The organism is Leclercia sp. UBA1284, from assembly GCF_002308415.1.
GTDB lineage: Bacteria > Pseudomonadota > Gammaproteobacteria > Enterobacterales > Enterobacteriaceae > Enterobacter > Enterobacter pneumoniae.
The window spans coordinates 57672-111187 of the sequence record NZ_DBUS01000004.1 but is presented as its reverse complement, the minus strand read 5'-3'; the positions used below and the strand labels follow the sequence as shown (position 1 = coordinate 111187).

The window sequence follows — 53516 nt, the reverse complement described above, 5'->3', positions numbered from 1 at the left end:
GAAGGATGGGCTTTTTGCGTTCTTATAACGTCATAACTCGCAAAATGCGGGTTATTGCGCTGCTAACCACGTCTCAATAAACGACACCAGACTGTCTGTGTCATTCAAATTCAGCAATGGAACCTTCAGATCCAGCTGAATATCGCTGGCTACAGCGATAACATGATTATCCATCGTCAGCTCGCTAAGACTGTGCCCGGCATTACTTCTGAAAAGAATAATCTTCGGTACGGCTTCATGTTTAAACCCCTCGACCAGTACCAGATCCAATACAGAATGATCCATTCTGCTCACCAGGTAATGCAAGTCCAGTGGCTCTGCGCTCGGCGTCTCGGTCATCAACGCCCAACGGTTGTTACTGGCGACCAGCGTTTGCGACGCCCCGGCTTTGCGTAGCTCATAGCTATCTTTACCCGGTATATCTACATCCATATTGTGATGCGTGTGTTTAATCAGACCTGGCCGGATCCCTCTGGCACATAGTGCCGGGATCAGTGCTTTTAACAGTGTCGTTTTACCTGTGCCGCTCCAGGCAGCGATGGCCAGAATCGGTGTCATATCGTCCCCTGATGCTTAATGATCTCTTCAATGGTATTGATGTTGATAAATGACGATTTCAGATCGCTGAAATCCACTGCGTGCCCCCCGGATTGACGCAGGAAAACCATGACACGCCGCTCTCCAGCCGCCAGGTAAGCCTCTAGTGGTGCTATTAATCTGCGGTGTAACAATGCCACGGCGGGATGGTCACGCTCACCGTCATGCGCCCAGACAACCGGCGCGTCTGCTGCTGCAGATAGAAAGCGTTCCACCAGATTGGCAGGAATGAAGGGGGTATCGCAGGGGCAGAACAGAAACCACTCCGCCTGTGACTGCTGCATCACCGATAACATGCCGGCAAGGGGACCCGGAAAACCAGGCAACTGATCCTGATAAACCGGATACCCACTGGATTGATAAATGTCGAGATTCCTGTTGGCACTGATCGCCAGCGTCGCGACCTGGTGACGCAATGCGTCCGCGACATGCTGCCATAGCGGTTTGCCGTTTAGACATTGTAGACCTTTATCGATCCCGCCCATGCGAGAAGCTTTGCCCCCCGCAAGGATCACGCCGCAGATATTACTCACCTGGCTCACTAATATCGCCTCTTTTATTGTGGGATTGACCCTGCTAACGTGTCACTCTAAACGAAAGGAGCTTCATCATGAAATGTAAACGTCTCAACGAAGTCATTGAACTTCTCCAGCCAGCCTGGCAAAAAGAGCCAGAGCTGAACCTGATGCAATTTTTACAGAAACTGGCTCAGGAGTCAGGTTTTGAGGGCGAGCTGACCGACCTTTCTGACGACATTCTGATCTATCACTTAAAAATGCGTGATAGCGAAAAAGACGCGGCAATTCCGGGGATTAAGAAAGATTATGAAGAGGATTTCAAAACCGCTTTGTTGCGTGCGCGCGGCATAATTAAAGAGTAAAAGCTTGTAAGAGGCACCACCGTTTGCGTCGTTAAATGATATCCTGAATCATTCGTATAATTTCCGGATGATCGGATGAACGACCAGGCTTTCAATTTCCAGACCTTACATCCGGATACCATTATGGATGCACTGTTTGAACAGGGCATTCGTGTGGACTCCGGACTTACTCCCTTAAACAGCTACGAAAATCGCGTCTACCAGTTTCAGGACGAGGATCGCCAGCGCTTCGTGGTGAAGTTTTACCGCCCGCAGCGCTGGACTGCTGAGCAAATCCAGGAAGAACATCAGTTTGCGCTCGATCTGCTGGCTGATGAAGTACCGGTCGCCGCCCCCCTTGCCTTCGCTAACCAAACGCTATTAACGCACCAGGGCTTCTCTTTTGCCGTCTTCCCCAGTCTTGGCGGCAGACAATTTGAAGCCGATAACATCGATCAGATGGAGTGGGTGGCGCGCTATCTCGGCCGAATCCATCAGACGGGGCAGAAAAAAGCGTTTAACGTTCGTCCGACTATCGGTACGCAGGAATATCTGCACGAACCGCGGCAGGTCTTCGAGACCTCCTCGCTGATCCCCTCCGCCCTGAAAGCATCTTTCCTTAGCGCGACGGATAAACTTATCGCTGCTGTCTCTGCGCGCTGGGACGACAACGTCAATACGCTGCGACTGCATGGGGACTGTCATGCCGGGAATATTCTCTGGCGAGAGGGCCCGTTGTTTGTCGATCTTGATGACGCCCGTATGGGCCCGGCCATCCAGGATCTCTGGATGTTATTGAACGGCGATAAAGCCGAGCAGCGTATGCAGCTTGAAACTATTATCGAAGCATATGAAGAATTTACGCCGTTCGATTCAGATGAAATTGCCCTGATTGAGCCTTTACGCGCCATGCGTTTTGTATATTATCTCGCATGGTTAATCAGGCGTTGGGACGATCCCGCGTTCCCCAGAAACTTCCCGTGGCTTACCGGCGAAGATTACTGGCGTAATCAGATTTCCACCTTTGTTGAACAAGTGAAGGTTCTTCAGGAACCCCCTTTACAATTAACGCCCATGTATTAATCCGACACATCCAGGAGATAAGTGATCATGAAAAAAATTTGGCTGGCGCTGGCAGGTATGATTCTGGCATTTAGCGCATCGGCAGCGCAGTTCACCGATGGCAAACAGTACATCACCCTTGAAAAACCTGTCGCCGGAGAACCTCAGGTGCTTGAGTTCTTCTCCTTCTACTGCCCGCACTGCTATGAGTTCGAGCAGGTTCTCCACGTTTCCGATAACGTGAAGAAAAAACTGCCAGAAGGCACCAAAATGACCAAATACCATGTCGAGTTTCTTGGCCCGTTGGGTAAAGATTTGACGCAGGCATGGGCCGTAGCGATGGCGCTGGGCGTGGAAGATAAAATCACTGCGCCAATGTTCGAAGCGGTGCAGAAAACGCAGACCGTGCAGACAACTGCCGATATCCGTAAAGTCTTTGTAGACGCGGGCGTGAAAGGCGAAGAGTACGACGCGGCCTGGAATAGCTTCGTGGTGAAATCCCTTGTAGCTCAGCAGGAAAAGGCTGCTGCCGACATGCAATTGCGCGGCGTTCCGGCAATGTATGTTAACGGTAAATATCAGCTGAACATGCAGGGCATGGACACCAGCAGCATGGATATTTTCGTACAGCAATATGCTGATACGGTGAAATACCTGGTAGAGAAAAAGTAAAAAAACAGCCGGTCAATGACCGGCTTTTTTATATTCTGCTTTGAGGTTCTCTATAAGCGCGTCTTTCTCGCTCCATAACGTGTTCAGCCAGAGCTGGAAACGGCGTTTAAAATTCTTGTCGTTAACATAATCCCCGTGCAGTTCCTCCGCCACAGGCATCAGATTCACACGTACTACAATGTGTGTCAGCTTACCGCTTAGCATGTCAAAGAAAGGCGTCTGATCATTCTCAGGATAACAGAGCGTAACGTTAAGCAACTTATCGAACTGCTGGCCCAGGACATGGACAGCCATCGCGATGCCTGCTGCCTTTGGCGCCAGTAGGTGACGATAAGGAGAGTGCGTTTGCTGCTGCTTCTCTTCTGTGAAGCGCGATCCCTCCACAAAATTCACGATAGTTGTGGGATGAACACGAAATTTTTCGCAAGAACGCCGGGTAGTGTCGACATCTTGTCCACGCCGTTCAGGATGGCGAATAAGATAACTGCGCGAATAGCGCTTCATAAAAGGCATATCGAGCGCCCAGCATGCCAGGCCCAGAAAAGGAACCCAGGCCAACTGCTGCTTAAGAAAATACTTGTTCATGGGAATATGCGAGCGGAAGAGCACACACAACACTACGATGTCTGCCCAGCTATGATGGTTGCAGATGAGCAAATACCAGTTTTTCTTGTTTAACCCCTCAAGGCCCTGCACATCCCATTTTAAATGGGGGTTGAGTTTGAGCAGAACAGCTAATCCTTCGCACCAGCAATACATCATGAAATTGCAAAAAGTAGAGACTGCGCGCCATACGCCCGGTAACGGCATTAGCAATTTAATGACGCCGGCAATGATGATCGGCACAGAACAGGCGATGGTGAGCAGAATAGTTAATGCGACACTGATCAACAGTATTATCGCAGCGAGCAGTCTCGACATGATTAGTATTTTCAAAGAATTACGTGAGTATCGCCCTCTGGTGCAGGCGCAGGGCGCTGATTTTACCAGAAATCAGGCAAAAGAACGGTGGTTTAACGTGGGGCAGTGAGGAAAACGCTGTTGTAGCGGAGGTTTATTCTGTTTATTTAGGCTGGCGTAGTTAATATCCACATGGAGTAAATAGTCGCCAGGTCCGTTAATCTGCCCGGGATCCAAATATAAGAGACTGATAAATAATGATTAATATATTTATAAGGATCGCGGATACGGAGAGTTATCCAGGCTGTCAGAAACTACACACAAACTTATCCACAGGCAAGATTTGCGAATGATCCCGACGATCGCAAAATCTTTGTCTGTATTAGGCCTGAAAAACTGATGTTTTCATCCTGATGTGGCATCCTTTATCCATAAATTACTCAAAGGCACGGACACTATGGTTCAGATCCCAGAAAACCCTCTTATTCTCGTCGACGGCTCTTCATACCTGTATCGGGCGTATCATGCGTTTCCTCCTCTGACCAACAGCGCCGGAGAGCCTACCGGCGCAATGTATGGCGTGCTGAATATGCTGCGCAGTTTAATCATGCAGTATCAACCCAGCCACGCGGCTGTGGTCTTTGATGCCAAGGGTAAAACCTTCCGTGATGAGCTGTTTGAGCACTACAAATCTCACCGTCCGCCAATGCCAGACGATCTGCGCGCGCAAATTGAACCGCTGCACAAGATGGTCAAAGCGATGGGTCTGCCTTTAATGGCGGTATCGGGTGTAGAAGCAGACGACGTGATTGGTACCCTGGCGCGTGAAGCCGAAAAAATGGGTCGTCCGGTTCTGATTAGTACGGGTGATAAAGATATGGCGCAGCTGGTTACGCCAGGGATCACCCTCATCAATACCATGACCAACACGATTCTGGGGCCAGAAGAGGTGGTCGCAAAATATGGTGTACCGCCAGAGTTGATTATCGATTTCCTCGCTCTGATGGGCGACTCCTCGGATAACATTCCCGGCGTACCGGGTGTGGGTGAGAAAACTGCCCAGGCATTGCTGCAGGGGTTAGGCGGGCTGGATACGCTCTACGCAGAATCGGACAAAATTGCCGGTCTCACCTTCCGTGGTGCGAAGACCATGGCGGGTAAGCTTGCCGATAACAAAGAGGTGGCCTATCTCTCTTATAAGCTGGCCACCATTAAAACTGACGTAGAGCTAGAGCTGGGCTGCGAACAGCTTGAAGTACAACAGCCTGCAGCAGACGAACTGCTGAGTCTGTTTAAACAGTATGAATTCAAACGCTGGAGCGCGGACGTAGAAGCGGGTAAATGGCTGCAGGCGAAAGGGGCAAAACCCGCGGCGAAGCCGAAAGAGACAATTGTGGTCGATGCTGAAGAGCAGGCAGAAGAAGAAGCCGTAACGCTCTCGTTTGAACACTACGAAACGGTTCTCGAAGAGTCACGATTGGTCGCCTGGATCGAGAAATTAAAAAACGCGCCGGTTTTCGCATTTGATACCGAAACCGATAGTCTCGATAACATTTCAGCCAATATGGTAGGCCTGTCGTTTGCGACGGAGCCGGGCATTGCGGCCTATGTTCCTGTGGCACATGACTACCTGGATGCCCCGGATCAGATCTCTCGCGAACGTGTTCTTGAGCTGTTGAAACCTATTCTGGAAGATGACAAAGCGCTGAAGGTCGGGCAAAACCTGAAGTATGACCGTGGCATACTGCAGAATTACGGTATTGAGCTTCGCGGTATCGCCTTCGATACCATGCTGGAATCCTACATTCTGGATAGCGTGGCGGGCCGTCATGATATGGATTCGCTATCTGACCGCTGGCTGAAGCATCAAACCATCACCTTCGAAGCGATCGCCGGTAAGGGCAAGAATCAGCTTACCTTTAACCAGATTGCGCTTGAAGAAGCGGGCCGTTATGCCGCAGAAGATGCGGACGTTACCCTGCAGCTGCATCTGAAAATGTGGCCAAAACTGCAAAAGCAGGCAGGCCCAATGAACGTATTCCAGCATGTAGAGATGCCGCTGGTGCCGGTGCTTTCCCGTATTGAACGCAATGGCGTCAAAATTGACCCAACGGTACTGCATAACCATTCTGGCGAGCTGGCGCAGCGCTTGACGGAGCTCGAGCAAAAAGCCCATGAGCTCGCCGGCGAGCCGTTTAATCTCTCTTCGCCTAAACAGCTGCAGACCATCCTGTTTGAGAAGCAGGGAATTAAACCACTGAAGAAAACGCCGGGCGGCGCACCATCGACGTCAGAAGAGGTGCTTGAGGAGCTGGCGCTGGACTACCCGCTGCCGAAAGTGATTCTGCAATATCGCGGGCTGGCGAAGCTGAAGTCGACTTATACCGACAAGCTGCCGTTGATGATCAATCCCAAAACCGGACGAGTGCATACCTCGTACCACCAGGCGGTGGCGGCGACAGGACGTTTATCCTCAACCGATCCTAACCTGCAAAATATCCCGGTACGTAACGAAGAGGGGCGACGTATTCGCCAGGCATTTATTGCTCCGGAAGATTACGTGATCGTCTCAGCGGACTACTCGCAAATTGAGCTGCGTATTATGGCGCATCTGTCGCGTGATAAAGGCTTGCTGACGGCGTTTGCTGAAGGCCAGGACATTCACCGCGCAACGGCCGCCGAAGTCTTTGGTCTGCCGCTGGAGAGCGTGACGAACGAACAGCGTCGCAGCGCTAAAGCGATCAACTTCGGTCTGATCTACGGTATGAGCGCATTCGGCCTGTCGCGTCAGCTGAACATTCCGCGTAAAGAGTCCCAGCGGTATATGGATTTGTACTTTGAACGTTATCCTGGCGTGCTGCAGTACATGGAACGCACCCGCGCTCAGGCGAAAGAGCAAGGCTATGTCGAAACGCTCGATGGCCGACGCCTGTACCTGCCGGATATCAAATCCAGCAATGCGGCGCGTCGTGCCGGCGCAGAGCGTGCGGCGATTAACGCCCCGATGCAGGGCACCGCAGCGGATATTATTAAGCGCGCGATGATCGCCGTCGATGCGTGGCTGGAAAAGGAAAAGCCGCGGGTGCATATGATCATGCAGGTACACGATGAACTGGTCTTTGAGGTACACAAAGACGAGCTCGAGGCGGCAACGCATAAGATCCATGAATTGATGGAAAACAGCATGAAACTGGATGTTCCGCTGCTGGTGGAAGTAGGAAGTGGCGAAAACTGGGATCAAGCTCACTAAACATATTGGGGGAAAAGGGAATTTCCTGTAAGTAAGCAACATAACTAAGAACTTTTTGTGACGATCATTCGATTTACCTATGTAAAGAATGAAAAAAAACTACAAAAAGTGCTTTGTCTATAACCCAAAAAAGAGTAGAGTTAACGACGTAGGGTACAGAGGTAAGATGTTCTATCTTTCAGACCTTTTACTTCACGTAATCGGATTTGGCTGAATATTTTAGCCGCCCCAGTCAGTAATGACTGGGGCGTTTTTTATTGGGGCAAAGAAAATATTTGAGCCAAAAAAAGCGCGGACATCGCCGCGCTGATTATCACTCTTCCGCTTCTGTCGCGGGTTCCAGCTCGTTATACCAGCTATCTAATTTCTCACGCAGCTTATCCACGCCTTGCTTCTTCAGAGAAGAAAACGCTTCAACCTGAACATCGCCGTTAAAGGCCAGTACAGCCTCACGCACCATATTCAGCTGCGCCTTACGTGCTCCGCTGGCCAGCTTGTCAGCTTTGGTTAACAAAACTAGCACCTGGATATCGCTCTCGACGGCCCAGTTGATCATCTGCTGATCGAGATCTTTAAGCGGATGACGGATATCCATCAGTACCACTAACCCTTTCAGGCACAGACGTTTTTCCAGATATTCACCGAGCGCGCGCTGCCATTTCAGCTTCATCTCTTCCGGAACTTCTGCATAGCCGTAGCCAGGCAAGTCGACCAGGCGTTTACCTGGCGCCACTTCGAACAGGTTAATAAGTTGCGTACGCCCCGGCGTTTTAGAAGTACGGGCAAGGCTTTTTTGATTGGTCAGCGTGTTCAGGGCGCTGGATTTCCCCGCGTTTGACCGGCCGGCAAATGCCACTTCAAGACCAGTATCAGCAGGCAAATGACGGATATCAGGCGCACTCAGAACAAAATGCGTCTGGTGATAATTCAGCTTGGTCACGTGGTTGTCTCCAGAAATTCGTAACGTTGAGGGGGATTATACCTGAACAGAACAAAAAGGCTTTTCCCATTGGCACTGGCTCTGTAAGTAAAAACCATAAACTTTGTAAGAGATATGCCATTCAGCCTATGGGAGATTTCAGAGAAATCGTAGGGCACGTGAAAATCAAAATGATTAAAATCAGGTGATTAGGTATTCAGCCAATTCTGAAATTAAGCGTTAAATAACGCGAGTGGCTTGTTAGTTTACTTCAGGACGGTAAAGTATCTCTCAACGGCGAGGATGCCAACAGGATACGGACTTAAGGATAAGGGTCAGGAGCGCCAGGAGGCGAAGACTCAGGATAGTCAGGATGACGAACGCCTGGAGGCGTTTAAAAGGAAAGGGAACATATCACGGACGGTATCTGCTAACGGAAAAACAGGGTTTGTTGAAGGCATACACGGAACGTGAGACCCGATAAGGGTAAGAGTCAGGAAAAAAGGCGACAGATTGCTCTGTCGCCTTTTTTCTTTGCTTGCTTTCTGCTAGATTTCGCCGCAATTCTATACTGAAGAAAACGACGTAAAAGACAAAACACCATGAAAAAACCGACCTCTGCAGCAGGTGCTAAGCGCCCCGCAAAAGCCCGACGCAAAACGCGTGAAGAACTTAATCAGGAAGCACGCGATCGTAAGCGCGATAAAAAGCATCGTGGTCATGCTGCGGGCAGTCGTGCCAGCGGAAGCGGTGCATCCGGTTCTTCTGCGAAGAACAAACAGCAGAAAGATCCGCGTATTGGCAGTAAAACTCCCATTCCACTGGGCGTGACCGACACCCCAGTCACTAAGCAGCACAAACCAAAGAGCGAGAAACCTATGCTTTCACCGCAGGCTGAGCTGGATATGCTGGAGAACGATGAGCGCCTGGACGCGCTGCTGGAACGTCTTGAAGAGGGTGAAGCCCTGACCGCCGAAGAGCAGTCCTGGGTAGATGCAAAACTGGACCGCATCGACGAACTGATGCAGAAGCTTGGTCTGTCTTACGACGACGAAGAAGAAGAAGACGAAGACGAAGAAAAGAAAGAAGATATGATGCGTCTTCTGAAAGGTGGAAATTAACATTTGCACCCGGCAGGTACAGTTGTCCTGCTTATAACCCTTCCGGTTGTATGTTATCTGGTGTGGTTATTCGTTAAACTACGGCGGTTGTCGCGGCGACAGAAGTGGCTGCGTACCCGGATGCTGGCGCCTACAGGAACCAGGCCGGGCCGCCGTAAACGAACGCGACACCAACGGAGGGAGTGAGCATGTCTGTACCAACCATCGACTGGGATCTGGCCCTGATCCAGAAATATAACTATTCCGGGCCACGTTATACCTCGTATCCGACCGCGCTTGAGTTTTCAGACGCGTTCAAAGAACCCGATTTTTTGCAGGCTGTTGCGCGTTATCCTGAGCGCCCACTCTCCCTGTATGTTCATATTCCTTTCTGCCACAAGCTCTGCTATTTCTGCGGCTGCAATAAAATTGTTACCCGCCAGCAGCATAAAGCCGATCAGTATCTGGATGCGCTAGAACAAGAAATTGTGCATCGTGCGCCACTGTTTGCGGGTCGTCACGTCACTCAGCTGCACTGGGGCGGCGGCACGCCAACCTATCTGAATAAAGCACAGATTAGCCGTTTGATGACGCTGCTGCGTAATCACTTCACTTTCATCGATGACGCTGAGATCTCGATTGAAGTCGACCCACGCGAAATTGAACTGGATGTGCTGGATCACCTCCGCGCTGAAGGATTCAACCGTCTGAGTATGGGCGTGCAGGACTTTAACAAAGAGGTCCAGCGGCTGGTTAACCGCGAGCAGGACGAGGAATTTATCTTTGCCCTGCTCAACCACGCGCGTGATATCGGGTTTACCTCGACTAACATAGATCTGATTTACGGTCTGCCTAAGCAAACGCCTGAGAGCTTCGCCTTCACGTTAAAGCGCGTGGGCGAACTTAACCCGGACCGTCTGAGTGTCTTCAACTATGCGCATCTGCCGACGCTGTTTGCCGCTCAGCGCAAAATTAAAGAGGCCGATCTGCCTTCTGCCCAGCAGAAGCTGGATATCCTGCAGGAAACCATCGCCTCGCTGACCGAAACCGGCTATCAGTTTATCGGGATGGATCACTTCGCCCGCCCGGATGACGAGCTGGCAATTGCTCAGCGCGAAGGGGTACTGCACCGTAATTTCCAGGGCTATACCACGCAGGGCGATACCGATCTGCTGGGGATGGGCGTCTCGGCAATCAGCATGCTGGGTGACTGCTACGCGCAAAATCAGAAAGAGTTAAAGCTCTATTATCAGCAGGTTGATGAAACCGGTAATGCGCTCTGGCGCGGCATCGCGTTAACGCGCGACGACTGCATCCGTCGTGATGTGATCAAAGCACTTATTTGCAACTTCCGTCTCGACTTTAGCGAGGTAGAAGCGCAATGGGAGCTGCAATTTAGCGACTACTTTGCAGAAGATATGAGTCTGCTCGCACCGCTGGCGAAAGATGGGCTGGTGGATGTTAACGAGCACGCAATTGAAGTGACGCCGAAAGGGCGTTTATTGATTCGTAATATCTGCATGTGTTTCGACGCGTATTTGCGTCAGAAAGCGCGTCTACAGCAGTTCTCGCGCGTCATTTGATATGTACCCCTCTCCCAGGGGGAGAGGGGTTTTGGTCAGCTAAACAGCCCAACCAGTGCCGCACAGAGCACCGCAGCGATTGCGGTTTGTGGCGTATGGCCGGCAGCTGCACCTGCCTCGATGCTCCCTGCCGCCATAGTGATAATTGATTCCAGCATGATGACTCTCCCCGATTTTCGGGCGAGATCATACCCAACTCATCGGAACAGTAAAGTATAAAAATGCAGCAAATTGCACCTGACTGCCCATTTTTACAATCGGGACGCGTACTACTCCATTCCCAGCTCTTTTAACTTGCGCGTTAACGTATTGCGTCCCCAACCCAGCAGGCGTGCCGCCTCCTGCTTATGCCCCTGGGTATGACGCAGCGCAGTGGTGAGCAGAGTACGTTCCATCTCCGGTTGCGCCTCGGAAAGCAGGTTTTGATGACCGGATCGCAGCGCACGGTCAGCCCACTGGGCCAGCAGCGTTGCCCAGTTGTCGGGCAATGTCTGGCCGCCGGCGCTTTCCGGAACAGGCGCTTCAAACAGCTCAGGCGGCAGATCCTGAATCAGCACTTCCTGGCCCGCTGCCATGACCGTCAGCCAGCGACAGGTATTTTCCAGCTGACGCACGTTACCAGGCCATGCCAGACGCGTTAATGCCGCTTCCGTCTCCGGGTGCAGCAACTTCGCTTCAACGCCCAGTTCTCGGGCCGCAACCTGCAGGAAATGACGCGCCAGACGTGGAATGTCCTCCCGACGCTCACGCAGCGGCGGCAGGTGTACACGGATGACGTTCAGGCGGTGGAACAGATCCTCACGGAATTTTCCCTCCTGCACCCGCATCTCCAGATTCTGATGGGTGGCCGCAATAATACGCACGTCCACCTTCACTGGGGCATAGCCGCCCACGCGATAGAACTGGCCATCAGCCAGTACGCGCAGTAAACGTGTCTGTACATCCAGCGGCATGTCGCCGATCTCATCCAGGAAGAGCGTGCCACCATCGGCCTGCTCAAATCGCCCCTGACGAATAGTATTTGCGCCGGTAAAGGCCCCTTTTTCGTGACCAAAGAGTTCAGACTCAATCAGGTCTTTGGGGATCGCCGCCATGTTCAGGGCGATAAAGGGGGCTTTTGCCCGCGGGCTGTGGCGATGCAGAGCATGTGCGACCAGTTCTTTACCGGTGCCCGATTCACCGTTAATCAGCACGCTGATAGAGGAGCGCGACAAACGACCGATAATGCGGAACACATCCTGCATTGCGGGCGCTTCGCCAATGATATCGGTGGTGGGGCCAAAGTCCGGCGTGTTACGTGGCTGTTGCTGCTCCTGATAATGGCTAATCGCGCGTTCAACCAACGCCACGGCTTCATCAATATCAAACGGCTTGGGCAGATAGTCGAAGGCCCCTTGCTGATAGGCGCTAACGGCTGCGTCCAGATCCGAGTGTGCGGTCATTATGATGACCGGAAGCATTGGATGACGCTGCTTTATCTGCTTCAACAGCGCCAGCCCGTCCATGCCGGGCATGCGGATGTCAGATAACAGCACATCCGGGGTTTTGGTGGTGAGTGCGTCGAGCACGTCGTTGCCGCTTTCAAAGGTTGTGCAATGTAACCCTGCGCCGGTTAGCGCGCGTTCAAGCACCCAGCGGATGGAGCTATCGTCATCAACTACCCAGACTATCCCTCGTTGCATAACTTAACCCTCTATTTCCGAATCGGCAGGTAAACCGAAAACTCGGTATGACCCGGCCAACTGGTAAATTCAATTTTGCCGGAATGCTGATCAATCAAATTACGGGCAATGGATAAGCCCAGCCCGGTGCCACCTTCGCGACCGCTTACCATGGGGTAAAAGATCGTGTCCTGCAGCTGGGAAGGAATGCCTGGGCCGTTATCTTCCACATCAATCCGCGCGGCCAGACGATAGCGGACCCCGTGCAGCGTTAGCTGGAACGCCGTGCGCGTACGCAGCACAATTTCACCGCCCTGAGGTCCTAATGCCTGCAAGGCATTACGCACAATATTGAGAAGAACCTGCTCAACCTGGTCGGGATCATGTGGCAGTTCGGGAAGGCTGGGATCGTAATCCCGCACCAGAGTGACGTTTTCAGGCAGCTCCATAGAGACCAGTTTCACCACGCGTTCTGCGACCTTGTGAATGCTCTCCGTGACGTGCATACCGGGCTGCTGCGGGCCAAGCAAACGGTCCACCAGATTACGCAGACGGTCTGCCTGCTCAATGATGACATTGGTATATTCCGCCAGCGCAGGGTCGGGCAGGGCTTTGGTGAGCAGTTGCGCAGCACCCCGCAGTCCGCCCAGCGGATTTTTGATTTCATGGGCCAATCCCCGCACCAGATCGCGGGCGGCAACCTGCTGCGCATGCTGAAGCTGTTCCTGGCTCAGGCGACGCTGATTATCCATTGGCGCCATCTCAAGCAGAATTAATCCTTCAGGCAGCCGCTGGGCGGTCAGGGAGAGAATATGCGAGCGCCCGTCAATCACCAGCGTCACTTCGTTATCGGTAAAGCCCTGGCCCGCCTGCAGACTCTCCTGCATCAGACCAATATTCAGCGAAAAATAACTTAAGAGTTCCGGCAGCGGGGTGCCGAACAGTTTGCGTGAACTCTGGGCGAGCAGCTGCTGTGCCGCTGGGTTGGCGAAATGAACAGCCAGCTCATCATCGACCAGTAAGATGCTGTTAATCAGTGAATTAAGGATCTGCCCAGCATCGGGCAGCGTGCCAGTTGCCATTCAGCAGTCTCCTGACGTTGATTGCACTCTTTTAGTGCAGTATAGCGTTTTCGCGGTAAAAAACTCGTCAAATCAGGTTGTTGGTGGTGAAAAAAGCCCATCCGAAGATGGGCTGAAAGTTTCCACGGCAACAAAAAATCTTCTGGCGTCTTTCGTTTTATGACAAGAAATTCGCCAGGTCTTCATCTCTAACTTAAACGCTGTAGTACAGCTCGAACTCAACCGGGTGCGGAGTCATACGCACGCGGTCGTTTTCTTCAGTGCGCAGCGCGATGTAAGCGTCGATAGCTTCATCGGTGAACACGCCGCCCGCGGTCAGGAACTCACGGTCTGCGTCCAGCGCCTGCAGGGCTTCTTCCAGAGAACCGGCAACCTGTGGGATCTCTTTCGCTTCTTCTGGCGGCAGGTCGTACAGGTTTTTGTCCATGGCTTCGCCTGGGTGGATCTTGTTCTTGATACCGTCCAGGCCAGCCATCAGCAGCGCGGCGAAGCACAGGTATGGGTTAGCCGCTGGGTCCGGGAAGCGCACTTCGATACGACGCGCTTTCGGAGAGGCAACAACCGGGATACGGATAGAAGCAGAACGGTTACGGGCAGAGTAGGCCAGCATAACCGGCGCTTCGTAGCCTGGGACCAGACGCTTGTAGGAGTTGGTGGTTGGGTTCGCCAGGGCGTTGATGGCTTTAGCGTGTTTGATCACACCGCCAATGTAGTGCAGCGCCTGCTCGGACAGACCAGCATACTTGTCGCCAGAGAACAGGTTGGTACCGTTCTTGGACAGAGACATGTGGCAGTGCATACCGGAACCGTTATCGCCAAACATCGGTTTTGGCATAAAGGTCGCTGTTTTACCGAAGCGGTGTGCCACGTTGTGAACAACGTATTTGTAGATCTGAATCTCGTCCGCTTTTTTGGTCATGGTGTTGAAGCGGGTCGCGATTTCGTTCTGGCCAGCCGTTGCCACTTCGTGGTGGTGTGCTTCAACCACCAGGCCCATCTCTTCCATGATCAGACACATGGTAGAGCGGATGTCCTGTGAAGAGTCGACCGGAGGAACCGGGAAGTAACCGCCTTTCACGCCAGGACGGTGACCTTTGTTACCACCTTCGTATTTGGTGGAGGAGTTCCATGCACCTTCGATGTCATCGATAGCAACATGGGAACCTGAAATGGTCGCGCCGAAACGGATGTCGTCAAACAGGAAGAACTCTGGCTCTGGCCCAAACAGAACGGTATCTGCGATGCCGGTGGAACGCAGGTACTCTTCAGCACGCTTCGCGATGGAGCGCGGGTCGCGGTCGTAACCCTGCAGCGTGCCTGGTTCGAGGATATCGCAACGGATGATCAGGGTTGGTTCTTCGAAGAACGGGTCAATGAGCGCAGTGGTTGCATCTGGCATCAGAACCATGTCGGATTCGTTAATGCCTTTCCAGCCACCAATGGAGGAGCCGTCAAACATTTTGCCTTCTTCAAAGAATTCGGCGTTTACCTGATGAGCAGGAATAGTGACGTGCTGTTCTTTACCTTTGGTATCGGTGAAGCGCAGATCAACAAACTTCACTTCATGTTCGTTCAGCATCGTCAAAACGTGTTCAGCGGACATACTTAACTCTCCAGATTGGTCATTGTCGTCGTGGTAACGAGGTCTTCAATTTCTGTTTGTACTGGCTGGATGCCATGTTTTTTATAAAGCGAAATCTGTGCCAACTTTTAAAACACCCCAAAAAGGCGTTATCATGCGCACTATAGTGCAAAAGGGCTGCACCATGATGGTCATGTTGCACCAGTATAGTGCTTCAATGTGAACATTAAGCACCATATTGGTGCAATTTACGTTAAAGTGCCCTTTTACCGCTCCGTGAAAGTGATCACAAAGCATCTCTGCAATACTTGTTTGCGGGGGATGTTTGTGATCCTGTTTTGTAGTGCGATTAATCCGTGTACAATAACGCGCTATTTCTAAATGCCTGAGGCAAAGTTGTGATCGAAAATTTGCGTAACATCGCCATCATCGCGCACGTTGACCATGGTAAAACTACCCTGGTTGATAAGCTGCTGCAGCAGTCCGGTACGTTTGATGCTCGTGCCGAAACTCAAGAGCGTGTGATGGACTCCAACGATTTGGAGAAAGAGCGTGGGATTACCATCCTCGCCAAAAACACCGCCATCAAATGGAATGACTACCGTATCAACATCGTTGATACCCCAGGCCACGCCGACTTCGGTGGTGAAGTTGAGCGTGTAATGTCCATGGTAGACTCCGTTCTGCTGGTCGTTGACGCAATGGATGGCCCAATGCCGCAGACGCGCTTTGTGACCAAAAAGGCGTTCGCCCATGGTCTGAAGCCAATTGTTGTTATCAACAAAGTTGACCGTCCTGGCGCGCGTCCTGACTGGGTTGTAGATCAGGTATTCGACCTGTTCGTTAACCTCGACGCGACCGACGAGCAGCTGGACTTCCCTATCGTTTACGCTTCCGCGCTGAACGGTATTGCAGGTCTGGACCACGAAGATATGGCGGAAGACATGACTCCGCTGTATCAGACAATTGTTGACCGTGTTCCTGCACCAAACGTTGATCTCGACGGCACCCTGCAGATGCAGATCTCTCAGCTCGATTACAACAACTACGTTGGCGTTATCGGCATTGGTCGTATCAAGCGCGGTAAAGTTAAGCCTAACCAGCAAGTTACTATCATCGATAGCGAAGGCAAAACCCGTAACGGTAAAGTGGGCAAAGTGCTGACTCACCTGGGTCTGGAGCGTATCGATAGCGACATCGCTGAAGCTGGCGATATCATTGCCATCACCGGTCTGGGCGAGCTGAACATCTCCGACACTATCTGCGATCCGCAGAAAGTTGAAGCGCTGCCAGCCCTGTCCGTTGATGAACCGACCGTATCTATGTTCTTCAACGTCAACACCTCTCCGTTCTGTGGTAAAGAAGGTAAGTTCGTTACCTCTCGTCAGATCCTTGACCGCCTGAACAAAGAGCTGGTGCACAACGTTGCGCTGCGCGTTGAAGAGACCCCTGATGCGGACGCCTTCCGCGTTTCCGGTCGTGGTGAGCTGCACTTGTCAGTTCTGATCGAAAACATGCGTCGTGAAGGTTTCGAAATGGCGGTTTCCCGTCCGAAAGTTATCTTCCGCGAAATCGACGGCCGTAAACAAGAGCCGTTCGAAAACGTGACGCTGGACGTTGAAGAGCAGCACCAGGGTTCTGTCATGCAGGCTCTGGGTGAGCGTAAAGGCGACCTGAAAAACATGAATCCAGATGGCAAAGGCCGCGTACGTCTCGACTACGTGATCCCAAGCCGTGGCCTGATCGGCTTCCGTTCTGAGTTCATGACCATGACTTCAGGTACCGGTCTGCTGTACTCCACCTTCAGCCACTACGACGACGTTCGTCCAGGCGACGTTGGCCAGCGTAACAACGGCGTTCTGATCTCTAACGGTCAGGGTAAAGCGGTTGCGTTCGCCCTGTTCAGCCTGCAGGACCGCGGTAAGCTGTTCCTGGGTCACGGTGCGGAAGTTTATGAAGGCCAGATCATCGGTATTCACAGTCGTTCTAACGACCTGACTGTAAACTGCCTGACCGGTAAGAAACTGACCAACATGCGTGCGTCCGGTACTGACGAAGCGACGGTTCTGGTTCCACCGATCAAGATGACCCTGGAGCAAGCTCTGGAATTCATCGATGATGACGAACTGGTAGAAGTGACTCCACAGTCAATTCGTATCCGTAAACGTCACCTGACTGAGAACGACCGTAAACGCGCAATGCGCGGTCCGAAAGAAGATTAATCTTCACTAACGGACACTAAAAAGCCGCTGAGAGATCAGCGGCTTTTTTATTAGAACGCGTAGCGTAATCCCAGACGGATTCGATACTGCTCCCGGTTGTAATCATTCCATCTATCCAGCCACTGGAGTTCGAGATACGGCAGCCAGTTTCTGTCGAGCTTATAGCTGAACTTATTCGTTATTTCCCAGTGATGATCTTTGCCGTTTTTGCTGTGGTAATCATTCACCCGCTGAAAATAGTGCGGTTCAAAGGTGTAGAAAAACGCATCCGTAAGCCTGAAATTCCAGTAGTTGGCGAATTCGTGCGTGTCATTCTTATCCATTAGCCCGTTATCGTCCGGCGTATCGTAATTATTATGGTTATAGCGATAGCGGAACGTCAGATTAAACCCGTCCGTGAATTTATAGTTAGTGTCAAAATAAAGGGCACCACCCGAACCGGCACTACTGTCGTTAATTAGGCCGCCGGGCTGAAAGGTGAGTTTGTCGGTCGGTTTAAAGAGCGGGTACCACCCCTCTATTTCGTTATAGCTGTGCTTGAGTTCGTCCCATTTCCCCACGTTATAGGCGTTGGTGAACATCAGCCCCGCGCCCATATCGAAGTTATATCCCGCGCGCAGGATCACCTCGTGCAGCTCAGAGGCCGTATTGTAGGCTTCGCGGGTTTCAACATACGCCCCGGCAAATACCGGGCAGGACACAGACGACACAATCAGTACAGTGATGATTCTTTTCATAATTTGTCCATGTATCAAGTACAGAAAGGCCTCCCTCCTGATTATCAGGAAGGAACTGCGGGCCGGATTTGTTGTTATAAAGTGACTGCTGACGCTTTATTGTTAGGGGTTGTCTCAGGGGTATTCGCTGACTGTTTTTTCCGTTTGCCAATCTCCTCGATAATAAACGCGAAGCGCGTTTCGTTGAGTTTATAAAACAGCCCCATGGTCACGGCGGCAACAATCGCCAGGCCGCACGGCCAGAGGAAAATAAGCTGACGCAATCCCAGCAGCGTGCCCGCGCTCTGCACGGCATGAGGAATATACCCAATCTGCGTCAACATAATGCCCGGCAGGAACCCGGCGAGGGCGGCGGAGATTTTGCGTGAGAAGGTATAGCCGGTATAGACCGATCCTTCGGCGCGAATCCCCGTTTTCCACTCGCCGTAATCTACAGTATCCGGCACCAGCGCCCAGTTCAGGCTGTTCACAAACGCCGTGCCGAAAAAGGCCATGCAGGAAAAGAGCACGAACAGCAGCGAGCTGGTCCCCCAGAAGAAGTTCAGCACGTCGCCCACTGCCCACAGCGCCAGTCCGCCCAGATAAACCGGCTTCTTGCCAAAGCGTTTTACGGCACCGGGTACCAGAAACACGCCAATCAGAATGCAGCCCATGCTGAAAAAGCCCATCCACGACAGCAAATGCAGATCGTTGAGCACGTACTGGGTGTAATAGACCTGAATCGCCAGCTTGATGTTAAACGCCGCCAGGGTGCAGAGGTTAGCAATGCACAGCACCAGCAGCGGTGGGTTGTGGAAGATGGCGCAGAAGGACTTCAGGATCCCGGGTTTATGGTGATCGGGCGAGATCTCGACATACCGCTCTTTTACGCCGCTGTAGCACCACCACATGCAGAACAAACCGCCGGTGACAAACACCAGTGCGGCCACCAGATAGCCGAGGGAGGGCTGGCTGACGAACAGCGCCTGAATGGGCATAAAGCCGACGGTGCAGAGTAATAGCCCCACCGTCGCGCCGCCCTGACGCCATGCCGCAAGCTGCGCCCGCTCGTTCGGGTTTTTGGTGATGGCCGGCACCATCGCGCCGTAAGAGCAGTTCATCAGGCTATAGCACAGGCCGAACATCATAAAGAGCACGGTGGCGAGGGCCGTCTTCACCGTCAGGCTAAAATCGTTGGCCATAAACTGCGCCGTGGCAACCAGCGCCACCGGCACAGAGGCATACAGAATGAATGGCCGGAATTTGCCCCTCGCGCCGATATGACGCCGGGAATCCAGCAGCACCCCGGTCAGCATGTCGGTAAAGGCGGTAAAAAACTTCGCGACCAGGAAAATAATGCCGCCATAGAAGGCGGGCATGCCCAGCTCATCGGTGTAAAACTTCAGCAGATACAGCGTGCCGATACAGAGCATCAGGTTCGAGCCAAAATCGCCCATCCCATAGGCGCACTTCTCGCGCAGGCTCAGCTTCAGGGTTAACGGATCAGGAGTATGTGTCATGGTCGATCCTCTGCGCGCCCAGCAGGGCGCGCGCTCAAGTCATTCAGGCCGTACGTTTGCGCAGCTCAATTTCTTCCACGATGCGCACATACATCTTCTCGTTGAGGTTGTAGAAGCAGCCCATCGCCACGATGGTGATGACCGCCAGCAGGCTCGGGTAGATAAATATCAGCTGCCGTAGCCCTTCAACCGTTCCGGCAGACTGCACCACGTTGGGCACATAGCCGATTTGCGTCAGCATGATCCCCGGGAAAAAGCCTGCCAGCGCCTGGGAGACCTTGCGGAAGAAGGTAAAGCCGGTATAGACCGTCCCTTCGGAGCGCACGCCGGTGCGCCACTCGCCGTACTCCACGGTATCGGACACCAGCGCCCAGTTCAGGCTGTTCACAAACGCGGAGCCGAAGAACGCCAGGCATGAGAACGCCACAAAGCTCACCGAGCCGCCGCCGAAGAAATAGTTGAGCAGATCGCCGGCCACCCAAATCATCAGCCCGCTGATGTAGACCTTTTTCTTACCGAAGCGACGCACCGCGCCGGGCATCATAAACACGCCGATAAAAATACAACCCATGCTGAAGAAGCCCATGTACGACAGCAGGATCGGGTCGTTAAGCACGTACTGCGTGTAGTAGACCTGGATGGCGAGTTTGACGTTAAAGGCCCCCAGCGTGCAGAGGTTGGCAATGCAGAGAATAAACAGCGGGCGGTTGCCGGCGATGGCGCGAAACGACTGTAGCAGGCCCGGCTTTTGTGCGGGGTTAGCGGGCTGCGCCTCGACGTAGCGCTCGGTCACGCCCTTATAGCACCACCACATAAAGAACAGCCCGAACAGCGAGAAGAGGGTGGCGGCAAAGATATAGCCCAGTTGATCATTGCCTTCAATCAGGTTCATCACCGGGACAAAGCCGACGGTACACAGCAGCAGGCCCAGCGTCGCGCCGCCCTGACGCCAGGCCGCCAGCGCGGCGCGCTCGTCCGGGTTTTTGGTAATGGCGGGCACCATGGCGCCGTAAGAGCAGTTCATCATGCTGAAGAACAGGCCGTACAGCATGAACAGCACCGTCGCCATCACCGTTTTGCCGGTTATCTCAAACGGCGTGCCGACGAAGTTTGCAATCGCCAGCAGCGTGACCGGAAACGCCGCATAGAGCACGAACGGGCGGAATTTGCCCTTCGGCCCGATCTTGCGCCGGGAGTCAAGCATGATCCCGGTGCCCATATCGGTAAAGGCGGTAAAGAACTTAGCGATCAGGAAGATAATGCCGCCGTAGGTACCAGGCAGGCCCAGCACGTCGGTATAAAACTTCAGCAAGTACAGCGTGCCGATATCCAGCAGGATGTTAGAGCCGAGATCGCCCATCCCGTAGGCGAGTTTTTCTTTAAACGGCAGGCGTAGGGTTGCCGGATCAGAAGTATGTTGACTCATTATTGTTCTCCGTCTGCCCGCAGGTCTCCCTGCGGGCGAGCCTTATCAGATATGACGTAAGGTGCTAAACAGATCTGCCCATTCGCTTTGCTGGCGATAGAAGACCGGAGTTTTGCCGAGCGGGGCTTCGACGGTCACGTCACCGCCCTGACAGGTTTCTCCCGTCCAGGCATTCACCCAGGTGTCCTGTGGCAGGTAGAGGGTCCAGTCGGTGCGGCCCTCTTCGTGAACGGGTGCCACCAGCAGATCGCGGCCAAATAGATACTGATACTTCAGCGTGTAGGCGCGCGCGTCGTCTTCGTAGTGCAGGAACAGCGGGCGCATCACCGGCAGGCCCGTTTTAGCGTTCTGCGCAACCGCGGCTTTGATATACGGCTTCAGCGTGGTGAAGACCCTGGTCATCCGCGCGAAGTGGGCGATGGTTTCGGCGTCGGCGTCGAACTGCCAGTTATCGCCAGGGCGGTTACCTTCGTGGGTACGCATCATCGGCGTGAAGGCGCTGAAATCGCACCAGCGCAGCAGCAGCTCTTTGCTGCGCTTCATCCCGAACAGCGTGGTATAACCGCCGATATCGCTGTGGTGCAGGCCGTGGCCGGTCATCGCCAGCGAGAGCGCCGCGGGAACAACCGAGGCCAGGCCGTCGTCGAGGCTCCAGTCGACGTTCTGATCGCCCGCCCACATCATCACCGAGTGCTTCTGGCTGCCGGTATAGCCCGCGCGCATAAAGAACAGGATCTCGCCAAGCTTGCCGGTCTCCTCCAGCGCCTCGTAGTTACATTTCGCCCACAGCGCAGGCCAGGCGTTATGCATAATTTCCGCGCTTACGCCGTTATGCAGGAAGGTGTCGGTCGGCAGATACTCGCCGAAATCGGCCATCCAGCCGCCGCAGCCCAGTTCAATCAGGTTCTTTTTGATGACCTCTTTGTACCAGTCATAGGCTTCGGGGTTGGTCAGGTCGATAACGCCCGCGTAAAACTCGCCGAATTCGACGTGGTAATCCTTACCCTCGGCGTTTTTGGTCAGATAGCCGCGTTTCGCTGCTTCTTCGCACAAATCGCGATCGCTGGCGACGTACGGGTTGATGTAGGAGAGGAACTGCACGCCCTCCTGTTTCCATTGCGGAATGCGGGTATCCAGCTGCGGATAAAGCTCGCTGTTCCACTTCCAGTTCCACATCACGCGTTTGCCGAACGAGGTCATGCGAATGCCGGACCAGTCCTGCGCCCAGATGCCGTTCACCTTCACGCCGCCGTTACGCATGGCGTCGAGCTTCTGTTGGCACACGTCGGTGCCGCCCTGAATGCCGAGCGTCACGCCATCGTAGACCCAGTCCGGCAGTTCCGGCTGGCGGCCCAGCAGGGCGGTGAGTTTTTCCAGCAGATCGACGTAGGTTTCTGCACATTCGAAGCGCAGCGTGGCGTTATCTTCCCAGAAGGCCAGCTCATGGTAGCCCGGCGCGCTGAAGTCGAAGTTCATGTAGCAGCTGTTATCGACGTGGCAGTAGTACTTCTGGGTGCTCACAAAGGTGGGTTGCGGGAAGAAGGTCCAGTAGTAGTCGCCCCCGGCGTTCTCTTTGCAGTCGGCCTGCCAGGTGACGTAAGTTTGCTTGTTACGGCCCACGCCCTGCTCGCTGGTCCACAATGGGAACGGCTTGCCGCGCAGGTCAAAGTAGGAGAACTGCTCCCCGCAGCCGTAGATATGATCCTCCGGCTGCGCAGCCAGCCGCAGCCAGATGCGGTTATGGCTGGTGGCGTCGTTTTGCAGCCTGAGTTCCAGGCGACCTTCTGCATCCACACCGATCCGCAGCGTGGCGCTCACCGTGTCGCCGCGGGTGAAGCGGATCGCCCAGCCCGCCTCTTGCTGCGTAACCGTAGCTTCGGTCAGCGCGATCTTCTCATTCAGGTTGTCTTTGATGCTGAAGTTGCCGCGAAACATCTCAATATCTGCCTCACCCGCACCAATCCACAGGCAGGGCGCATCGGCGGAGTGGGAGATAATAAGGCGGTCCTGCCAGCGCAGGGTGAAACCTGTTTCAGTATTCTTTAAATCAATATTGTGTAGGGTACGCATATAAACTCCGTTTTTATTATTTAGCCAGGCTGTCCAGCAAACCGGCGGCGACGGCAGGGGCTAAGCCCGGTGCCAGCGGCAGGCGGGGGATCACCAGGCAGTGCAGCAGATGGTAGATATCCTGCTTGCCGTCCCAGACTTTGGTGGTCACTTCGTTATTGGTATCCAGCTCCTGCCACCACGAACCGTTTTCGTAATCCATCAGGTATTTGATGCAGTAATCCCACCACGTCTGATACCACGCTTCGTACTGCGCCTCGCCGGTGACCGTATAGAGCGCATAAGCCGTGCCCATCGCCTCGACGATCGGCCAGCGCACGCGTTCGCGCACGATAGGCTTGCCGTCCCAGCCCACGGAGTAGACAAAACCATCGGCCCCGTCGGGCGCCCAGGCATCGCGGATGGTGGCGTGGAACAGGCCTTTCGCATCTTCCAGCAGCCACTCCGGCGGCGTTTCAAAGCGGGCTTCCAGCGCGGCGCGCAGGTGCAGCATCAGGCGGCCCCACTCGATCCAGTGGCCCGGCGTGCCGCCGTAGGCGCGGAAGCGGTGGGCGGGGTTATCGATGTTGTAATCGCGGATCGGGTTCCAGTGAGTGTCGAAATGTTCGTTAACGCGATAGTCTCCCTTGCGCGCCACGTCGTGAATAATCACCGAGGCAATGCGCAGGGCGCGGTCGAGCCATTTACGATCGTGGGTCACGTCATAGACGATCAGGAAGGCTTCCACGGCGTGCATATTGGCATTACCGCCGCGGTAATCTTCGGTCTTGCTGAACGCTTCATCCCAGGATTCGAGGCACATCTGCTCCTCTTCGCTCCAGAAGTAGCGCTCGATCACCGCAATGGCCTCGTCGAGAAGCGGGCGCGCCTGCGGGTGGCCGGTGGTGACGGCGCTTGCCGCACCCAGCAGCACGAAGAAGTGCTGATAACCCTGCTTGGAGGCGTCGATCACGCCCTCATCGTTAACGCAGGCATACCAGCCGCCGTGCTGACTGTCGCGCAGCGGGCCGTTCAGGGCGTTGATGCCGTGCTCAACCAGCGCATACGCGCCAGGACGCCCCATGTTGGCGGCAACCGCGTAAACGTGCAGCATGCGGGCGGTGATCCACAGGTGGGTGCCCATATCGCTACGCACCTGGCCGTTATTGCCCAGCCAGCCGAAGCCGGTCGGCACGGCGGCATTTTTACCGAAATCGAGAATGCGGTCGGTCTCTTGCTCAAGCCAGCGGTTGTGGCTCAGGGTGTTAAACCATTTCATGTTCAGCTCCTTTCTTAACGGCGAGCCATCATTTCGTCGACGATCTCACCCAAACGCTGCAGTTTCGGTACAGAAATATCGCGAAGCATCATTTCGGTGTCCGGCAGACCCACCACCGACGACCAGACGGCCCGACCAGCGAGGAAACCGGATGCGCCCGCCTGCATGGCAACCTGTACCGCGCGGGGGAAGAGTTTGTCGTCCACGCCGGAGGAGAGGATCACCCACGGCATGGCGATGTTCTCGTTCAGCTTCTGCGAGGCGGTCAGCAGCGCCTGCTGAGAACCTTTGCCGAACAGCGGCATCTCCACCTTGTAGAGATCGGCACCGCTGTCGCCGAGCTCTTTTGCCGCCTCGATAATCGCCTGTTCGCGATTAAAGGTGGCCCCGCGACGCGGCGGGCGAACAACGGGCTCGATAATGCTCAGCAATCCGTTGTCGTGACACAGCTGGTTAAACGCCTTCACCATCTCCAGACGCTGCTGCGGATCTTCGTCGCTGCGCCAGAGCACCAGCAGTTTCAGCGCCTTGCCGCCGTCGCGTTTAACCGCCTGTGCGTCGATATTTTTATCAATCACCACGCTGTCGACCGGAATACCGTTCCCCGGAATAAACTCGTCGGCGGCCACAATCATTGCGCAGCTTTTGGCCACCGCCTGCTGCTCGACAATCTGGCGATAGCAAAACTGCTGGTCGACCAGGATCGCAGAGGCATACGGCGAGAGGATTTTGGCCGCGTTGACCTTAAAATCGGTCAGGTGTTGGTCGCTGACCGGCACCGGGGCACCCGCCGCGGCAAACATCAGGCGCATCGCCTCACGCTGGTCAACGGCCAGCATTGCAAAACCGCCGGAAGGCCGGGTGATATCGTTCAGGGTGTACGTCGTCATTTCTTAATCCTTTCCTGTCAGTGTGATTTTTTCAGCCCGGCGGATGCGCGAACCTGTTCAAGAATGGCCGTCCAGTCTTCGCGCCCGCGTCCGGCGGCGCGCGCCTGGTTGTAGACCTCGCGGGAGGCGGCACCCAGCGGCATCGGAACGTGCAGCTGGTTTGCGACATCCAGGGCGATCCCCAGATCTTTATGCGCCAGGTCGATCATGAAGGCGGGCGTAAGATCGCCTTTCAGTACCTTGTTCGGCCAGGAGGTGGTGAAGTGGCCTTTACCCGCTGGTGTACCGCTCATCACCTTCAGCGCGACATCGAAGGAGAGGCCGAGCGCTTCACACAGCACGGCCGCCTCGGCGGAAAGCGCGTTAAGGGCGATGCTCATGTAGTTGTTGATAAGCTTCACGCGGATCCCCATGCCCGGGCCGCCCGCGTTGACCAGTTCGTTGCCCATCGCCATCAGCACCGGGGTGGCGCGCTCAACCTGCTGCGCCGTGCCGCCCGCCAGCAGGAGTAATGTCCCGGCGATGGCATGGTCGGAGGTGCGTCCGACGGGAACATCCATCATGCTGAAACCTGACTCAGCCATTTCGCCGATCAGGGCGTCGGTTTGCAGCGGGTGAATAGTGGACATATCAATGACCAGCGCGTCGCGGGATAACCCTTCACACACGCCCTGCTCGCCAAAGAGCACCGAGCGCACCAGGCCGCCGTTTGGCAGCATGGTGATGACAAACTCGGCCCCTTTTGCTGCCTGTTCAGGCGTTTGTGCTGCCTGCGCGCCACACTCCACCAGTGCCTGTACGGCCTGCGGGTTCACGTCGAAGACGCAAAGCGAATGGTCGTGCTTCAGCAGATTCTTCGCCATTGGCGCGCCCATCTGCCCTAAACCGATAAATGCGATTGCTGACATCTCTCTCTCCTGTCACATCGTGTCAAGTATTGCGCGTTTTTGTTGTCTGTTTTTGATCGTATTTGTAATTTATAGTCAAAAAATTGACACGGGTCACTTTTTAAACATTTGGTGAAATTAAAATGAGAGCATCAGAAAACGCATAAGGATTGACCATGACTCGCATCGTTTGTGTCGGCATTACCGTGCTGGATCGCATCTGGTATCTCGATGATTTGCCAAAAGAAGGGGGAAAGTATGTCGCGCAAAACTATACGGAAGTGGGCGGCGGCCCGGCGGCTACGGCGGCGGTGGCTGCAGCGAAGCTCGGGGCAAGCGTGGACTTTATTGGCCGGGTGGGTGATGACGATACCGGCAACCGCCTGCTTGCGGAGCTGGAGTCCCTGGGGGTGAAGACGCGTTTTACCCGCGTGGTGAAGGGGGCGCGCTCTTCGCAATCGGCGGTACTGGTGGATGCGAACGGGGAGCGGATTATCGCTAACTACCCCAGCCCTGACCTTCCGCCAGACGCGGACTGGCTTGCAGATATCGATTTTTCACAGTGGGATATGGTGCTGGCGGACGTGCGCTGGCACGACGGTGCCAGGCAGGCGTTCACCCTGGCGCGCCAGCAGGGGGTGCCAACCCTGCTTGATGCGGATGTCACGCCGCAGGACATTGCGGAGCTGATTGCGCTAAGCGACCATGCGGCCTTTTCCGCACCGGGCCTGCGGCGTTTAGCGCAGCAGGAGAATACCCTGGAGGCGCTTAAACAAGCACAAACGCTCACAAATGGTCATGTTTACGTGACCCAGGGCAGTGAAGGGTGCTACTGGCTGGAGAGTGGGCAGCTTTGCCATCAGCCAGGATTCAGCGTGGATGTGGTGGATACCACGGGGGCGGGGGATGTTTTTCACGGTGCACTGGCGGTGAGCCTGGCGCAGCGCGCGCCTGAACAGGACGCCGTGCGCTTTGCCAGCGCGGTCGCGGCGCTGAAGTGTACCCGCCCAGGCGGACGTGCGGGGATCCCCGACTGTGATCAAACCCGCTCTTTCTTGTCACTTTTTGTATAAAATGCTCAACGTGATGGTTTTCAAAGGACAACCCATGAGCCTTACCGAAATGACCGGTAACCCGCGGCACGATCGGCTGCTTACGCTTATCGCTGAACGTGGCTATATGAACATCGATGAACTGGCGCAGCTGCTGGATGTCTCGACGCAGACGATACGACGGGACATTCGTAAGCTGAGCGAGCAGGGGCTGATCACGCGTCATCACGGTGGCGCAGGGCGCGCGTCGAGCGTGGTCAATACGGCCTTTGAACAGCGCGAAGTCTCCCTCACGGAAGAGAAGCGGGCCATTGCCGAAGCCATCGCCGATTACATTCCCGATGGGTCTACCGTGTTTATCACCATTGGTACAACGGTGGAGCACGTTGCGCGGGCGTTGCTCAACCATAACCATCTGCGCATCATCACTAACAGCCTGCGGGTGGCGCACATTCTCTACAAAAATCCGCGCTTTGAGGTGATGGTGCCGGGCGGGACGTTACGCCCGCATAACGGGGGCATCATCGGCGCTGCCGCCACGGCGTTCGTCTCGGGCTTTCGGGCGGATTACCTGGTCACCAGCGTCGGGGCGATTGAGCAAGACGGTGCGATGTTGGAGTTTGATGTCAACGAGGCCAGCGTGGTGAAAACGATGATGGCCCACGCCCGGCACATTTTACTGGCGGCCGATCATACTAAGTATCACGCCTCTGCCGCGGTCGAGATTGGTAACGTGGCGCAGGCGACGGCGCTCTTCACCGACGAAGGCCCGGGCGCCGCGCTGCAAACCCATCTTAAATCCAGCAAAGTCGAAGTGGTGGTTGTGAGCGACCCACTGCCGGGTTAATACCTCTCACGGCCCGACATTCTGGTCGGGCTGTGGCTTTCTCTAAGCTGAATCTGGCGCATAGCCAAACCTTCTCTTTCCCGCTACAGTTACTTTTCACGGCGAAAAGGAGATAAACATGCTTTATATCTTTGACTTAGGAAATGTAATCGTCGATATCGATTTTAATCGGGTGCTGGGCGCATGGAGCGATCTGAGCCGTGTCCCGCTGGCGACGTTAAAGCAAAATTTCACGATGGGCGAAAGCTTCCATCAGCATGAGCGCGGCGAAATTAGCGACGAACTCTTCGCAGAAAAACTGTGCCATGAAATGGAGTTACCCCTCAGTTATGAACAGTTCTCACTGGGGTGGCAGGCGGTATTTGTCGCGATCCGCCCGGATGTGATCGACATCATGCATAAACTTCGCGAACAGGGACATCGGGTCGTTATTCTCTCGAATACCAACCGCCTGCATACCACCTTCTGGCCTGACGAGTATCCGGAAGTGAAGGCCGCAGCAGACCACATTTACCTCTCCCAGGAGATGGGCATGCGCAAACCGGAAGCGCGAATCTACCAGGCAGTGCTGCAGGCAGAAGGTTTCACGGCCAGCGATGCCGTCTTTTTTGACGATAACGCCGATAATATAGAGGGCGCTAGCCAGTGTGGTATGACTTCCATTCTGGTGACCGGAAAAGAGACGATACCGAACTACTTTGCGAAGCTGTTATGTTAAAAACTGTTCATCAAAAAGCGGACCACCACACTCGGCCTTTCCGGGCCTGGATAAAACTCCTCTGGCACCGCATCGATGAGGACAACATGACTACCCTGGCGGGAAACCTTGCCTACGTGTCACTGTTGTCTCTGGTGCCGCTGGTGGCCGTTATTTTTGCCCTGTTTTCCGCCTTTCCCATGTTTTCGGACGTGAGCCTGCAACTTCGGCATTTTGTTTTTGCGAACTTTATTCCCGCCACGGGCGATGTCATCCAGAATTATATTGAGCAGTTTGTCGCTAACTCCAGCAAGATGACCGCGGTAGGGGCGTGCGGGCTGATCGTTACGGCATTACTATTGATGTATGCCATTGATAGTGCATTGAATACTATCTGGAGAAGTAAGAAAGCACGCCCTAAAGTTTACTCTTTCGCCGTCTACTGGATGATCTTAACCCTTGGGCCGCTGCTGGCGGGTGCCAGTCTGGCGATAAGTTCCTATTTGCTCTCGCTACGCTGGGCCAGCGATCTCAACAGCGTGATTGATGATGTGCTACGGATCTTCCCCCTTATCCTCTCATGGCTCTCTTTCTGGCTGCTCTATAGCGTCGTGCCAACGACCCGCGTGCCAAACCGCGATGCTGTCGTAGGGGCGCTGGTGGCGGCCGTGCTCTTCGAATTGGGTAAGAAAGGCTTTGCCCTTTACATCACGATGTTCCCGTCTTACCAGCTGATTTACGGCGTACTGGCAGTGATCCCCATTTTGTTTGTCTGGGTTTACTGGACCTGGTGTATCGTCTTGCTAGGCGCCGAAATAACTGTCACTCTCGGGGTCTACCGCGAACTCAAACAAGAAGCACTGGCTGAAAAACAACGAGAAGCAGACCAACCATGATTGCATTGATTCAACGCGTAACCCGTGCCAGCGTCACCGTGGAGGACGAGGTGACGGGTGAAATCGGCCCAGGACTTTTGGTGTTGTTAGGTGTCGAAAAGGATGACGACGAACAAAAAGCCAACCGCTTATGTGAACGTGTGCTGGGTTACCGCATCTTCAGCGATGCTGACGGGAAGATGAACCTTAACGTGCAGCAGGCAGGCGGCAGCGTGCTGGTCGTTTCCCAGTTTACGCTGGCGGCCGATACCGAGCGCGGTATGCGCCCGAGTTTTTCTAAAGGCGCTGCGCCCGATCGTGCTGAAGCGCTCTATGAATACTTTGTTGAACGTTGTCGCCAACAAGACATGCATACGCAAACCGGACGATTCGCTGCAGATATGCAGGTTTCGCTGGTGAACGATGGCCCTGTCACCTTCTGGCTGCAGGTATGAGCCAACTGGCGGCGTGGCCGCGGTTAACAAGAGAGAGTACACCTATGTATCACCTTCGAGTACCGCAAACGGAAGAAGAGTTAGAGGTCTATTACCAGTTCCGCTGGGAGATGCTGCGCAAGCCGTTACATCAGCCGAAAGGGTCAGAGCGCGACGCCTGGGATGCCATGGCGCACCATCAGATGGTGGTCGATGAAGAGGGTAACCTGGTCGCCGTCGGGCGTTTGTATATCAACGCAGATTATGAAGCCTCCATTCGTTTTATGGCGGTGCACCCCTCCGTTCAGGACAAGGGGCTAGGTACGCTGATGGCAATGACCCTGGAGTCCGTTGCGCGTCAGGAAGGGGTTAAGCGCGTCACCTGTAGCGCCCGCGAAGATGCCGTGGAGTTCTTCGCCAAGCTTGGTTTTGTTAATCAGGGCGAAATTACCGCGCCGCAAACCACGCCGATCCGCCATTTTCTAATGATCAAACCTATCGCTACCCTGGACGATATTCTGCACCGTGCCGACTGGTGTGGACAACTGCAGCAGGCCTGGTATCAACATATCCCCCTCAGCGAAAAGATGGGCGTACGTATCCAGCAGTACACCGGGCAAAAATTCATCACCACCATGCCGGAAACCGGCAACCAGAACCCGCACCATACGTTGTTTGCCGGAAGTTTGTTCTCGCTGGCAACGCTCACCGGCTGGGGACTGATCTGGCTGATGCTGCGTGAGCGTCACCTCGGCGGCACCATCATCCTGGCAGACGCCCACATTCGCTACAGTGCGCCAATTAGCGGCAAGCCAGGCGCGGTGGCCGATCTGGGCGCCCTCGGCGGCGATCTCGACCGCCTGGCGCGTGGCCGCAAAGCTCGCGTGCAGATGCAGGTCGAGCTTTTCGGCGATGAAACACCGGGTGCGGTGTTTGAAGGCACTTACATTGTTCTGCCTGCGAAGCCTTACGGTGCATACGAAGAGGGCGGGAACGAGGAAGAGTAGCGCCTTAATGGCTAACGCCACCAGGCTGAAATGTCATGCTCTGCGAGAAGCATGGAATGAAACTACCGGATGCCATTATTCTGGCCACGGCGCAGAGCAAAAATTGCCCGTTAATTTCACGCAATAGTCAGGATTTTTCAGGGCACTTTATCACCTGTAGGCCGGGCAACTCTGTGCCGCCCGGCGTTGTTACAGGAAGCTACTCCCCTTCACCCGGGAACATAAACGGGTTAATCGAGCTGCGACCAAAGCCTTCTTGCTCCATTCGCGCATCCAGCACTAACGTTGCCAGATCGTCCGCTACGGCTTCAACTTTCGGGTCTTTTTCCTGGTACAGAATCTTCAGGTAAGTGCCACAGTCGCCGCAGCTTTCAGCTTTCACCGCCGCCTCTTCGTTTTCCAGTGACCAGTAGTTGAGATCGCGGGTCTGCTCGCAGTTGCTGCATTTGATGCGCACCACGTGCCACTCGGTCTCGCACAGGTTGCAGTGCAGATAACGCAGCCCTTGCGTGGTACCAATTTGCACAATGCTGGTGACCGGCATAGAGCCACAGACCGGGCAGAACTGGCGCGCTTCGCCGTATTCGGCCCGAGCCTTGCCCGGAATCAGGCTGGCCATTTGTGCCCAGTAGAGCGACAGCGCGGCCCAGATAAACGGCGCTTTATCACTGCTGACCAGCGAGAAGTCAGAGGCGAACAGCGCGCTCGCCATCTCTTCCAGCTCCAGGTCAGAGGCTTTTTCCAGGTTCTCAATGACCGCCAGCGCCGTGCCGCTCATTTCCGGCTTCAGCTCGGCAATCAGCGAATGCAGCAACTTATGCCAGTGCTTGTCGCGCGGCAGGACATGAATATCCAGCGGCGGCTTGCCCTGCGCATTGGCCTCTTTAATGCGCGCGGTGAGGTCCATCTGCAGCGGATGGTCGTACAGCACCACCTCCTGCGCATGGGCGACCAGCGCCGCAAAGCGCAGAAAATCGCCCAGCGGGTTGCTCTCGGCCAGTTCGCGCAGACGCTCTGCGCGGCGGTTATAGAGGTTCTTGAGTCTGGGGAATAACAACGGCGGAATGTAATCCGCCGTGCGTTTCTCGCTCGAACCCAGCTCATCTTGCGGGATTATGCGAATACTCATTCAGATGACTTTTCCTGTTTCTGGCGGACTTCACGGTACCAGCGCGGGTGATGTTTCTTCGCCCACGTGCTGGTTACCCATCCTTCCACCATCGCGGTAATGGTGCCTTTCACCCAGAGGGCGGCGTAAATATGCACCATGATAACCACAATTAACGCCACTGCGGCAAATGAATGCAGCATCAGCGCGAATCGGATCACCGGGATTGAGAAAGCAGGCGCAAAGTACGGACGCCAGATGATCACACCGCTGACCAGCAACAGGACCAGGAAGATAATCGCCGCCCAGAATACGCATTTCTGGCCGAAGTTATAACGCCCGGTATCACCTACTTCCTCGTTAACGACGATCTTACGAATATTCTTCGCCCAAAAGATATCATCCCGATTGATTAGGTTATGGTGCCAGTAGCGGAAAAACATAATGATGAACGACGCGAACATGATGACGCCAACAAACGGGTGCAGTATACGCGCCAGCTGTGGTGTTCCCATGATCTGCATCAGCCAGTTGAAGGACGGGAAGAAGAATCCCAGTCCGCTTATCGCCGCCAGCATGAAGCAGAAGGCGGTGACCCAGTGGTTGATGCGTTCCGGCGCGGTATAGCGCACGATGGTGTCACGTTTTCTCATTTGCGCACCTCGTCTTTCTCTTCATGCAGGTTGTCGTCTTCCTCTTCCGCGCGGTTCGGACCGACGCCGACGTAGTGGAAGATGCTCGCTGCGAAGGTGGCAGCAAACCCGACCGCTGCCAGCGGTTTCCAGATGCCTTTCCAGAACTTCACTGTGGCGCTGATTTCCGGGTTCTCCGGCAGGCCATGATACAGATTCGGCTTGTCGGCGTGGTGCAACACGTACATGACGTGCGTCCCGCCCACCCCGGCCGGATCGTATAGGCCCGCGTTGTCGTAACCACGGGTTTTCAGCTCGCCCACGCGCTCTGCCGCCAGCGTCTTCATATCCTCTTTGGAACCAAAGTGGATAGCCCCCGTTGGACAGGTCTTCACGCATGCCGGCTCCTGGCCGACGGTCACGCGATCAACGCACAGCGTGCATTTGTAGACACGGTTGTCTTCCGGGTTCAGTCGCGGCACGTCGAACGGACAGCCTGCGATGCAGTAGCCGCAGCCAATGCACTGCTCGGACTGGAAGTCGACGATGCCGTTGGCATACTGAATGATAGCCCCTTCCGACGGACAGGCTTTCAGGCAGCCTGGATCCGCACAGTGCATACAGCCATCTTTGCGGATCAGCCATTCCAGTTTGTCGTTCTGCTCCACTTCCGAGAAACGCATCACCGTCCAGGACTTGGCGGTCAGGTCTGCCGGGTTGTCGTACACCCCAACGTTGTGCCCCACTTCGTCGCGGAGATCGTTCCACTCCGAGCAGGCCACCTGACAGGCTTTACAGCCGATACAGGTGGTCACGTCGATAAGCTTTGCCACTTCCTGCTGGTGGTCCCGCGCCTGAGGCGCGGGCGTGAAACTGTTTGTCGCGGAACGACGGATAATGTCTTGAGATTGATAAGCCATAGGTCGTCTCCGTTACACCTTTTCCACGTTCACGAGGAAGGCCTTAAACTCCGGCGTCTGCGTGTTCGCATCACCGACGAACGGCGTCAGGGTGTTCGCAATAAACCCTTTCTTCGCCACGCCCTCGTAACCCCAGTGAATCGGGATACCGATGGTATCCACTTCCTGACCGTGAACGTTCAGCGTGCGAATACGCTTGGTCACCACCGCCTTGGCCTTGATATAGCCACGGTTAGAGGAGACTTTCACGGTATCGCCATGGGCAATGCCGAGTTTGTTCGCCAGCTTCTCGCCGATCTCCACAAACTGTTCTGGCTGCGCGATGGCGTTAAGCAGCGCGTGCTTGGTCCAGTAGTGGAAGTGCTCGGTCAGACGGTAAGTGGTGCCCACGTACGGGAACTTGTCTTTTTTACCCAGCGCCTCAAAGTCGCCCTTGAAGATACGTGCTGCCGGGTTAGAGACCACGTTCGGGTGCAGCGGGTTGGTGCCCAGCGGCGTCTCAAACGGCTCGTAGTGTTCCGGGAATGGCCCTTCCGCCATCTTATCGATAGCAAACAGACGTCCCATCCCTTCAGGCTGCATGATAAACGGCCCAACATCGCTGCCTGGTGCGGCGGTGCTGTAGTCCGGAATATCCACGCCGCCCCACTTCGCGCCGTCCCACTTCAGTAACTGACGCTTCGGATCCCACGGGTTACCCTGCGGGTCAGCGGAGGCACGGTTATAGAGAATGCGGCGGTTCAGCGGCCACGACCATGCCCAGCCCAGCGTATTGCCGAGGCCCGATGGGTCGGCGTTATCGCGGTTGGCCATCTGGTTACCTTTCGGTGTCCAGCTCCCGGCAAAGATCCAGCAGCCGCTGGAGGTGGTACCGTCGTCGCGCAGGTGCGCGAAGGTGCTCAACTGATCGCCTTTCTTCGCCAGAACCACACCGGTGGCCGGATCGATAACGTCCGCCAGCGCCTTACCGTTGCTCTCCATCGCCACCTCTTCCGGGGATGGGTTCTCCGGCGTGGAGTAGTTCCAGGTCATGTTCAGCACCGGCTCTGGATTCGCGCCGCCTTCAGAGGCGTACATCTTACGCAGGCGTAAGAAGATACCGGCCAGGATCTCGCCGTCGTTCATGGCAATGCCCGGGGCGTCCGCCCCTTTCCAGTGCCACTGCAGCCAGCGCCCGGAGTTAACGATAGAGCCGTTCTCTTCCGCGAAGCAGGTCGAAGGCAGACGGAACACTTCGGTCTGGATTTTTGACGGATCGACGTCGTTTGACTCGCCGTGGTTTTGCCAGAAGGTCGAGGTTTCAGTATTGAGCGGATCAATCGTCACCAGGAACTTCAGTTTCGACAGGGACTCGACAACCTTGTTTTTGTTCGGGAACGACGCCACCGGGTTAAAGCCCTGGCAGATGTAGCCGTTGACCTGGCCCTGGTGCATCATTTCGAAGTACTGAAGCACGTCGTAGCCTTTGTCCCACTTCGGCAGCCAGTCAAAGCCCCAGCTGTTTTCCGCCGTCGCTTTGTCACCGAAGAACGCCTTCATCATCGAGACAAAGAACTTCGGATAGTTGCCCCAGTAGTTCACCTGGCCTTCGAGCAGCGGTTTTGGCGTGCTCGCCGTCAGGTAGGTTTGCAAATCTGTCTGTTTTTCGCTTGGCAGGTTCATATAACCGGTCAGGCTCTGCGACAGCAGGCCGAGGTCGGTCAGACCCTGAATGTTGGAGTGACCGCGCAGGGCGTTCACGCCACCGCCTGCCATCCCCATGTTACCGAGCAGCAACTGAACCATCGCCATGGTACGGATGTTCTGCGCGCCGATAGAGTGCTGCGTCCAGCCGAGTGCGTACAGGAACGACGCGGTTTTGTCTTTCGCGCTGGTTTCGGCGATCAGCTCGCACACCTTCAGGAAGTCCGCTTTTGGCGTTCCGCAGATGTTTTCGACCACTTCTGGCGTATAGCGGGAGACGTGCTCTTTCAGCAGGTTCCACACGCAGCGCGGGTGTTGCAGGGTCTTATCGCGCTTCGCAAAGCCGTTCTCATCCAGCTCGTAGTTCCAGCTGGTTTTGTCGTATTTGCGTTTTTCGGCGTCGTAACCGCTGAACAGGCCATCTTCGAAGTGGTAATCCTCACGCACGATCAGGCTGGCGTTGGTATAGGCTTCGGTGTACTCGCGGTTATATTTTTCGTTGGTCATCAGGTACAGCAATACGCCTGACAGGAAAGTGATGTCAGTACCTGAACGAATAGGGGTGTAGAAATCCGCCACTGACGCTGTACGCGTAAAGCGGGGATCGATCACAATCAGTTTCGCACCGTTGTGGATTTTGGCTTCCATCGCCCAGCGGAACCCGACAGGGTGCGCTTCAGCGGCGTTACCGCCCATCACCACAATAAGGTTGGCGTTCTTGATGTCGACCCAGTGGTTGGTCATCGCACCGCGACCAAATGTTGGAGCAAGACTTGCTACCGTTGGTCCGTGTCAGACACGCGCCTGGTTGTCGACCGCGAGCATACCGAGCGCACGCGTGAATTTCTGGGTTAAATAGCCGGTTTCGTTGCTGGAGGCCGAGGCACACAGCATTCCGGTGGAGAGCCAGCGGTTAACGGTGACGCCGTCTGTGTTCTTCTCAATAAAGTTAGCATCGCGGTCTTCTTTAATATGTTTCGCGATGCGGTCAAACGCCTCTTCCCAGCTAATTTGCTGCCATTTATCGGAGCCTGGCGCGCGATATTCCGGGAATTTCAGACGGCTTTCGGAGTGGATAAAGTCCACCAGACCTGCCCCTTTCGGGCATAGCGCGCCACGGTTGACCGGGTGATCCGGGTCACCTTCAATATGGAAAATAGATGCTTTGGCGTTTTTGGCACCGTCGCCGAGGCTATACATTAACAGCCCACAGCCGACGGAGCAGTACGTACAGGTATTACGGGTTTCGCGGGTGCGCAGCAGTTTGTACTGCCGTGTTTCCGCCAGCGCTACGCCGGGGGCAAAGCCCAGCGCGGCTGCCGTTGTGCCTGCCATACCGCCAGCGCAGATCTTAAAGAACTGCCTTCTGCTGACCTGCATGGGTCACTCCTTGGTTCATTACGACATTGCTTTGTAGTTTTGTTTCGCGGTTAAGAATTAACCGCAAATGAGAAAATTTGCGTTAATCCCTCATTTACACGAGGGGTTTGACCAGAATACCACAATGTCGGTACGCCTGTTCCAATGGCGTTAAAACAAAGTGAACGTATTATCACTATATTGATTATAAAGCGTGACATTAGTCACAAAATTAACCACTGATGTTATGGGGATGTTTATGCGTCCGGGTTGTGTCACTCCGAACGGAGTAGGTAAACTGAGGATAAATGGAGGCTGAAAAGTTGATCCATACTATGCGCGAGGCCTGCACTTTATGGTGCAATAGCAGGCTTCTCCCTCGTGGTTGCTCAGGAAATACGTTGTGTCAAAACCGAATCGTGATATCCGCCTCTCATCGCTGCCTGCTGGCGTGGTTGAGCAACGGGTACACAGACCCCCTCATATAAACGATGCGATCCCCGATTTTTTGGCAGAAGAGGTACCCGTTGCACTGGTTTACAACGGCATTTCCCATGTGGTGATGATGGCCACTCCTAAGGATCTGGAGCTTTTCGCCATCGGTTTTTCATTATCGGAAGGTATCATTACGCACCCGCAGGAGATCTACGGCATGGACGTCGTCCCGGCCTGTAACGGCCTTGAGGTGCAAATCGAACTCTCAAGCCGCCGTTTTATGGGACTCAAAGAGCGCCGACGTGCGCTGGCAGGGCGAACCGGCTGCGGCGTATGCGGTGTTGAACAGCTTAACGATATTGGCAAACCCGTGGTGCCGCTGCCTTTTACGCAGCGTTTTGAACTCACTCATCTTGATCATGCTCTCCACCATCTCAACGATGTGCAACCGATAGGGCAGTTAAGCGGATGCACACATGCCGCCGCCTGGGTATTGCCGTCGGGTGAGATCGCGGGCGGGCATGAAGATGTCGGACGCCATGTGGCACTGGATAAACTGCTGGGCCGCAGAGTGAATGAGAGTGAAGCCTGGCAGCAGGGAGCTGCGTTAGTTTCCAGCCGCGCCAGCTACGAGATGGTGCAAAAAGCGGCCATGTGCGGCGTTGAGATCGTGTTTGCGGTATCCGCTGCCACCACCCTGGCGGTAGAGGTGGCCGAGCGTTGCAACCTGACGCTGGTAGGGTTCTGCAAACCGGGAAGAGCCACAATCTATACCCATCCGCAGCGCTTAATTGTTAATCAGTAATTTTGAATGTTGTGAGCAAATCCTTCCGCTTTCAGTAGTCCGTGTAAGGGCCTATTATTTATCACATCAAGGCACAACGCCTTACACAGACAACTAACTTAAAGGGTTTATATCATGAAAAGCATCAAAACTTTTGTTGCAGTAATCGCTCTGGCTACCTCTTTCGGTTCTTTCGCAGCCCAGTCAATAACCGCCTCCGCCAGCACCATCGACGGCGCTGAAGCGAAAATCGCCGCCCAGGCACAGCAGGCCGGTGCGTCTTCTTACACCATCACTCAGGCCTTCACGGGTAACCGCGTGCACATGACTGCAGAACTGAATAAATAAGAGCAAAGCATTTGTCGAAAGAGCGCCCCCGGGGCGCTTTTTTTGTTTTGGCGATCCGCTGATTTATTGTTCAGTAATTTTGATTTATTAAAGCAAATCCTTCCGCTTTCAGTTGTTGATGTTCAGGCCTATTATTTATCACATCAAGGCACGGCGCCTTACACAGACAACTAACTTAAAGGGTTTATATCATGAAAAGCATCAAAACTTTTGTTGCAGTAATCGCTCTGGCTACCTCTTTCGGTTCTTTCGCTGCCCAGTCGGTTACCGCCTCCGCCAGTACCATCGATGGCGCTGAAGCGAAAATCGCCGCCCAGGCACAGCAGGCCGGTGCGTCTTCTTACACCATTACCCAGGCCTTCGCCGGTAACCGCGTGCACATGACTGCAGAACTGAATAAATAAGAGCAAAGCATTTGTCGAAAGAGCGCCCCCGGGGCGCTTTTTTAGTTTATGCCTGCCAGGCGTAATAACGCTGTTACCACCGCCGCGGCAATGATCACGAAAATCAACGGCACCTTGCGCCAGGCAAGGAATACCGCAAAGGCCACGCCCAACACCCGCGCCATCCCCGAAAAGTGCTCTCCTTCATAGAAGGTGGTCGCCAGCGCCACCGAAAACAGCAATACGGTTGCTGCATCCGACAGCAGCGCCTGGGAGCGTTCAGATAACGCTAACCGACTGCCAAGTTTCGCCCCGCCAAGCCGCATCAGATAGGTGCCCGCCGACAGCAGGGCGATACCAAGAATAAAGACGGTCATGTTTTCCATTATTTCTTCCTCGTGGCGAGGCCAAACAGAGAGAGCAAGACGGGCAGGCCCACCGGTGCAAAGGGTACCGCAGCCAGCGACAACGCCGCCCCGCTAAAGGCACGGATAAGCGTGGTGCGGTTTTTAAAGGCGGGCACCACTAACGCCAGTAAAATGGCCGGAAACACTGCATCCAGCCCGATGGTTTCCGGCTCTGGCAGCAGTTTGCCGACCATCGCCCCCAGCAGGGTGCCCAGCGGCCAGATAATTGCCACACCCAGCCCGCAGAGCCAGTAGGCCGCTTTGCGCTGTTCTGGCGTTTTTTGTGACAGGCCAAATACCACGCTCTCGTCATTCATAATGTGACAACCCAGCAAGCTCGCGCCGCGCTGGCCCACCAGCTCGCGCACGGTAACGCCAAAAGGCACATGGCGCGCGTTCACCAGAAGACCCGCGGCAGCGGCAGCCAGTGGATTGCCGCCGCTGGCCACAATGCCGATAAACATAAATTCAGAGGCGCCCGCCAGTACGGAAATAGAGAGCAAAAACGGTACCCAGAGGGGGAAGCCATACGCCATTGCCAACGAGCCGTAAGACATCCCTACAACGCCAACAGCCAGACAAACCAGCAGAATGGCCTTTATCGTGTCGCCTTTCAGGCAGGAGAAATGTGGTTTCATACAATTTTAGCCATATCGAACGAATATCCATTATAATGAACGCATCACTTCAGTTTATCAAGATGAACGATTCGTTCGATTTATAGAACACGAGGCCGTTTTATGACGCAGCCAATAAGCGTAATCGCCAAAAGCCTGGTGCGGGAACGTATGCGAACCGGACTTTCTCTGGCGGAAATTGCTCGCCGCGCCGGGATCGCCAAATCTACCCTGTCGCAGCTGGAGTCCGGAAACGGCAATCCCAGTCTAGAGACCTTATGGTCACTTTGTGTGGCACTGGATATTCCCTTTGCGCGCTTGCTTGAGCCACAGCAACCTATTACCCAGGTTATTCGCCGGGGAGAAGGGACGAAAGTGATTGCCGAGCAGGCAAACTATGAGGCAATTTTGTTAGCCACCTGCCCGCCAGGCGCACGACGTGATATCTATATGCTGGCGGCTCAGCCGGGCGCAGACCGTATTTCGCATCCGCATCCACCCGGTTCGGTTGAGCATATTGTTATCACTCAGGGACGGGCAGTGGTGGGCCTGACCGATGCGCCGGAAGAGCTGGGCGAAGGGGATTACATTTGTTATCCCGCCGATCGGCCGCATATTTTTAAAGCCCTTGAGCCAGATACGTTTGCGCTTATGGTGGCGGAACAGAACTAACTTTCAAGACACGGATAATCATGTCGCTTAAAGCCATCGCCAAAGAACTCGGGCTCTCGGTCACCACCGTGAGTCGTGCCCTCAACGGATATGATGACGTTTCTCGCGAGACGCGTGCGCGCGTGGAAGCGGAAGCTCAGCGCCGTGGTTACCGGCCCAATACCTTTGCCCGTCGTCTGAAGATGGGCAAAATTGATGCGGTTGGGCTGGTCTTTCCGGTACATCCTGTTCCGCTCAATAACAGCGTTTTTATGGATATGGTCGGCGAAATTAGCCACGAACTGGCGCGACATGAGATTGACCTGCTGCTGATTGCCGATGACGATCTGGCCGATAAACACAGCTATATGCGTATGGTGCAGAGCCGCCGGGTGGATGCGTTAATCGTGGCGCATACCCTCGATCGCGACCCGCGTCTTGAGCAACTGCAGGCGGCAAATTTCCCCTTCCTTGCCCTCGGCCGCAGCCAGCTACCGCAGCCTTACGCCTGGTTTGATTTCGATAACTATGCCGGTACCCACCAGGCCACCCACTGGCTCATCGCCAAAGGCCACCGGCGTATCGCATTCCTGGGAGAGAGTAATACCCAGGCCTTTATCACTCAGCGACGCCAGGGTTATCTGGATGCGTTGCAGGAGGCGGGGCTCTCAGCTGAATGGCTGCGCGCTATGCCTCCTTCCCGACGCGAGGGGTATACCGCCACCTGCGATCTGTTGGCCTTACCCGAACCGCCAACGGCGATTATTACCGACTGTAATACCCACGGCGATGGGGCCGCGATGGCGCTTTCCCAGAGGGGACGATTAACGGGCGACAACCCTGTGGCGCTGATTGTTTACGACGGTTTACCGCAGGACAGCATTGTCACTACCGAGGTGGCGGCAGTGATCCAGTCTACCCGTGAAGGGGTGGGCAGACAGATTGCCGATATGGTTCGTCAGCTGATCAGCGGCGAGGATATCGCCAGATTACAGGTGTTGTGGCAACCCGCCTTCTCACCGGGCGAAACCGCCTAATTTCTCTAAATTTCTAAACCCGATCACAAAACCGAAACGTTTAAGTTTGTATCCGAAACGTTTCGGATCAAGACTCAGATCATCCCGATGACTGGAGATGTCTGATGCAAGATGCCATTTTACGACTCGTAAGCGAGACGGTGGATGTAGTGATAAAAACCCACCCGTTCGCCGAGATTCTTTACTGGGGGCCGCACCTTCGCCACTTTTCGCCGCAGGATGCGGCCACGCTTTCCCGTCCTGTTGCCAATGGCAGACTGGACGTTGACTCCCCTGTAACCCTGATGGCCGAACTGGGCCACGGGTTATTTGGTTCCCCGGGCATTGAGGGGCATCGTCAGGGGATGGATGGCTCGCCGGTCTTTACCACCACCGCCGTCACCCTGCAGGGCCAAAGTCTGACTATCGCGGCAGAAGATACTCACGCCGGTCTGCGCCTGACCAGTGAGATTGACCTGGAGGAGAGCGGTGTGCTGCGGGTGCGCCACGGCGTGACCAACCTGCGGCCGCAGGCGTGGCAAGTGGATCGACTGGCTATTACTCTACCGGTGGCAGAGCGGGCGCAGGAGGTCATGGCGTTTCATGGCCGCTGGATCCGCGAGTTCCAGCCTCACCGCCTGCGGCTGGAACATGACAGCTTTGTCATTGAAAACCGCCGCGGCAAAACCTCTCATGAACACTTCCCGGCGCTGATTACCGGCACGCCGTCCTTCAATGAAATGCAGGGCGATGTGTGGGGCGTGCACCTCGGCTGGAGTGGTAACCACCGTCTGCGTGCCGAAGTGAAAACCGACGGGCGGCGTTATCTGCAGGCGGAGGCGCTCTATCTGCCCGGCGAGATAGCGATTGCTGAGGGGAAAACCCTCTGGACGCCGAACCTGTACGCCAGCTACTCCGCGCAGGGGCTGAATGGCATGAGCCAGCAGTTCCACCGCTATTTGCGTGAAAACATTATTCGTTTCCCGGATAACAAACCGCGTCCGGTACACCTCAACACCTGGGAAGGGATCTACTTTAATCACGACCCGGCTTACATCATGCGCATGGCTGACGAAGCTGCCGCGCTGGGGGTGGAGCGCTTTATCATCGACGATGGCTGGTTTAAAGGGCGGAACGATGACCATGCCGCGCTGGGGGACTGGTACCTCGACGAGAAAAAATACCCGGACGGCTTAACCCCCGTGGTGCGTCACGTTAAGGCGCTCGGTATGGAGTTTGGCATCTGGGTTGAGCCGGAAATGATCAACCCCAACTCCGATCTCTATCGTGCCCACCCTGACTGGGTGCTGGCGCTGCCGGGCTATGAACAGGCCACGGGCCGCCATCAGTTGGTACTGAACCTCAACATTCCTCAGGCCTTTGACTATCTTCTGGAACGCATGAGCTGGCTGCTGGGCGAGCATCAGGTGGATTACGTGAAGTGGGACATGAACCGCGAGCTGGTTCAGCCTGGCCACAATGGCAAGGCGGCTGCCGACGCGCAAACCCGTCAATTCTATCGCCTGCTGGATGTCCTGGGCGAGCGGTTCCCGCATATCGAATTTGAATCTTGCTCGTCGGGTGGCGGGCGTATCGACTATGAAGTCCTGACCCGCTGCCACCGTTTCTGGGCGTCGGATAATAACGATGCACTGGAGCGGAACACCATTCAGCGCGGCATGAGTTACTTCTTCCCGCCAGAGGTGATGGGCGCGCATATCGGTCATCATAAATGCCATGCCACTTTCCGACAGCACAGCATCGCGTTTCGTGGCCTGACGGCGCTCTTTGGCCACATGGGGCTGGAGCTGGATCCGCTAGCGGTGGACGAGCAGGAGCGCGAAGGCTATCGCCATTACGCCGCGCTGCACAAACAGTGGCGCGAGGTGATCCACACCGGCACCCAGTGGCGGATCGATATGCCCGATGCCACGACGCTGGCTACCGGTATAGTGAGCCAGGACCAGGGGCAGGGATTGTTTATCATCAGCCAGCTCCGCATGCCGGACTACACCCTGATGATGCCGCTGCGCATGCCGGGGCTGGAAGCGGGCGCACAGTATCGTATTACGCTTCTCGATCACCCTAACATCCGCCTGACGGGCGAGGGGGGCCATACGATGCGCAAACTTCCGGCATGGATGGACGCGCCGCAAACGGTAAGCGGCGAATGGTTGATGCAGGCAGGGATTGCGTTGCCGGTGCTCGATCCAGAAACCGCCATTTTGATTGGCGTTGAACGCGTGTAAAGGTGAGGGGCCGTGAAGGCGGCCCCCGGTTGAGGATAAAAATAATGAACACGACTGCCTGTACCCACAAAGACAACCCTAATTTCTGGATTTTCGGGTCGTTCTTTTTTCTCTATTTCTTCATTATGGCCACCTGCTTTCCGTTTCTGCCTATCTGGCTGTCGGATATCATCGGTCTGAATAAAACCCATACCGGGATTGTTTTCTCCTGCATCTCGCTCTCTGCGATCGCTTTCCAGCCCGTGCTGGGGGTGATTTCCGACAAGCTGGGGCTGAAAAAACACCTGCTGTGGATCATCGCTATCTTGCTCTTCTTGTTTGCCCCTTTTTTCCTCTACGTATTTGCTCCGCTCCTGAAAACCAATATTTGGCTGGGGGCGCTTAGCGGCGGGCTGTATATCGGTTTCGTCTTCTCGGCGGGATCGGGGGCGATTGAGGCCTACATTGAGCGTGTGAGCCGCAATAGCTTCTTCGAATATGGCAAAGCGCGTATGTTCGGCTGTCTGGGCTGGGGACTGTGCGCCTCGACGGGCGGGATATTATTCAGCATCGATCCGTCGCTTGTTTTCTGGATGGGATCCGGCGCGGCGCTCTTACTCATGCTGCTGTTAGTGGTCGCCAAACCAAAACCAAACCAGACGGCGCAGGTGATGAATGCCCTGGGTGCCAACCAGCCGCAGATTACCCTTAAGACCGTGGTGAACCTGTTCCGTCAGCGCAAAATGTGGATGTTTATTCTGTATGTGATTGGCGTGGCCTGCGTTTACGACGTCTTTGATCAGCAGTTTGCCACCTTCTTTAAAACGTTCTTTGCGACCCCTGAAGCGGGCACACGGGCGTTTGGCTTTGCCACGACGGCAGGGGAACTTTGCAACGCCATCATCATGTTCTGCTCGCCGTGGATCATTAACCGCATTGGCGCGAAAAACACCCTTCTGATTGCCGGGGTGATCATGGCTACGCGTATTATCGGCTCGTCATTCGCCACTACGGCGGTGGAGGTGGTGGCCCTGAAGATGCTGCACGCGCTGGAGGTGCCGTTCCTGCTGGTGGGGGCGTTTAAATATATTACCGGCGTCTTTGATACTCGCCTGTCGGCCACCATCTATCTGATTGGCTTCAACTTTGCCAAACAGTTGGCAGCAATCTTCCTCTCCGCATTCGCCGGCAATATGTATGATCGGATCGGCTTCCAGGATACCTATCTGATGCTGGGCTGCTTTGTCCTGGCGGTAACGGCAATCTCGGCGTTTACCCTTACCCATTCGCGTCCTGCGGCGGTGCAGGGGAGTTCCGTGGAGGTAAGCTGAAAAGCGGTGCTGCCGCGATGGCGGCAGCACCGGTCGGTTACTCGAGGTAGAACACCTCTTTAAGTTCCGTACTCACCGGGCTGTTGTCCGGGTTAGCGGGCATAACGTCACGCATACGTTTCCACCAGCGCTGACAGACGTCGGTATGGGCGACGGCGTTCCAGCGCTCTTCCGATTCAATCTCTACGGTCGCAAATAGCAGGTTGCGTTGCTTATCAAGGAAGATGGCGTAATGATGCGCGCCGTGGTCTTTCAGCACCGCCTCCAGCTCAGGCCAGATGGGCGTGTGGCGGCGTTCGTACTCGTCATGTGCGTCAGGGTTAACCTGCATCACAAAGGCTTTGCGGATCATAATGCCTCCAGGTAGAGCTCGCGCACTTCGTCGCGGCTGGCGGTTCGTGGGTTACAGGGCGCACAGGGATCGGCGAGCGCTTTATCCAGCCAGCCCTCGATATCCGCCTTCGTTACCCCCAGTTTACTGAAACCAGAAGGGATACCTACGCGAGCGCTCAGGGCGCGAATGGCATGGATGGCCTCCATGCTGGCCGCTTCGTCGCTCATCGTGCGGGTATCAACGCCCATTGCCTGCGCCACGCGGGCAAAGCGGGCCACGGCATTCGGGCGGTTAAAGTTTTCGATGATCGGCAGCAGGATGGCATTACACACGCCGTGCGGAAGGTTGTGCGTGGCGCCTGGCTGGTGCGCCAGGGCATGAACCAGACCCAGACCGGCGCTGTTAAACGCCATGCCAGCCAGATACTGACCAAACGCCATCTGCTCGCGGGCTTCAAGGTTATGGCCCTCGTCGACCGCTTTCGGCAGCCACAGGGTAATCAGGCGAATCGCTTCCAGCGCGTTGGCGTCGGTGAGCGGGTGCGCGCCGACCGAGACGTAGGCTTCAATGGCGTGGGTCAGGGCATCCATGCCGGTGGCGGCCGTAACGGACGCCGGAATATCCAGCATCACGCTGGCATCGTCCACGGCAATATCCGGGATGATGTTCGGATCAATAATCACCTCTTTCACCTGACGCGCGGAATCGATAATCACCGCGTTGCTGGTCATCTCCGCCGCGGTGCCTGCGGTGGTGTTGATCGCAACCAGCGGCACGCCTGCGTTTTTCACTTTCCCGACGCCGGAATAAGCGGTAGAGGGGCCAGGGTTGGCGGTAAGGATTTTAATCGCTTTAGCGGTATCGATGGGGCTACCGCCGCCGAAGGCAATCACGTAGTCGCATTCCGCCTCCTGGTATGCGGTATACCCTTTCTGCACCAGCGCTTCCGTCGGATTGGGAAACACCTCGTCAAACAGATGATATGACATTTGATGGGCGTCCAGCGCGGCAAAGAGGCTGTCGAGCAGGCCGAGCTTCACCAGTTGACCATCGGTCACGATCAAGGCTTTACCCCACTGCTTGCTCGCCACCAGGTTGACCATATCGCTGATTGCGCGTGCGCCATGCAGGCTGATTTTGGGAAGCGCCAACATAAAGCTCATGATAATTCTCCTTAATATGATTTTTGGGTAATCCGTTCCCCTCACCCCGTTCCTCTCCGTTGGGAGAGGATAAATGGCCGCACCAGCGAGTTCCCTCTCCCCTGGGGAGAGGGTTAGGGTGAGGGGGAAATTAAATCCGTCTCCGCTGCATAATCCGCCGGGTGATAATCGGCAGTGAGATCACCACAATCAGCATCGCGCCGATAATTACCGACATCACAATCCCCGGCACGTTGAGCAGGCTCAGGCCAAAGGTCACCAGCCCCATCAGGAAGGCGGCGATAATCACCCCCACCATGCTGCCGGATCCGCCCAGAATGTTTACACCGCCCAGCACCGCCATGGTCACCACCGCCAGCTCCCAGCCCATCGCAATCGTCGCGCGCGTGCTGCCCAGGCGCGAGGTGAGTAACACCGAGGCGAGACCCGCCATCAGCCCCACCAGGGCAAATAGCAGCAGGTTGTGACGCTTCACGTTAATGCCGGAATACCATGCGCCGGTCGGGTTATTGCCAATGGCATAGGTCCGGCGACCAAAGTTGGTGCGGTGCAGCACAAAGGCAAACACCGCCGCCAGCACCATAAACAGCGCGAACTCAAACGACAGTGCGCCCCAGACGTAACCCTGCCCAAACCAGGCAAAGCTCTCCGGATAGCTGTTCAGTGCCTGATCGCCAAGCAGGATGTAGGTGATCCCGCGATAGAGGCTCATGGTGCCGATGGTGATGACAATGGAAGATAAGTTAAAGCGCGTCACCAGCCAGCCGTTGAACAGGCCGCACAGCAGCCCGACGCCCAGCCCCACGCAGACCAGCAACGGAGTATCTACGCCCGCCGCTGCGCAAAAGCCCATCACCGTAGAGCTCAGCGCAATGGTAGAGGCCACGGAGAGGTCAATCTCGCGGGCGATAATCAACATCGCCATCGGCAGCACGATGATCGCTTTTTCGGTGAAGTTAAAAGTGGCGTCAGACAGGTTCCAGATATCGAGGAAATAGGGCGATGCGAGGGCATTCACCACAAATACCGCCAGCGTGACCGCCAGCAAGAACCCTTCCCAACACAGCAGTTTCTGGAAAAAACCCGTCGATGAGGGGGTCGGTTTCATCTCTTCAGTGGTCATAATTTTGCTCATGATTTCACCGCCAGTTTCTGACGCGCCAGCGCCGCATCGCGCAGAATTAACCGCCCTTTGCGTTTATTGCCGCGCTCGTTGAGCAGCACCGCAATCACAATCACCGTGCCGGAAATGGCCATCTGCCAGAACGGGGACACGCCGATGACCGGCAGGGCATTGTTAATTACCCCCAGGAAAAGCGCGCCGAACAGGCAGCCGAGCACGCGACCGGTGCCGCCCATCGTGCTGATACCGCCAATCACGCATGCGGCCACCACCTGCAGCTCAAAGCCGTTAGCCACGTCGACATAGGCCACGGCGAAGCGGGAAATCCACAGATATCCGCAGAACCCTGCCAGCGCACCGGACAGGCAGAAGCTGACAAACTGCATCTTCCCGGCGTTGATGCCGGTGTAGTAGGCCGCCGTGGCGTTACCGCCCGCGGTGTAGAGCGCACGCCCGGTGCGGCTGTAACGCAGGAAATAGCCCACCAGCAACAGAGCGGCAATCGCACACCAGCTCAGTACGGGCAAGCCCAGCACCGCCGCACGCGGCAGGCCGAGGAAATCGGCCCCCATCTGATTGGAGTTCACCCAGCCGCCGCCGGAGAGCAAAAAGATAATCCCGCGATAGATGCTCATCGTACCCAGCGTCACCACAATGGCCGGGATGCCGAGCTTCCACACCAGCAGCCCGTTGATCATGCCCATCAGCAGGCCGAGCGCCGTGGCCAGAATCAGCAGCGCCCAGACGGGCACCTCCGGATGATGGAAATTGATGAGCGCGACGATCATGCCGGTCAGCGCCAGGTTAGCCGCCATCGACAGATCGATGCCTTTGGTGAGCAGCACCATCATCTGGCCGAGGGCGAGAATGATGAGGATGGAGGTATCGTTAAACATCTCCACCAGGTTTCCCGGGGCGATAAACGAGGGCACGCGACTGCCAATGGCGACGATCATCAAAATGATCACCGCGCCCAGCAGCGCTTCACGGTGTTTCAGCAGTTGCCTGACCATTATGCGGCCTCCTGTTTTGCACCGCTGGCGGCGCTGACGATGGTTTCTGCCGTTGCGCCCCCTGCCTGATACTCCGCCACCATCAGCCCTTCGTGCATGACGATAATGCGATCGGCCATACCCATCACTTCCGGCAGTTCTGACGAGACCATAATCACCGCCAGACCCTGACCGACAAGCTCGGACATAAATTGATGAACGGCGGCTTTGGAGCCAATATCGATGCCTTTTGTTGGCTCATCGAGGATGATCACGTCAGGATGTGTCGCCAGCCATTTGCCGATCACCACCTTCTGCTGATTCCCGCCGGAAAGCGTTTCAACCGGCTGTTTCCAGCTAAAGGCTTTCACCTGCAGACGTCTGGCGTACTCATCCGCCAGCTGCCATTCACGATCATGATTTAGCACCCCGTTGGGGTTCATTTTGCCAAGCTGCGGCAGGCTGATGTTCTGCGCAATCGACAGCTCAATGATCGCCCCTTGCTTCTGGCGCTCTTCCGGCACGCAGACGATGCCGGCTTTGATGGCGTCCGACGGCTGGCGGAAATGCTGCGTTTTACCCTTCAGGATGATTTCACCGGAGGAGGGACGCGAGACGCCAGAGAGGGCCTGCATCAGCTCGGTGCGCCCGGCGCCAACCAGCCCGTAAAAGCCGAGGATTTCGCCTTTGCGCAGGGTAAAGGAGATGTTGGCAAACTCGGTGGGGTGGCACAGGTTTTTCACCTCCAGCACCGTCTCGCCCTTTTCGCACTCCACTTTTGGGAAGGTCTGAGTGATGGCGCGGCCCACCATCATGGCGACCATCCGCTCTTCGGTGATGTCGTTCATCGCGCCGGAACCGACATACACCCCATCGCGCAGAATGGTGTAATGGTCGGCCAGCTCAAAGATTTCGTCGAATTTATGCGAGATGAAGAGGATCGCTTTCCCGTCCTGCTTTAAGCGCTCCACGATCTGATAAAACTCGAGGATTTCGTGCTGCGACAGGGCCGCGGTCGGCTCGTCGAGGATCACCACCTGCGCATCGAACGACAGCGCGCGGGCGATCGCCACCATGTGCCGCTGGGCGATGCTCAGGGTTTTTAGCGTAGCCCGTGGGTCAATCTGTACCTCCAGTCGGGTGAGGATGGCCTGCGCGCGGCGGTGCATCTCTGACCAGTCGAGTTTTTTAAAAAGGCCTTTATAGAGGTACTGACCGACAAAAATGTTTTCGGTGACCGAGAGTTCATCGAACAGGACGGTTTCCTGATGAATTGCCGTAATGCCGACCTTGTGCGCAGATTCCGGCGTCGGGAGCTGAATAGGGATTGCCTTGTAGAGAATTTCGCCCTCTTCAGGCTGGTAAATGCCGGTCATCACTTTCACCAGCGTGGATTTGCCCGCGCCATTTTCGCCGATAAGGGCGGTGACTTTGCCTGGCCAGAGCTCAAGCTGAACGTTCTCAAGGGCACGCACGCCGGGGAAGACCTTGGTGATGCCCTTCAGTTGGAGGAGTGGTGTCATGATAGTTCTCCATATTTATCCCCCCTCACCTCGGGAGAAGGGTAGGGGAAGTGCGGCCTGATGCCCTCACCCCAACCCTCTCCCACAGGGAGAGGGAGAAAGGATTAGAAAATCTTCGAGAACTTATCAATGTTGCTGGCATCGTAAACAAACGGCTCAGCCATGGCGCCGTTGCCATCGGCATCCAGCTTCACTTTGCCCAGTCTGCCCATGCTGGCTTCGCCTTTGGTGGCGGTGCCTTTCACCAGATCATCCGCCAGATAGGTAGCGGCGTAGCCAAGGTCAATCGGATTCCAGATAGCGAAGCTTTTGCTGGCGCCCGATTTCACCGCGCCCGCCATTTCAGACGGCAGACCTAAACCGGTGACGTACACTTTGCCTATCTTGCCCTGGTCTTTCACCGCCTGGGCGGCGGCGACAATACCTACGGAGGAGGGCGAGACGATCACTTTCAGATCCGGATACGTTTTCAGCAGGCCCACCGCTTCGCGATAGCTCTTATCAGAAAGATCGTCGCCGTAGGCCACGGTCACCAGATTGACGGACGGGTACTGTGGCAGCACCTTTTTCATCTCGGCAATCCAGGTATTCTGGTTGGTTGAGGTGGGGGTGGCGCTCAGTACGGCCACTTCGCCTTTTTCCGCGTTCAGGGCTTTCAGCGCGTCGGCTGCCAGCTTCACGTTGGTTTCGCCGATCAGGGCGTTATTGGAAGGATTCAGGTGGATCTGACGACCGGCTTTCGCCACGCCAGAGTCCCAGGAAACGACTTTAATACCGCGCTGCATCGCTTTTTTCAGCACCGGCACCAGCGCATCAGGATCGTTGGCGGAGATGGCGATCGCATCCACCCCCTGGGCGATCAAACCGTTCAGCACTTCGATCTGCGCTTCAGCGGTGGTGGTGGTCGGCCCGGTATAAATGACTTTAACATCACCTAACTCTTTGGCTGCCTCTTGCGCGCCCACGTTGGCGGCTTCGAAGAACCCATTACCTAACGATTTTGCCACCAGGGCAATTTTAACTTCCGCCAGAGCGGAACCGGACAACGCCAGCGCGGCAACGGTGAGGATCAAGCTTGTCTTTATTTTCATTGCTTTTACTCCACTTGAGTCAGTTGTAGGGATTGCAGGTAAGTTTCGCCCCGTCTCTGTGAGCGGGGCGCGATGTTCTTATTTGTAGAGATCTAACGCCGACTGCATAGGGGTGACGTCAAAGCGTTTGCCCAGCGCAATCAACTCTTCCCGGGTGATGGTCTGTTTCATCCCCCCCATGGAATAGACTTTTACCAGTACTTCTGCGGACTTCTCGGCGGTGTCGATCAGACCGAAGGTTTCATCCAGCGTTGGACCGCTGCCAAATACCCCGTGGAATGGCCACAGCACCAGCGAATGCTTCTGCATCTCTTGCGCAGTGGCTTCGCCGATCTCATCGGTGCCCGGTACCATCCACGGTAAGATGCCAACCCCGTCCGGGAATACCACCAGACACTCGGTACTGCCTTCCCACAGTTTGCGGGTAATGAAGTCGGTATTGTTTTCCAGCACATAGGTCAGGGCGATCAGATTCGTTGCGTGGCAGTGCATGATCACCCGGTCTTTGCCATGAGTCGCCTTAATGCGCTCGCAGTGGGAGAGGAAGTGTGCCGGCAGCTCTGAGGTTGGCACCGCTTCGTTTGTGAGCCCCCAAAGAATGTGGTACCCCGCGCCGTCGCTGTCCACTTTTACCACGCCTAAGTTTGCGGTCGGGTCGAGCTGCACGTTGCGGAAGAACTTACCGGAACCGGTTACGATAAAAGGGGTATTCGCCAACAAAGGCATAGGCTGGCTCAGCGCGATATAACGCGGATTCTGGTGAAAATCCGCTTCAAACGGCGCGATATCTGCGTCATCAAGACGCAGCGTCAGGTTACCGCCGTTGCGCTCATCCCAGCCTTTCAGCCAGGCATCGGAAGTGGCTTTAATCATGCCCTGGACGAACCAGGCGTTAGTGATGGTCTGCATAGTTTTCTTTTCCAGTTATCGCGGTGAGGTAACACCCCTCACCCTAACCCTCTCCCCAAAGGGGCGAGGGAATTTGAACACCCTCTCCTCTTTGGGGAGAGGGCAGGGGTGAGGGGGCAGTTATCCGCGCTGACTCAGCACGTCTTTCTCATACGCCCGCACGTTATTCAGCCACTGGCTGCCTGCCGGCGTGTCATTACGCTGGCAGTACATCTCCCAGACGGCCTGCCATGGCAGTGATTTTTGCTCTTCCAGCAGCGCCAGACGCGCGGTGTAATCGCCTTGCGCTTCCAGTTTCTTCAGCTCCGCAGTTGGCTCCAGCAGGGCGCGCAGCAGGGCTTTCTTCATATTGCGGGTGCCGATAACCCATGCCGCGATGCGGTTGATAGAGGCATCAAAGAAGTCGAGGCCGATGTGCACGCGGTCGAACAGGTCGTGGCGGATAATCTCGCTGGCAATGGCCTGGGTCTCGTCATCCAGCAGCACGACGTGGTCACTGTCCCAGCGCACCGGGCGGCTTACATGCAGCAGCAGGCGCGGCACGTAGAGCATGGCGGCGGAAATTTTGTCGGAGATCACTTCGGTTGGGTGGAAGTGGCCGGCATCCAGACACAATGCCGTCTGGCGGCTGGTGGCGTAACCCATGTAGAACTCGCCGGAGCCCACGGTATAGCTCTCTGCGCCAATGCCGAACAGCTTGCTCTCTACGGCGTCGATGTGGTGCGCCGGGTTAAGTTTCTCGCTGATCGCCTCATCCAGCGCATTCAGCAGACGCTGACGCGGCGCGAGGCGGTCGACGGTGATGTCTTTCATGCCGTCCGGGACCCAGATGTTCATCACCGATGGCGTGCCAAGCTGCTCGCCGAAGTAAGCCGAGATACGACGGCAGGCCTGCACGTGCTCGATCCAGAACTGGCGAATCTCGTCATCAATATGGGCAAGGGTAAAGCCATCCGCGCTGAGCGGGTGGGAGAAGCAGGAGGGGTTAAAATCCAGACCCAGCTTGTTTGCTTTTGCCCACTCCACCCAGTTTTTAAAGTGTTCCGGCTTGATTTTGTTACGGGCGATGGGCTCGTCGGATTCAAGGTAGATGGCATGCAGGTTAAGGCGCTTAGGCCCGGGGATGAGGCTCAGGGCCAACTCCAGATCCGCGCGCAGCTCCCCGGCATTGCGGGCTTTACCCGGATAGTTGCCGGTTGCCTGAATACCACCCGTCAGTGCGCCGCCTGGGTTCTCGAAGCCTGCGACGTCATCGCCCTGCCAGCAGTGCATGGAGACCGGCAGACGATCGAGCTGACGGAGCGCCTCCTC

Annotated in this window: 50 protein-coding genes and 1 pseudogene (1 of these 51 only partly in view); 22 read left to right on the top strand and 29 right to left on the bottom strand. The window is 55.4% G+C overall.

Features of this window, described 5'->3' with window-relative positions; translation table 11 throughout:
* Positions 1-51: 51 nt before the first annotated feature.
* Together mobB and mobA are read right to left on the bottom strand one after the other, a co-directional pair.
* The gene (gene mobB / locus B3511_RS02025) at positions 52-558 is read right to left on the bottom strand and encodes a molybdopterin-guanine dinucleotide biosynthesis protein MobB (protein WP_286772258.1); all 507 of its coding nucleotides are present in this window, start codon (positions 556-558) and stop codon (positions 52-54) included.
* Entirely contained in the window at positions 555-1139 is a 585-nt protein-coding gene (mobA, locus tag B3511_RS02020) for a molybdenum cofactor guanylyltransferase MobA (RefSeq protein WP_286772257.1), read from the bottom strand. The genes mobB and mobA overlap by 4 nt, the downstream gene beginning before the upstream one ends.
* 68 nt (positions 1140-1207) lie before the next feature.
* Here mobA and B3511_RS02015 point away from each other — a divergent pair, with 68 nt between their 5' ends.
* The 3 genes from B3511_RS02015 (at position 1208) to dsbA (ending at position 3190) form a co-directional block, all read left to right on the top strand.
* Complete coding sequence (locus tag B3511_RS02015) at positions 1208-1477, top strand: YihD family protein (RefSeq protein WP_046886168.1); 270 nt, start codon at positions 1208-1210, stop codon at positions 1475-1477.
* A gap of 75 nt (positions 1478-1552) precedes the next feature.
* Positions 1553-2539 (top strand): serine/threonine protein kinase, encoded by a 987-nt coding sequence (locus B3511_RS02010; protein ID WP_040077931.1) that lies wholly within the window; start codon positions 1553-1555, stop codon positions 2537-2539.
* 27 nt (positions 2540-2566) lie between these two features.
* Positions 2567-3190, top strand: coding sequence for a thiol:disulfide interchange protein DsbA (gene dsbA / locus B3511_RS02005; RefSeq protein ID WP_046886170.1), 624 nt, complete (start codon positions 2567-2569; stop codon positions 3188-3190).
* A 12-nt stretch (positions 3191-3202) separates the two neighbouring features.
* On the opposite strand, the gene B3511_RS02000 is transcribed toward dsbA, so the two are convergent.
* Entirely contained in the window at positions 3203-4057 is an 855-nt protein-coding gene (locus B3511_RS02000) for an acyltransferase (RefSeq protein ID WP_286772260.1), read from the bottom strand.
* On the opposite strand from B3511_RS02000, the gene B3511_RS01995 reads away from it, so the two are divergent.
* The gene (locus tag B3511_RS01995; protein WP_286772262.1) at positions 3951-4220 is read left to right on the top strand and encodes a hypothetical protein; all 270 of its coding nucleotides are present in this window, start codon (positions 3951-3953) and stop codon (positions 4218-4220) included. The genes B3511_RS02000 and B3511_RS01995 overlap by 107 nt on opposite strands.
* A 327-nt stretch (positions 4221-4547) precedes the next feature.
* Positions 4548-7340, top strand: a complete 2793-nt coding sequence (gene polA / locus B3511_RS01990) for a DNA polymerase I (RefSeq protein WP_286772256.1) — start codon at positions 4548-4550, stop codon at positions 7338-7340.
* A gap of 313 nt (positions 7341-7653) precedes the next feature.
* Here the strand turns inward: polA and yihA are convergent, their stop codons facing one another.
* On the bottom strand, positions 7654-8280 hold the full coding sequence (gene yihA / locus B3511_RS01985) for a ribosome biogenesis GTP-binding protein YihA/YsxC (RefSeq protein WP_046886173.1): 627 nt from the start codon (positions 8278-8280) through the stop codon (positions 7654-7656).
* 581 nt (positions 8281-8861) lie between these two features.
* Between yihA and yihI the strand changes: the two genes are divergently transcribed.
* The gene (gene yihI / locus B3511_RS01980) at positions 8862-9380 is read left to right on the top strand and encodes a Der GTPase-activating protein YihI (protein ID WP_286772255.1); all 519 of its coding nucleotides are present in this window, start codon (positions 8862-8864) and stop codon (positions 9378-9380) included.
* Positions 9381-9568: 188 nt separating this feature from the next.
* Positions 9569-10942, top strand: a complete 1374-nt coding sequence (gene hemN / locus B3511_RS01975; RefSeq protein ID WP_286772254.1) for an oxygen-independent coproporphyrinogen III oxidase — start codon at positions 9569-9571, stop codon at positions 10940-10942.
* Positions 10943-10977: 35 nt separating this feature from the next.
* On the opposite strand, the gene B3511_RS01970 is transcribed toward hemN, so the two are convergent.
* The 4 genes from B3511_RS01970 to glnA form a co-directional block, all read right to left on the bottom strand.
* Positions 10978-11100, bottom strand: a complete 123-nt coding sequence (locus B3511_RS01970; protein ID WP_154298886.1) for a YshB family small membrane protein — start codon at positions 11098-11100, stop codon at positions 10978-10980.
* Between the two features lie 111 nt (positions 11101-11211).
* Positions 11212-12624 (bottom strand): nitrogen regulation protein NR(I), encoded by a 1413-nt coding sequence (gene glnG, locus B3511_RS01965; RefSeq protein ID WP_046886176.1) that lies wholly within the window; start codon positions 12622-12624, stop codon positions 11212-11214.
* 11 nt (positions 12625-12635) lie between these two features.
* The gene (glnL, locus tag B3511_RS01960) at positions 12636-13685 is read right to left on the bottom strand and encodes a nitrogen regulation protein NR(II) (RefSeq protein ID WP_040077941.1); all 1050 of its coding nucleotides are present in this window, start codon (positions 13683-13685) and stop codon (positions 12636-12638) included.
* A 193-nt stretch (positions 13686-13878) separates the two neighbouring features.
* A complete protein-coding gene (gene glnA / locus B3511_RS01955) occupies positions 13879-15288 on the bottom strand; it encodes a glutamate--ammonia ligase (protein WP_040077943.1) in 1410 nt (469 codons plus the stop codon).
* Positions 15289-15665: 377 nt separating this feature from the next.
* Here glnA and typA point away from each other — a divergent pair, with 377 nt between their 5' ends.
* Complete coding sequence (gene typA / locus B3511_RS01950; protein WP_046886177.1) at positions 15666-17489, top strand: ribosome-dependent GTPase TypA; 1824 nt, start codon at positions 15666-15668, stop codon at positions 17487-17489.
* A gap of 50 nt (positions 17490-17539) precedes the next feature.
* Here the strand turns inward: typA and ompL are convergent, their stop codons facing one another.
* From ompL to yihU, 7 genes are all read right to left on the bottom strand, one after another.
* A complete protein-coding gene (gene ompL, locus B3511_RS01945; RefSeq protein WP_046886178.1) occupies positions 17540-18226 on the bottom strand; it encodes a porin OmpL in 687 nt (228 codons plus the stop codon).
* A gap of 74 nt (positions 18227-18300) precedes the next feature.
* The gene (locus B3511_RS01940) at positions 18301-19725 is read right to left on the bottom strand and encodes an MFS transporter (RefSeq protein ID WP_286772253.1); all 1425 of its coding nucleotides are present in this window, start codon (positions 19723-19725) and stop codon (positions 18301-18303) included.
* 43 nt (positions 19726-19768) lie between these two features.
* Positions 19769-21151 (bottom strand): MFS transporter, encoded by a 1383-nt coding sequence (locus tag B3511_RS01935; RefSeq protein ID WP_040077948.1) that lies wholly within the window; start codon positions 21149-21151, stop codon positions 19769-19771.
* 45 nt (positions 21152-21196) lie between these two features.
* Positions 21197-23221, bottom strand: a complete 2025-nt coding sequence (locus B3511_RS01930) for an alpha-glucosidase (RefSeq protein WP_286772251.1) — start codon at positions 23219-23221, stop codon at positions 21197-21199.
* A 16-nt stretch (positions 23222-23237) separates the two neighbouring features.
* The gene (gene yihS / locus B3511_RS01925; protein WP_207292656.1) at positions 23238-24479 is read right to left on the bottom strand and encodes an AGE family epimerase/isomerase; all 1242 of its coding nucleotides are present in this window, start codon (positions 24477-24479) and stop codon (positions 23238-23240) included.
* Between the two features lie 14 nt (positions 24480-24493).
* Positions 24494-25369, bottom strand: a complete 876-nt coding sequence (gene yihT, locus B3511_RS01920) for a sulfofructosephosphate aldolase (RefSeq protein ID WP_006179115.1) — start codon at positions 25367-25369, stop codon at positions 24494-24496.
* Between the two features lie 17 nt (positions 25370-25386).
* Complete coding sequence (gene yihU / locus B3511_RS01915; RefSeq protein ID WP_286772249.1) at positions 25387-26277, bottom strand: sulfolactaldehyde 3-reductase; 891 nt, start codon at positions 26275-26277, stop codon at positions 25387-25389.
* Positions 26278-26432: 155 nt separating this feature from the next.
* Between yihU and B3511_RS01910 the strand changes: the two genes are divergently transcribed.
* From B3511_RS01910 to B3511_RS20620, 7 genes and pseudogenes are all read left to right on the top strand, one after another.
* Positions 26433-27329, top strand: coding sequence for a sugar kinase (locus B3511_RS01910; protein WP_286772248.1), 897 nt, complete (start codon positions 26433-26435; stop codon positions 27327-27329).
* 34 nt (positions 27330-27363) lie between these two features.
* A complete protein-coding gene (locus tag B3511_RS01905) occupies positions 27364-28155 on the top strand; it encodes a DeoR/GlpR family DNA-binding transcription regulator (protein WP_207292653.1) in 792 nt (263 codons plus the stop codon).
* A gap of 118 nt (positions 28156-28273) precedes the next feature.
* Positions 28274-28873, top strand: coding sequence for a glucose-1-phosphatase (gene yihX / locus B3511_RS01900; protein ID WP_040077957.1), 600 nt, complete (start codon positions 28274-28276; stop codon positions 28871-28873).
* Positions 28867-29748 carry a virulence factor BrkB family protein gene (locus tag B3511_RS01895; RefSeq protein ID WP_040077959.1) on the top strand — a complete coding sequence of 294 codons (882 nt, stop codon included), beginning with the start codon at positions 28867-28869 and terminating at the stop codon, positions 29746-29748. The genes yihX and B3511_RS01895 overlap by 7 nt, the downstream gene beginning before the upstream one ends.
* Entirely contained in the window at positions 29745-30182 is a 438-nt protein-coding gene (gene dtd / locus B3511_RS01890; RefSeq protein ID WP_040077961.1) for a D-aminoacyl-tRNA deacylase, read from the top strand. The genes B3511_RS01895 and dtd overlap by 4 nt, the downstream gene beginning before the upstream one ends.
* A 44-nt stretch (positions 30183-30226) precedes the next feature.
* Positions 30227-31168, top strand: a complete 942-nt coding sequence (fabY, locus tag B3511_RS01885) for a fatty acid biosynthesis protein FabY (protein ID WP_286772246.1) — start codon at positions 30227-30229, stop codon at positions 31166-31168.
* Positions 31169-31197: 29 nt separating this feature from the next.
* Positions 31198-31311 (top strand): annotated as a pseudogene (locus B3511_RS20620) (PIN domain-containing protein); the annotation flags it as partial.
* A gap of 56 nt (positions 31312-31367) precedes the next feature.
* Here the strand turns inward: B3511_RS20620 and fdhE are convergent.
* From fdhE to fdnG, 4 genes are read right to left on the bottom strand one after another with little or no spacing between them, the layout of a single operon-like run.
* Positions 31368-32297, bottom strand: coding sequence for a formate dehydrogenase accessory protein FdhE (gene fdhE, locus B3511_RS01880; RefSeq protein WP_046886186.1), 930 nt, complete (start codon positions 32295-32297; stop codon positions 31368-31370).
* Entirely contained in the window at positions 32294-32929 is a 636-nt protein-coding gene (gene fdoI, locus B3511_RS01875) for a formate dehydrogenase cytochrome b556 subunit (protein ID WP_008501832.1), read from the bottom strand. The genes fdhE and fdoI overlap by 4 nt, the downstream gene beginning before the upstream one ends.
* A complete protein-coding gene (gene fdxH, locus B3511_RS01870; RefSeq protein ID WP_010436855.1) occupies positions 32926-33828 on the bottom strand; it encodes a formate dehydrogenase subunit beta in 903 nt (300 codons plus the stop codon). The genes fdoI and fdxH overlap by 4 nt, the downstream gene beginning before the upstream one ends.
* A gap of 12 nt (positions 33829-33840) precedes the next feature.
* Positions 33841-36891, bottom strand: coding sequence for a formate dehydrogenase-N subunit alpha (fdnG, locus tag B3511_RS01865; protein WP_212478581.1), 3051 nt, complete (start codon positions 36889-36891; stop codon positions 33841-33843).
* Between the two features lie 430 nt (positions 36892-37321).
* Between fdnG and fdhD the strand changes: the two genes are divergently transcribed.
* The 3 genes from fdhD to B3511_RS01850 all read left to right on the top strand — a co-directional run bounded on the left by fdhD (position 37322) and on the right by B3511_RS01850 (position 38841).
* A complete protein-coding gene (gene fdhD, locus B3511_RS01860) occupies positions 37322-38110 on the top strand; it encodes a formate dehydrogenase accessory sulfurtransferase FdhD (protein WP_414671867.1) in 789 nt (262 codons plus the stop codon).
* A 114-nt stretch (positions 38111-38224) separates the two neighbouring features.
* The gene (locus B3511_RS01855; RefSeq protein ID WP_040077971.1) at positions 38225-38437 is read left to right on the top strand and encodes a YdgH/BhsA/McbA-like domain containing protein; all 213 of its coding nucleotides are present in this window, start codon (positions 38225-38227) and stop codon (positions 38435-38437) included.
* 191 nt (positions 38438-38628) lie between these two features.
* Complete coding sequence (locus B3511_RS01850; protein WP_046886189.1) at positions 38629-38841, top strand: YdgH/BhsA/McbA-like domain containing protein; 213 nt, start codon at positions 38629-38631, stop codon at positions 38839-38841.
* Positions 38842-38882: 41 nt separating this feature from the next.
* Here the strand turns inward: B3511_RS01850 and B3511_RS01845 are convergent, their stop codons facing one another.
* Together B3511_RS01845 and B3511_RS01840 are read right to left on the bottom strand one after the other, a co-directional pair.
* A complete protein-coding gene (locus B3511_RS01845; protein WP_040077973.1) occupies positions 38883-39206 on the bottom strand; it encodes an AzlD domain-containing protein in 324 nt (107 codons plus the stop codon).
* Positions 39206-39865, bottom strand: a complete 660-nt coding sequence (locus B3511_RS01840; RefSeq protein ID WP_040077975.1) for an AzlC family ABC transporter permease — start codon at positions 39863-39865, stop codon at positions 39206-39208. The genes B3511_RS01845 and B3511_RS01840 overlap by 1 nt, the downstream gene beginning before the upstream one ends.
* Positions 39866-39967: 102 nt before the next feature.
* Here B3511_RS01840 and B3511_RS01835 point away from each other — a divergent pair, with 102 nt between their 5' ends.
* From B3511_RS01835 to B3511_RS01820, 4 genes are all read left to right on the top strand, one after another.
* The gene (locus B3511_RS01835) at positions 39968-40516 is read left to right on the top strand and encodes a helix-turn-helix domain-containing protein (RefSeq protein WP_046886190.1); all 549 of its coding nucleotides are present in this window, start codon (positions 39968-39970) and stop codon (positions 40514-40516) included.
* Between the two features lie 20 nt (positions 40517-40536).
* Entirely contained in the window at positions 40537-41532 is a 996-nt protein-coding gene (locus B3511_RS01830) for a LacI family DNA-binding transcriptional regulator (protein WP_286772244.1), read from the top strand.
* Between the two features lie 104 nt (positions 41533-41636).
* Positions 41637-43760 carry an alpha-galactosidase gene (locus B3511_RS01825; protein WP_286772243.1) on the top strand — a complete coding sequence of 708 codons (2124 nt, stop codon included), beginning with the start codon at positions 41637-41639 and terminating at the stop codon, positions 43758-43760.
* 44 nt (positions 43761-43804) lie between these two features.
* A complete protein-coding gene (locus tag B3511_RS01820) occupies positions 43805-45070 on the top strand; it encodes an MFS transporter (RefSeq protein ID WP_046886193.1) in 1266 nt (421 codons plus the stop codon).
* Between the two features lie 37 nt (positions 45071-45107).
* Here B3511_RS01820 and rhaM read toward each other — a convergent pair whose 3' ends face one another.
* The 8 genes from rhaM to rhaA form a co-directional block, all read right to left on the bottom strand.
* Positions 45108-45422: an L-rhamnose mutarotase gene (rhaM, locus tag B3511_RS01815; RefSeq protein ID WP_286772242.1), complete on the bottom strand. Its 315-nt coding sequence runs from the start codon at positions 45420-45422 to the stop codon at positions 45108-45110.
* The gene (fucO, locus tag B3511_RS01810; RefSeq protein WP_286772241.1) at positions 45419-46567 is read right to left on the bottom strand and encodes a lactaldehyde reductase; all 1149 of its coding nucleotides are present in this window, start codon (positions 46565-46567) and stop codon (positions 45419-45421) included. Before fucO ends, rhaM begins: the two co-directional genes overlap by 4 nt.
* Before the next feature lie 130 nt (positions 46568-46697).
* Positions 46698-47702, bottom strand: a complete 1005-nt coding sequence (locus B3511_RS01805; RefSeq protein ID WP_286772240.1) for an ABC transporter permease — start codon at positions 47700-47702, stop codon at positions 46698-46700.
* A complete protein-coding gene (locus B3511_RS01800) occupies positions 47699-48703 on the bottom strand; it encodes an ABC transporter permease (RefSeq protein ID WP_046886195.1) in 1005 nt (334 codons plus the stop codon). Before B3511_RS01800 ends, B3511_RS01805 begins: the two co-directional genes overlap by 4 nt.
* On the bottom strand, positions 48703-50205 hold the full coding sequence (locus tag B3511_RS01795; RefSeq protein WP_286772239.1) for a sugar ABC transporter ATP-binding protein: 1503 nt from the start codon (positions 50203-50205) through the stop codon (positions 48703-48705). Before B3511_RS01795 ends, B3511_RS01800 begins: the two co-directional genes overlap by 1 nt.
* A gap of 104 nt (positions 50206-50309) precedes the next feature.
* Positions 50310-51296 carry a rhamnose ABC transporter substrate-binding protein gene (gene rhaS / locus B3511_RS01790; RefSeq protein ID WP_046886197.1) on the bottom strand — a complete coding sequence of 329 codons (987 nt, stop codon included), beginning with the start codon at positions 51294-51296 and terminating at the stop codon, positions 50310-50312.
* 78 nt (positions 51297-51374) lie between these two features.
* Entirely contained in the window at positions 51375-52205 is an 831-nt protein-coding gene (gene rhaD, locus B3511_RS01785; protein WP_040077991.1) for a rhamnulose-1-phosphate aldolase, read from the bottom strand.
* A 120-nt stretch (positions 52206-52325) separates the two neighbouring features.
* A protein-coding gene (rhaA, locus tag B3511_RS01780; RefSeq protein WP_207292642.1) for an L-rhamnose isomerase crosses the window boundary here: on the bottom strand, positions 52326-53516 show its 3' portion. The gene runs 69 nt beyond the window's last position; 1191 of the gene's 1260 nt are visible here — the last part of the coding sequence; its start codon lies beyond the right edge, outside the window — the gene reads right to left on this strand; it ends in the stop codon at positions 52326-52328.

Bases quoted from the DNA above. Each gene is read 5' to 3' on its own strand.
- yihT (WP_006179115.1), bottom strand. From the start codon at position 25,369: ATGACGACGTACACCCTGAACGATATCACCCGGCCTTCCGGCGGTTTT.
- B3511_RS02015 (WP_046886168.1), top strand. From the start codon at position 1,208: ATGAAATGTAAACGTCTCAACGAAGTCATTGAACTTCTCCAGCCAGCC.
- glnG (WP_046886176.1), bottom strand. From the start codon at position 12,624: ATGCAACGAGGGATAGTCTGGGTAGTTGATGACGATAGCTCCATCCGC.
- polA (WP_286772256.1), top strand. From the start codon at position 4,548: ATGGTTCAGATCCCAGAAAACCCTCTTATTCTCGTCGACGGCTCTTCA.
- B3511_RS01795 (WP_286772239.1), bottom strand. From the start codon at position 50,205: ATGACACCACTCCTCCAACTGAAGGGCATCACCAAGGTCTTCCCCGGC.
- rhaM (WP_286772242.1), bottom strand. From the start codon at position 45,422: ATGATCCGCAAAGCCTTTGTGATGCAGGTTAACCCTGACGCACATGAC.
- B3511_RS01800 (WP_046886195.1), bottom strand. From the start codon at position 48,703: ATGGTCAGGCAACTGCTGAAACACCGTGAAGCGCTGCTGGGCGCGGTG.
- rhaS (WP_046886197.1), bottom strand. From the start codon at position 51,296: ATGAAAATAAAGACAAGCTTGATCCTCACCGTTGCCGCGCTGGCGTTG.
- B3511_RS01820 (WP_046886193.1), top strand. From the start codon at position 43,805: ATGAACACGACTGCCTGTACCCACAAAGACAACCCTAATTTCTGGATT.
- fdoI (WP_008501832.1), bottom strand. From the start codon at position 32,929: ATGAGAAAACGTGACACCATCGTGCGCTATACCGCGCCGGAACGCATC.
- B3511_RS01930 (WP_286772251.1), bottom strand. From the start codon at position 23,221: ATGCGTACCCTACACAATATTGATTTAAAGAATACTGAAACAGGTTTC.
- B3511_RS01855 (WP_040077971.1), top strand. From the start codon at position 38,225: ATGAAAAGCATCAAAACTTTTGTTGCAGTAATCGCTCTGGCTACCTCT.
- yihI (WP_286772255.1), top strand. From the start codon at position 8,862: ATGAAAAAACCGACCTCTGCAGCAGGTGCTAAGCGCCCCGCAAAAGCC.
- B3511_RS01825 (WP_286772243.1), top strand. From the start codon at position 41,637: ATGCAAGATGCCATTTTACGACTCGTAAGCGAGACGGTGGATGTAGTG.
- yihS (WP_207292656.1), bottom strand. From the start codon at position 24,479: ATGAAATGGTTTAACACCCTGAGCCACAACCGCTGGCTTGAGCAAGAG.
- B3511_RS01845 (WP_040077973.1), bottom strand. From the start codon at position 39,206: ATGGAAAACATGACCGTCTTTATTCTTGGTATCGCCCTGCTGTCGGCG.
- fabY (WP_286772246.1), top strand. From the start codon at position 30,227: ATGTATCACCTTCGAGTACCGCAAACGGAAGAAGAGTTAGAGGTCTAT.
- B3511_RS01895 (WP_040077959.1), top strand. From the start codon at position 28,867: ATGTTAAAAACTGTTCATCAAAAAGCGGACCACCACACTCGGCCTTTC.
- B3511_RS01905 (WP_207292653.1), top strand. From the start codon at position 27,364: ATGAGCCTTACCGAAATGACCGGTAACCCGCGGCACGATCGGCTGCTT.
- fdxH (WP_010436855.1), bottom strand. From the start codon at position 33,828: ATGGCTTATCAATCTCAAGACATTATCCGTCGTTCCGCGACAAACAGT.
- fdhE (WP_046886186.1), bottom strand. From the start codon at position 32,297: ATGAGTATTCGCATAATCCCGCAAGATGAGCTGGGTTCGAGCGAGAAA.
- B3511_RS01835 (WP_046886190.1), top strand. From the start codon at position 39,968: ATGACGCAGCCAATAAGCGTAATCGCCAAAAGCCTGGTGCGGGAACGT.
- B3511_RS01805 (WP_286772240.1), bottom strand. From the start codon at position 47,702: ATGAGCAAAATTATGACCACTGAAGAGATGAAACCGACCCCCTCATCG.
- yihU (WP_286772249.1), bottom strand. From the start codon at position 26,277: ATGTCAGCAATCGCATTTATCGGTTTAGGGCAGATGGGCGCGCCAATG.
- ompL (WP_046886178.1), bottom strand. From the start codon at position 18,226: ATGAAAAGAATCATCACTGTACTGATTGTGTCGTCTGTGTCCTGCCCG.
- B3511_RS01840 (WP_040077975.1), bottom strand. From the start codon at position 39,865: ATGAAACCACATTTCTCCTGCCTGAAAGGCGACACGATAAAGGCCATT.
- B3511_RS01995 (WP_286772262.1), top strand. From the start codon at position 3,951: ATGAAATTGCAAAAAGTAGAGACTGCGCGCCATACGCCCGGTAACGGC.
- glnL (WP_040077941.1), bottom strand. From the start codon at position 13,685: ATGGCAACTGGCACGCTGCCCGATGCTGGGCAGATCCTTAATTCACTG.
- dsbA (WP_046886170.1), top strand. From the start codon at position 2,567: ATGAAAAAAATTTGGCTGGCGCTGGCAGGTATGATTCTGGCATTTAGC.
- B3511_RS01940 (WP_286772253.1), bottom strand. From the start codon at position 19,725: ATGACACATACTCCTGATCCGTTAACCCTGAAGCTGAGCCTGCGCGAG.
- dtd (WP_040077961.1), top strand. From the start codon at position 29,745: ATGATTGCATTGATTCAACGCGTAACCCGTGCCAGCGTCACCGTGGAG.
- rhaD (WP_040077991.1), bottom strand. From the start codon at position 52,205: ATGCAGACCATCACTAACGCCTGGTTCGTCCAGGGCATGATTAAAGCC.
- B3511_RS01935 (WP_040077948.1), bottom strand. From the start codon at position 21,151: ATGAGTCAACATACTTCTGATCCGGCAACCCTACGCCTGCCGTTTAAA.
- B3511_RS01970 (WP_154298886.1), bottom strand. From the start codon at position 11,100: ATGCTGGAATCAATTATCACTATGGCGGCAGGGAGCATCGAGGCAGGT.
- B3511_RS01830 (WP_286772244.1), top strand. From the start codon at position 40,537: ATGTCGCTTAAAGCCATCGCCAAAGAACTCGGGCTCTCGGTCACCACC.
- B3511_RS01910 (WP_286772248.1), top strand. From the start codon at position 26,433: ATGACTCGCATCGTTTGTGTCGGCATTACCGTGCTGGATCGCATCTGG.
- fucO (WP_286772241.1), bottom strand. From the start codon at position 46,567: ATGAGCTTTATGTTGGCGCTTCCCAAAATCAGCCTGCATGGCGCACGC.
- glnA (WP_040077943.1), bottom strand. From the start codon at position 15,288: ATGTCCGCTGAACACGTTTTGACGATGCTGAACGAACATGAAGTGAAG.
- B3511_RS01850 (WP_046886189.1), top strand. From the start codon at position 38,629: ATGAAAAGCATCAAAACTTTTGTTGCAGTAATCGCTCTGGCTACCTCT.
- mobB (WP_286772258.1), bottom strand. From the start codon at position 558: ATGACACCGATTCTGGCCATCGCTGCCTGGAGCGGCACAGGTAAAACG.
- B3511_RS02010 (WP_040077931.1), top strand. From the start codon at position 1,553: ATGAACGACCAGGCTTTCAATTTCCAGACCTTACATCCGGATACCATT.
- yihX (WP_040077957.1), top strand. From the start codon at position 28,274: ATGCTTTATATCTTTGACTTAGGAAATGTAATCGTCGATATCGATTTT.
- hemN (WP_286772254.1), top strand. From the start codon at position 9,569: ATGTCTGTACCAACCATCGACTGGGATCTGGCCCTGATCCAGAAATAT.